This window comes from Robiginitalea sp. (assembly GCF_982776155.1).
Window position 1 is genome coordinate 228,684 of the sequence record NZ_CEXZKX010000005.1, and the last position, 57,671, is coordinate 286,354.

54 protein-coding genes (2 of these 54 cut by a window edge) are annotated in these 57,671 nt (G+C 53.4%); 41 read left to right on the forward strand and 13 right to left on the reverse strand.

Going from position 1 to position 57,671, the window contains the following annotated elements:
• The 3 genes in view from AC3DKS_RS10535 to AC3DKS_RS10545 are tightly spaced (at most 6 nt apart) and all read left to right on the forward strand, a layout consistent with a single transcriptional unit that may run on beyond the window.
• Positions 1–195, forward strand: the 3' portion of a protein-coding gene (locus AC3DKS_RS10535; protein ID WP_272606938.1) for a YtxH domain-containing protein. The gene continues 186 nt to the left of window position 1, outside the view; the window shows 195 of its 381 coding nt (coding positions 187–381); its start codon lies off the left edge, out of view; it ends in the stop codon at positions 193–195.
• A 6-nt stretch (positions 196–201) separates the two neighbouring features.
• A complete protein-coding gene (locus tag AC3DKS_RS10540) occupies positions 202–555 on the forward strand; it encodes a hypothetical protein (RefSeq protein WP_015753354.1) in 354 nt (117 codons plus the stop codon).
• On the forward strand, positions 548–763 hold the full coding sequence (locus AC3DKS_RS10545; RefSeq protein WP_015753353.1) for a DUF6327 family protein: 216 nt from the start codon (positions 548–550) through the stop codon (positions 761–763). Before AC3DKS_RS10540 ends, AC3DKS_RS10545 begins: the two co-directional genes overlap by 8 nt.
• A 171-nt stretch (positions 764–934) precedes the next feature.
• On the opposite strand, the gene AC3DKS_RS10550 is transcribed toward AC3DKS_RS10545, so the two are convergent.
• Both AC3DKS_RS10550 and gltX read right to left on the reverse strand, forming a co-directional pair.
• Complete coding sequence (locus tag AC3DKS_RS10550) at positions 935–1,864, reverse strand: SPFH domain-containing protein (protein WP_015753352.1); 930 nt, start codon at positions 1,862–1,864, stop codon at positions 935–937.
• A gap of 84 nt (positions 1,865–1,948) precedes the next feature.
• Positions 1,949–3,469, reverse strand: coding sequence for a glutamate--tRNA ligase (gltX, locus tag AC3DKS_RS10555; protein WP_272606937.1), 1,521 nt, complete (start codon positions 3,467–3,469; stop codon positions 1,949–1,951).
• Between the two features lie 144 nt (positions 3,470–3,613).
• Here gltX and AC3DKS_RS10560 point away from each other — a divergent pair, with 144 nt between their 5' ends.
• The 5 genes from AC3DKS_RS10560 to AC3DKS_RS10580 all read left to right on the forward strand — a co-directional run bounded on the left by AC3DKS_RS10560 (position 3,614) and on the right by AC3DKS_RS10580 (position 11,138).
• Positions 3,614–7,153: a coiled-coil domain-containing protein gene (locus AC3DKS_RS10560; RefSeq protein WP_272606936.1), complete on the forward strand. Its 3,540-nt coding sequence runs from the start codon at positions 3,614–3,616 to the stop codon at positions 7,151–7,153.
• Positions 7,131–7,553: an rRNA maturation RNase YbeY gene (gene ybeY, locus AC3DKS_RS10565; RefSeq protein WP_272606935.1), complete on the forward strand. Its 423-nt coding sequence runs from the start codon at positions 7,131–7,133 to the stop codon at positions 7,551–7,553. The genes AC3DKS_RS10560 and ybeY overlap by 23 nt, the downstream gene beginning before the upstream one ends.
• 2 nt (positions 7,554–7,555) lie before the next feature.
• On the forward strand, positions 7,556–9,424 hold the full coding sequence (mnmG, locus tag AC3DKS_RS10570; protein WP_272606934.1) for a tRNA uridine-5-carboxymethylaminomethyl(34) synthesis enzyme MnmG: 1,869 nt from the start codon (positions 7,556–7,558) through the stop codon (positions 9,422–9,424).
• Positions 9,425–9,491: 67 nt separating this feature from the next.
• Positions 9,492–10,349, forward strand: coding sequence for a class I SAM-dependent methyltransferase (locus AC3DKS_RS10575; protein WP_272606933.1), 858 nt, complete (start codon positions 9,492–9,494; stop codon positions 10,347–10,349).
• A gap of 282 nt (positions 10,350–10,631) precedes the next feature.
• Entirely contained in the window at positions 10,632–11,138 is a 507-nt protein-coding gene (locus tag AC3DKS_RS10580) for an OmpH/Skp family outer membrane protein (protein ID WP_015753346.1), read from the forward strand.
• Positions 11,139–11,197: 59 nt separating this feature from the next.
• Here the strand turns inward: AC3DKS_RS10580 and AC3DKS_RS10585 are convergent, their stop codons facing one another.
• Both AC3DKS_RS10585 and AC3DKS_RS10590 read right to left on the reverse strand, forming a co-directional pair.
• Positions 11,198–11,593, reverse strand: coding sequence for a hypothetical protein (locus AC3DKS_RS10585; RefSeq protein WP_015753345.1), 396 nt, complete (start codon positions 11,591–11,593; stop codon positions 11,198–11,200).
• Positions 11,590–12,756, reverse strand: coding sequence for a DNA polymerase III subunit (locus tag AC3DKS_RS10590; protein WP_272607133.1), 1,167 nt, complete (start codon positions 12,754–12,756; stop codon positions 11,590–11,592). The genes AC3DKS_RS10585 and AC3DKS_RS10590 overlap by 4 nt, the downstream gene beginning before the upstream one ends.
• A 108-nt stretch (positions 12,757–12,864) precedes the next feature.
• On the opposite strand from AC3DKS_RS10590, the gene AC3DKS_RS10595 reads away from it, so the two are divergent.
• The 3 genes from AC3DKS_RS10595 (at position 12,865) to AC3DKS_RS10605 (ending at position 16,784) form a co-directional block, all read left to right on the forward strand.
• Positions 12,865–14,055 carry a phosphoglycerate kinase gene (locus AC3DKS_RS10595; RefSeq protein WP_015753343.1) on the forward strand — a complete coding sequence of 397 codons (1,191 nt, stop codon included), beginning with the start codon at positions 12,865–12,867 and terminating at the stop codon, positions 14,053–14,055.
• Positions 14,056–14,163: 108 nt separating this feature from the next.
• Positions 14,164–15,741, forward strand: a complete 1,578-nt coding sequence (locus AC3DKS_RS10600; RefSeq protein ID WP_272606931.1) for a LysM peptidoglycan-binding domain-containing protein — start codon at positions 14,164–14,166, stop codon at positions 15,739–15,741.
• A gap of 29 nt (positions 15,742–15,770) precedes the next feature.
• Positions 15,771–16,784: a DUF4837 family protein gene (locus AC3DKS_RS10605; protein ID WP_272606930.1), complete on the forward strand. Its 1,014-nt coding sequence runs from the start codon at positions 15,771–15,773 to the stop codon at positions 16,782–16,784.
• A 91-nt stretch (positions 16,785–16,875) separates the two neighbouring features.
• Here AC3DKS_RS10605 and AC3DKS_RS10610 read toward each other — a convergent pair whose 3' ends face one another.
• The 4 genes from AC3DKS_RS10610 to AC3DKS_RS10625 all read right to left on the reverse strand — a co-directional run bounded on the left by AC3DKS_RS10610 (position 16,876) and on the right by AC3DKS_RS10625 (position 20,535).
• Positions 16,876–17,046 (reverse strand): DUF6747 family protein, encoded by a 171-nt coding sequence (locus tag AC3DKS_RS10610; RefSeq protein WP_015753340.1) that lies wholly within the window; start codon positions 17,044–17,046, stop codon positions 16,876–16,878.
• Positions 17,047–17,239: 193 nt separating this feature from the next.
• Positions 17,240–17,410, reverse strand: coding sequence for a DUF6747 family protein (locus tag AC3DKS_RS10615; protein ID WP_015753339.1), 171 nt, complete (start codon positions 17,408–17,410; stop codon positions 17,240–17,242).
• 47 nt (positions 17,411–17,457) lie between these two features.
• Positions 17,458–20,010 (reverse strand): OmpA family protein, encoded by a 2,553-nt coding sequence (locus AC3DKS_RS10620; protein WP_272606929.1) that lies wholly within the window; start codon positions 20,008–20,010, stop codon positions 17,458–17,460.
• A 342-nt stretch (positions 20,011–20,352) separates the two neighbouring features.
• Positions 20,353–20,535 carry a twin-arginine translocase TatA/TatE family subunit gene (locus AC3DKS_RS10625; RefSeq protein ID WP_015753337.1) on the reverse strand — a complete coding sequence of 61 codons (183 nt, stop codon included), beginning with the start codon at positions 20,533–20,535 and terminating at the stop codon, positions 20,353–20,355.
• Positions 20,536–20,644: 109 nt separating this feature from the next.
• On the opposite strand from AC3DKS_RS10625, the gene AC3DKS_RS10630 reads away from it, so the two are divergent.
• From AC3DKS_RS10630 to purD, 22 genes are all read left to right on the forward strand, one after another.
• On the forward strand, positions 20,645–21,514 hold the full coding sequence (locus AC3DKS_RS10630) for a M23 family metallopeptidase (protein ID WP_272606928.1): 870 nt from the start codon (positions 20,645–20,647) through the stop codon (positions 21,512–21,514).
• Positions 21,515–21,519: 5 nt separating this feature from the next.
• Positions 21,520–23,016, forward strand: a complete 1,497-nt coding sequence (locus AC3DKS_RS10635; RefSeq protein WP_015753335.1) for a GH3 auxin-responsive promoter family protein — start codon at positions 21,520–21,522, stop codon at positions 23,014–23,016.
• A gap of 55 nt (positions 23,017–23,071) precedes the next feature.
• Positions 23,072–24,739 carry a DUF6909 family protein gene (locus AC3DKS_RS10640; RefSeq protein WP_015753334.1) on the forward strand — a complete coding sequence of 556 codons (1,668 nt, stop codon included), beginning with the start codon at positions 23,072–23,074 and terminating at the stop codon, positions 24,737–24,739.
• Between the two features lie 6 nt (positions 24,740–24,745).
• Entirely contained in the window at positions 24,746–25,747 is a 1,002-nt protein-coding gene (locus AC3DKS_RS10645; protein ID WP_015753333.1) for a hypothetical protein, read from the forward strand.
• On the forward strand, positions 25,744–26,775 hold the full coding sequence (gene rfbB / locus AC3DKS_RS10650; RefSeq protein WP_015753332.1) for a dTDP-glucose 4,6-dehydratase: 1,032 nt from the start codon (positions 25,744–25,746) through the stop codon (positions 26,773–26,775). The genes AC3DKS_RS10645 and rfbB overlap by 4 nt, the downstream gene beginning before the upstream one ends.
• A complete protein-coding gene (rfbA, locus tag AC3DKS_RS10655; RefSeq protein WP_015753331.1) occupies positions 26,772–27,638 on the forward strand; it encodes a glucose-1-phosphate thymidylyltransferase RfbA in 867 nt (288 codons plus the stop codon). Before rfbB ends, rfbA begins: the two co-directional genes overlap by 4 nt.
• A 12-nt stretch (positions 27,639–27,650) precedes the next feature.
• Positions 27,651–28,193, forward strand: a complete 543-nt coding sequence (rfbC, locus tag AC3DKS_RS10660; RefSeq protein WP_272606926.1) for a dTDP-4-dehydrorhamnose 3,5-epimerase — start codon at positions 27,651–27,653, stop codon at positions 28,191–28,193.
• Positions 28,193–28,969 carry a dTDP-4-dehydrorhamnose reductase gene (rfbD, locus tag AC3DKS_RS10665; protein ID WP_272606925.1) on the forward strand — a complete coding sequence of 259 codons (777 nt, stop codon included), beginning with the start codon at positions 28,193–28,195 and terminating at the stop codon, positions 28,967–28,969. The genes rfbC and rfbD overlap by 1 nt, the downstream gene beginning before the upstream one ends.
• 21 nt (positions 28,970–28,990) lie before the next feature.
• Positions 28,991–30,106, forward strand: a complete 1,116-nt coding sequence (gene gmd, locus AC3DKS_RS10670) for a GDP-mannose 4,6-dehydratase (RefSeq protein ID WP_272606924.1) — start codon at positions 28,991–28,993, stop codon at positions 30,104–30,106.
• A gap of 5 nt (positions 30,107–30,111) precedes the next feature.
• Complete coding sequence (locus tag AC3DKS_RS10675; protein ID WP_041327452.1) at positions 30,112–31,065, forward strand: GDP-L-fucose synthase family protein; 954 nt, start codon at positions 30,112–30,114, stop codon at positions 31,063–31,065.
• A 22-nt stretch (positions 31,066–31,087) separates the two neighbouring features.
• Positions 31,088–31,585, forward strand: coding sequence for a hypothetical protein (locus tag AC3DKS_RS10680; protein ID WP_272606923.1), 498 nt, complete (start codon positions 31,088–31,090; stop codon positions 31,583–31,585).
• 39 nt (positions 31,586–31,624) lie between these two features.
• Complete coding sequence (locus tag AC3DKS_RS10685) at positions 31,625–32,974, forward strand: flippase (protein WP_272606922.1); 1,350 nt, start codon at positions 31,625–31,627, stop codon at positions 32,972–32,974.
• A complete protein-coding gene (locus tag AC3DKS_RS10690) occupies positions 32,967–33,872 on the forward strand; it encodes a sulfotransferase family protein (RefSeq protein WP_083760681.1) in 906 nt (301 codons plus the stop codon). The genes AC3DKS_RS10685 and AC3DKS_RS10690 overlap by 8 nt, the downstream gene beginning before the upstream one ends.
• Before the next feature lie 3 nt (positions 33,873–33,875).
• Complete coding sequence (locus tag AC3DKS_RS10695; RefSeq protein WP_015753323.1) at positions 33,876–34,703, forward strand: sulfotransferase domain-containing protein; 828 nt, start codon at positions 33,876–33,878, stop codon at positions 34,701–34,703.
• Positions 34,697–36,025, forward strand: a complete 1,329-nt coding sequence (locus AC3DKS_RS10700) for a hypothetical protein (RefSeq protein ID WP_015753322.1) — start codon at positions 34,697–34,699, stop codon at positions 36,023–36,025. The genes AC3DKS_RS10695 and AC3DKS_RS10700 overlap by 7 nt, the downstream gene beginning before the upstream one ends.
• A complete protein-coding gene (locus AC3DKS_RS10705) occupies positions 36,022–37,257 on the forward strand; it encodes an O-antigen ligase family protein (protein WP_272606921.1) in 1,236 nt (411 codons plus the stop codon). The genes AC3DKS_RS10700 and AC3DKS_RS10705 overlap by 4 nt, the downstream gene beginning before the upstream one ends.
• The gene (locus AC3DKS_RS10710; protein ID WP_272606920.1) at positions 37,235–38,374 is read left to right on the forward strand and encodes a glycosyltransferase; all 1,140 of its coding nucleotides are present in this window, start codon (positions 37,235–37,237) and stop codon (positions 38,372–38,374) included. The genes AC3DKS_RS10705 and AC3DKS_RS10710 overlap by 23 nt, the downstream gene beginning before the upstream one ends.
• Positions 38,375–38,378: 4 nt before the next feature.
• The gene (locus AC3DKS_RS10715; RefSeq protein WP_015753319.1) at positions 38,379–39,116 is read left to right on the forward strand and encodes a WecB/TagA/CpsF family glycosyltransferase; all 738 of its coding nucleotides are present in this window, start codon (positions 38,379–38,381) and stop codon (positions 39,114–39,116) included.
• Between the two features lie 79 nt (positions 39,117–39,195).
• Entirely contained in the window at positions 39,196–40,548 is a 1,353-nt protein-coding gene (locus AC3DKS_RS10720; RefSeq protein WP_041327449.1) for an exopolysaccharide biosynthesis polyprenyl glycosylphosphotransferase, read from the forward strand.
• A gap of 229 nt (positions 40,549–40,777) precedes the next feature.
• Positions 40,778–42,079: a UDP-glucose dehydrogenase family protein gene (locus tag AC3DKS_RS10725; protein WP_272606919.1), complete on the forward strand. Its 1,302-nt coding sequence runs from the start codon at positions 40,778–40,780 to the stop codon at positions 42,077–42,079.
• Between the two features lie 80 nt (positions 42,080–42,159).
• Positions 42,160–43,146 carry a UDP-glucuronic acid decarboxylase family protein gene (locus tag AC3DKS_RS10730; protein WP_041326933.1) on the forward strand — a complete coding sequence of 329 codons (987 nt, stop codon included), beginning with the start codon at positions 42,160–42,162 and terminating at the stop codon, positions 43,144–43,146.
• Between the two features lie 233 nt (positions 43,147–43,379).
• Positions 43,380–44,654 (forward strand): phosphoribosylamine--glycine ligase, encoded by a 1,275-nt coding sequence (gene purD / locus AC3DKS_RS10735; RefSeq protein ID WP_272606917.1) that lies wholly within the window; start codon positions 43,380–43,382, stop codon positions 44,652–44,654.
• Between the two features lie 6 nt (positions 44,655–44,660).
• On the opposite strand, the gene AC3DKS_RS10740 is transcribed toward purD, so the two are convergent.
• Positions 44,661–44,882 carry a DUF6341 family protein gene (locus AC3DKS_RS10740; RefSeq protein ID WP_015753314.1) on the reverse strand — a complete coding sequence of 74 codons (222 nt, stop codon included), beginning with the start codon at positions 44,880–44,882 and terminating at the stop codon, positions 44,661–44,663.
• Positions 44,883–44,921: 39 nt separating this feature from the next.
• Between AC3DKS_RS10740 and AC3DKS_RS10745 the strand changes: the two genes are divergently transcribed.
• From AC3DKS_RS10745 to AC3DKS_RS10755, 3 genes are all read left to right on the forward strand, one after another.
• Entirely contained in the window at positions 44,922–45,860 is a 939-nt protein-coding gene (locus AC3DKS_RS10745) for a DUF6427 family protein (protein ID WP_015753313.1), read from the forward strand.
• Positions 45,861–45,954: 94 nt separating this feature from the next.
• Positions 45,955–46,560 (forward strand): DUF4254 domain-containing protein, encoded by a 606-nt coding sequence (locus tag AC3DKS_RS10750; protein WP_015753312.1) that lies wholly within the window; start codon positions 45,955–45,957, stop codon positions 46,558–46,560.
• Positions 46,544–47,662: a glycosyltransferase family 9 protein gene (locus AC3DKS_RS10755; RefSeq protein WP_272606916.1), complete on the forward strand. Its 1,119-nt coding sequence runs from the start codon at positions 46,544–46,546 to the stop codon at positions 47,660–47,662. The genes AC3DKS_RS10750 and AC3DKS_RS10755 overlap by 17 nt, the downstream gene beginning before the upstream one ends.
• Here the strand turns inward: AC3DKS_RS10755 and AC3DKS_RS10760 are convergent.
• The 3 genes from AC3DKS_RS10760 to AC3DKS_RS10770 all read right to left on the reverse strand — a co-directional run bounded on the left by AC3DKS_RS10760 (position 47,626) and on the right by AC3DKS_RS10770 (position 49,863).
• Positions 47,626–48,240 (reverse strand): TetR/AcrR family transcriptional regulator, encoded by a 615-nt coding sequence (locus AC3DKS_RS10760; protein ID WP_015753310.1) that lies wholly within the window; start codon positions 48,238–48,240, stop codon positions 47,626–47,628. The genes AC3DKS_RS10755 and AC3DKS_RS10760 overlap by 37 nt on opposite strands.
• 197 nt (positions 48,241–48,437) lie before the next feature.
• Complete coding sequence (arsS, locus tag AC3DKS_RS10765; protein ID WP_272606915.1) at positions 48,438–49,493, reverse strand: arsenosugar biosynthesis radical SAM (seleno)protein ArsS; 1,056 nt, start codon at positions 49,491–49,493, stop codon at positions 48,438–48,440.
• Between the two features lie 34 nt (positions 49,494–49,527).
• Positions 49,528–49,863, reverse strand: coding sequence for an arsenosugar biosynthesis-associated peroxidase-like protein (locus AC3DKS_RS10770; RefSeq protein WP_015753308.1), 336 nt, complete (start codon positions 49,861–49,863; stop codon positions 49,528–49,530).
• Between the two features lie 399 nt (positions 49,864–50,262).
• On the opposite strand from AC3DKS_RS10770, the gene AC3DKS_RS10775 reads away from it, so the two are divergent.
• Complete coding sequence (locus AC3DKS_RS10775; RefSeq protein ID WP_272606914.1) at positions 50,263–51,819, forward strand: Do family serine endopeptidase; 1,557 nt, start codon at positions 50,263–50,265, stop codon at positions 51,817–51,819.
• Positions 51,820–51,909: 90 nt separating this feature from the next.
• Positions 51,910–52,695 (forward strand): patatin-like phospholipase family protein, encoded by a 786-nt coding sequence (locus AC3DKS_RS10780; RefSeq protein ID WP_015753306.1) that lies wholly within the window; start codon positions 51,910–51,912, stop codon positions 52,693–52,695.
• 28 nt (positions 52,696–52,723) lie between these two features.
• On the opposite strand, the gene AC3DKS_RS10785 is transcribed toward AC3DKS_RS10780, so the two are convergent.
• Positions 52,724–53,773, reverse strand: a complete 1,050-nt coding sequence (locus AC3DKS_RS10785) for a ferredoxin--NADP reductase (protein WP_015753305.1) — start codon at positions 53,771–53,773, stop codon at positions 52,724–52,726.
• A gap of 126 nt (positions 53,774–53,899) precedes the next feature.
• On the opposite strand from AC3DKS_RS10785, the gene AC3DKS_RS10790 reads away from it, so the two are divergent.
• The 3 genes from AC3DKS_RS10790 to porW all read left to right on the forward strand — a co-directional run.
• Complete coding sequence (locus AC3DKS_RS10790) at positions 53,900–55,372, forward strand: DUF5687 family protein (RefSeq protein ID WP_015753304.1); 1,473 nt, start codon at positions 53,900–53,902, stop codon at positions 55,370–55,372.
• A gap of 28 nt (positions 55,373–55,400) precedes the next feature.
• A complete protein-coding gene (locus tag AC3DKS_RS10795) occupies positions 55,401–56,150 on the forward strand; it encodes an ABC transporter ATP-binding protein (protein ID WP_015753303.1) in 750 nt (249 codons plus the stop codon).
• 137 nt (positions 56,151–56,287) lie between these two features.
• On the forward strand, positions 56,288–57,671 hold the 5' portion of the coding sequence (porW, locus tag AC3DKS_RS10800; protein WP_015753302.1) for a type IX secretion system periplasmic lipoprotein PorW/SprE. The gene runs 1,172 nt beyond the window's last position; 1,384 of the gene's 2,556 nt are visible here — the first part of the coding sequence; the start codon lies at positions 56,288–56,290; its stop codon lies beyond the right edge, outside the window.

Genomic DNA, 57,671 nt, shown 5'->3' on the forward strand with positions numbered 1-57,671 from the left:
CGCACGGCCGAGGCCAAGAAAGAAGATTTCGAGCGGCGCCTGGAGGATACCATCTCCACCATGAGTTATAAGGCGGACGATATTATCGAAACCCTGGAACACAAACTGGCAGATTTGAAAAAGAAGAACGCCAAGTACCAGAAAGACCCGGTAATAGAAACAGCCGGAAAACCGAAAGTAGCCGCCAAATCATAGCCCTGAATGGCTTTTGACGAATTAAAAGAACGCGCCGCTGAAGCCGAGCGCGACCTGAAGGAATACGGGCAGGCCAGTGCCGAATACTATAAACTCAAGGCCTTTAAGCTCGCCATGCGCAGCTTTCTCTACCTGGCCAAAGGGTTTGTTTTGGGCTTTATCCTGTTGCTTACCCTGATATTTCTTTCAGTTGCCGGCGCTTACGCCATCGGGGAGCGGATGGACTCATTGTCCACCGGGTTCCTGATTGTGGCCGGGGCATACCTGGTTGTGTTCCTCCTGGCCTACCTGCTGAAGGATTCCATGAACGCCCCCATCCTGCGGAAGTTCTCTGAATATTTTTACGAAGAAGATGAGTAAGCGCTATACCTCTTTTGAACAGATCGATAAGGACCTGAAAATTATGCGTCTGAAGCAGGAGATTGCGGTGGAAAACCTGAAACTTTCCTATACAGAAGCTCGCAAGAGCCTCTACCCTACCCAATTGCTTGGGGGGGTTACGGGTATCATCCAGAAATTGGCCATCTCCCTTCTGGCGAAAAAGTTGCTGCAGAAGTTCAGCCGGTAAGACGCCGGTTGCGGAGACCTGCACTACGGCAAGGTCTTTAAGCAGTCACATCAGGCCTGAAATCAAAAAACAACCCCGGCATTGGCCGGGGTTTTTCGTTTCACGTATGGCCCGGGAAATTCCGGGTAAGTTTGGGAAACTCCGGGAGCCTGCTACCGGAGCCGGCTGCACCTACTCCTTTTTGTCCTTGTTCTGTTTTTTCATCGCCTCCCCAATCTGGTTGCTGGCCGTAAAGCTGGCCACCATATTGTTGAGCATATCGCTGCCTGCCTGGGGCGAATTCGGCAGGAGGATCAGATTCGTATTGGTTTCCTCCCCGATGGCCTGCAAGGTGTCGTAATGCTGGGTAACCACAATCAGGGCGGATGCTTCCTGGGAATTGATGCCCACCTTGTTCAGGACCTCCACGGACTCCTCGAGGCCCCTGGCAATTTCCCTTCGCTGATCGGCGATCCCCTGTCCCTGCAGCCGTTTGCTCTCCGCCTCGGCCTTGGCCTTTTCCACGATGAGGATGCGGGCGGCATCCCCTTCGAACTGGGCGGCAATCTTCTCCCGCTCCGAAGCGTTTATCCGGTTCATGGCGGCTTTCACCTGGGCGTCCGGGTCGATATCCGTGACAAGCGTCTTGATAATGTCGTACCCGTAATCGAGCATGGCGTCCTGCAATTCAGCCTTCACCGCAATGGCGATGTCGTCCTTCTTCACAAAAACGTCATCCAGCTTCATCTTGGGCACCTCTGCCCGAACCACGTCAAATACATAGGAAGTAATCTGCTCGTGTGGGTATTCCAGCTTGTAGAAGGCTTCGTACACCTTGTCCCGGATCACCACATACTGAACGGATACCTTTAGCTTGACAAACACATCGTCCCGTGTTTTTGTTTCCACAATTACATCGAGCTGCTGGATCTTCAGGCTGAGGCGGCCCGAAATCCGGTCAACAATCGGGATTTTCATCTGCAGGCCGGAATTCCGGATACTCTGGAACCGGCCGAACCGCTCGACGATAACGGCCGTTTGCTGTTTGACGATAAAGAAAGAGCTGAAGAGGATAACCAGCCCCAGGAACAGGAAGGGTATCCAAAGGAATGATGCGATCATAGTGTGCGTTGCTAAGGGTTAGTGAAAATACGAAAGTATCGTCCTTATAGGTCGCAATTTCCCGGGAATTGTTACAGCGGTGTGCTATTTCGGGCTCCCGCCGAGACGGTCGATGGCCAGGCGGATCCGCCCGACGGTTTCATCCTTCCCGATTAGGCCCATGATGTCGAACAGGTGGGGGCCCTGCATGGCGCCGACCAGGACCAGGCGCAAGGGCGGCATGACCTGTCCGAAGGACAGCCCGGACGCACCGATCCAATCTTTTACGGAGGTTTCCAGGTGTTCCGAAGAAAAGTCGTCCCGGGTTTCGAGTAAATCGGCCAGTCGGGCCATCACCTGGGGCGTACCCTCCTTCCATTGCTTGCGGACGGCCTTTTCATCGTAGGCTTCCGGCTGTCTGAAGAAATACGAGCCCTGTTCCCAGATGTCCTTGAGGAAGTCCGCCCGTTCCCGCAACAGGGCAACTACCCGTTCCAGGTAGGCGTCTTCCAGGCTGTCCGGAAACGGATGGCGGCCCTCCAGAACCCTGCGGAATTCCGGCACGAGCTCAGCCGGGGATTTCTGCTGCAGGTACTGGTGGTTGTACCATCGGGTTTTGTCCGGATCAAACCGCGCCCCGGACTTGTTGACGCGCTCCAGGTCAAAGGCCTCGATGAGCTCTTCCAGGGAAAAGAGCTCCTGTTCCGTACCGGGGTTCCACCCCAATAAAGCCAGGAAGTTCAGGACTGCCTCCGGAAAATAGCCGGATTCCCGGTATCCGGCCGAGTCTTTCCATTCCAGGGGAAAAACCGGGAATCCCATTTTTTCCCCGTCCCGTTTACTGAGCTTGCCTTTCCCCGTCGGTTTCATGATCAGGGGCAGGTGGGCGAATTGGGGGGCTTCCCAACCAAAGGCCCGGTAAAGTTGAATGTGCAGTGCCAGGGACGGCAACCACTCCTCCCCGCGGATTACATGGGTAATTTCCATCAGGTGGTCGTCCACGATATTCGCCAGGTGGTAGGTGGGCATCCCGTCGCTTTTGAAAAGCACCTTGTCGTCCAGGGTGTTTGTGTCGATGCGGATGTCGCCCCGGATCAGGTCCTGGAATTCCAGGGTCTGATCTTTGGGCCATTGGAACCGGATAACATACGGGTCCCCGGCATCCAGGCGGGATTGGAGGGCCTCCGGGGACATGCCCAGGGAATTGTCCAGTTTTTCCCGGTTGTGCCAGTTGTAGATGAAGGTCTTCCCCTTTTTCTCGTGATCGGCCCGATGGGCATCCAGTGCCTCCGGCCGGTCAAAGGCGTAATACGCCCAGCCGGATTGCACGAGCTGTTCGGCAAATTCCCGATAGCGGTCCTTGCGCTCACTCTGGCGGTAGGGCCCATGGCCCCCTTCTTTCCCGGGGCCTTCATCAAAGGGGATGCCGAGCCACTCCAGGGATTCCACGATATATTCTTCCGCCCCTTTCACGAAGCGGTTCTGGTCGGTATCCTCAATCCGCAGGATAAAATCCCCCCCGTGTTTTTTGGCAAACAAATAATTGAATAGAGCCGTGCGGACACCGCCGATGTGCAGAGGGCCGGTCGGGCTCGGGGCAAAACGGACGCGGACGGGTTGTTTCATCAGATTGGAATTTGAATTGCAAAGATAGGCAGGCCGGACCGGATGACAAGCGAAGCTTACAGACCGGGCCCCGCCGGCCTTTTAACATGATTTTAGTCCCCGTATTCCCGGAAGCTGCCTATCTTGGTGGTAAAGATTCGCTTTTTGGAACCGTATCAACTCATTATCGGAAAACTGGAGAAGTTCCTGACGCGCTACTACCTGCGGCAGTTGCTCAAAGGCACTTTCCTGTTCCTGTTTTTCGGCGGGCTCCTCCTGCTGCTGGTCAGCGGCCTGGAGTACCTGTTGTGGATGGGAAGCGGATTGCGCAGGATCCTGTTCTGGGCGTTGGTGGGCATTGAGCTGCTTCTGTTTTTCCGGTACCTGGTACAACCGGTTCTGCAGTTGTTCCGTTTACAGCGCGGTCTCAGTTATAAAGAGGGCTCTTCCATGATCGGCCGGCATTTCCCCGAGGTAGGCGACCGGTTGTATAACCTGTTGGAGCTCGCCGAGAACCCGGGTCAGTCCGAATTGCTCCTCGCCAGTATCGAACAGCGCTCCCGCAACCTGAAACACGTGCCTTTTGCCAGGGCCGTTCGTATGCAGGACGGATGGCGCTATGCGCGTTATGCCGTGCTCCCTTTGTTGTTTATCGGGGCGCTCTGGCTCACCGGCAAAGGGTTGGATTTCCTGGATTCCTACCAGCGGGTCGTCGATTACAGAACGGCCTACGAACCCCCCGCTCCATTCGCTTTCCGCCTGGTCAACCCGGAACTCAGGTCGCGGGAGAATCAGGCGTTTACCCTGAAGGTGCGCACTGTGGGGGACGTGCAGCCTGAAACCGTGGAATTGGTTGCCGGGGGGCGCCGCCTATTGATGGAAGACAAGGCCACACATTTCGAATACACCTTTCGCCCGCCATTGGTAGACATGGATCTCTACTTTGAGGCCAACGAGGTGCAATCCCCGGCCTACCGGCTGGAGGTGGTTCGCGTGCCGGTAATAGACCGGTTTGGTATGGAGCTGGAATACCCGGCCTATCTGCAGCGAACCGGACAACAAGTCCAGGGAACCGGCAGTATCACTGTGCCCGAGGGCACGCGAATTCGCTGGAATATCGCTACTGTACACACAGATACCGTCCGGTATGAAGATAAGGACACAGTACTGTTTGCAGCACGGGAGGGAAATACCTTTTCGCTTGCACGTCGCGTTTTCCGGCCCACGGATTATATGCTCAGCACGTCCAACCGGGATGTATCGGGATACGATAAGCTCAGATATCGGATTGAGGTGATCCGGGATGAGTATCCGGACATCCGTGCGCGGATGGTGCGGGACTCCCTGGAACCGAACCTGGCCTATTTTTCAGGAGAGGTTTCCGATGATTACGGCCTGGGGAAGCTAACGGTTATCTGTTACCCGGAAGGGGACGAGGAGGCTGTACGGGAAGTGGATCTCGATGTGCCGGGAGGAACCTATCATACTTTTTACTACACATTTCCATCCGGATTGAATCTGGAAAGCGGAACGGATTACATCGTACAGTTCCGCATCCGCGACAACGACGGATTGCGGGGCGGTAAGGTTCGTGAAAGTGAACTGTTCAGGCTTACCCAGTATACTCCTGAGGAGTTACGGGATCAGCAACTGGACTATCAGAATTCCCTTCTTGACGGGTTGGGGAAAACCCGGGAGACCCAGGAAAAGCTGCAAGAGGAACTGGAGGCCTTTCGAAAGGAACAACAGGAGAAGCGCAATCTTGAATTCAACGACCAGCAGAAACTCAAGGACGTACTCAACAGACAGCTGAAGCAGGAATGGCTGATGGAAAAATTCAGCAAGGAGCTCGGCGAGAACCTCGAGTCCGAAGAAGCCAAAAAGGACCCCTTCCGGGAATTGCTCCAGGAACGCCTGGAACGGCAGGAAATTGAAGCGAGGAAAAATGCCCAATTGATGGAGGAGATGCAGAAGGTCCTGGACCAACTGGACAAGGACGCCCTGAGGGAGCGCATGGAGGAAATCGGCAAACGGCAGGAGGGCAACCGGCGCAGCATGGAACAATTGCTGGAGCTTACCAAACGGTATTATGTGCAGGAAAAGTCGCGGCAGCTGGCTGCACAACTGAAAGAGCTTGCAGAACGGCAGGATATCCTCTCGGAGCTGGAGAACATGATGGAAAATTTCTCCGCGGAACAACAGGATAAACTCCGTAAAGAATTCGATAGTTTGCGCAGGGAATTGTCGGAACTCGAGAAAAGCAACCAGGACCTGAAGCAACCCCTCCCATGGAAACGGGATACACAGAAGGAGGAAAGTGCTTCTCAGGACCAGAAGGATGCACAGGAATTATTGGAAAAGCTTCATGCGCCGGAAACTTCGGAAACAAGGGATCAGCAATCCGAACCGTCCAGTACGCGTAAGAAACAGAAGGCTGCTGCCCGGAAGATCCGGGAATTGTCCGAAGCGCTGCAGCAATCTGCCGCTTCGGGAGGTGGGAGCGAATCCACAGCGGAAGACGCCGAGATGTTGCGCCAGATCCTTGATAACCTGGTGGTCTTTTCCTTTAAGCAGGAGACGCTTTACGACGCCGTACAGAAACTCGAAGAAGGTGCCGCCTCCCTTAGCGGGGATATACGGCAGCAACAAGAGCTCAGGAAGCTTTTCGAGCATGTGGATGACAGTTTGTTTGCCCTCTCGCTACGCCAACCCCAGGTATCAGAACAGGTGAATAAACAGATAGCCGAAGTATATTACAACGTAGACAAGGGCCTTGAAAGCCTGAGCGAGAATCAATGGTACCGGGGCGCCTCCTATCAGCAATATGTAATTACTGCTGCCAATGAGTTGGCATCCATGCTTGCCGAAATGCTCGAATCCATGCAACAATCCATGATGCCGGGAAAAGGAGAGGGTTCAGGCAACGACTTTCAGCTTCCGGATATTATCCAGAGCCAGGAAGAACTCCGTCAACGGATGCAAGGGTCTCAGGAAGGCAATTCCCAGGAAGGCAGCCAGGGGAACCAAGGGGAATCATCCGGCGAATCCGGACAGGGTGAACAAGGCGAACAGGGAAGCGAAGGACAGGGCGAAGGATCCCAGGGCCAACAAGGCCAGCAAGGCCAGGGAGGTCAGGAGGGCTCCGGGGAACAAGGCCAGGGTAACGGTGAGAATGGAAAAGGACAGGGACAAAACCAGGGCCAGGATGGGCAAGATGGTCAGGGTTCCGGGGGGGAGAACGGCGAAGGAACCGGTGGTTCTAACGGGGATGAAATGAGCTATCAGGAATTGTTTGAAATCTATAAGCAGCAGCAGATTATCCGCAACCGTCTCGAAGAGCAATTACAGGACATGATCGATAATTCAGACAGGGAATTGGCACAACGAATTGCCCGTGAAATGGAGCAATTCGAGGAAGAATTATTGCGAAACGGCGTCACTACCCGGACAGCGGACCGAATGAACCGAATCCAGCAACAATTGATGAAGCTGGAAAATGCCTCCTTTCAACAAGGGGAGAAAGAAGAACGGGAAAGCCGGACAAGTACCAGGACCTATATGAACCCAATTACCACCCGGCCAGAAGTATTTGAAAATGAGGGTGAAAACGTTGAAATATTAAACAGGCAAGTATTACCTTTGCGCCGCATTTACAAGAACAAAATTAAGGCGTATTTCCAGGATGAGGATCGATTACCACAGTGAGACGGATTTTTCCCTGCCCAATCCGGCCAATTATACCGAATGGATTATTAATGTCTTGAATTCCAGGGAATTAACACCCGGGGAACTGCAATTCGTTTTTTGTTCGGATGATTATTTGCTGGAGATGAATCATAAATATCTGGGCCACGATTATTACACAGACATCCTCACCTTCGAGAACGACCTGGAAGATGACGTTAGCGGAGATATTTTTATTTCAATAGATCGAATCCGGGATAATGCCAAAACGTATTGCGTACCATTTGAGGAAGAACTCGCACGCGTGATGATCCACGGGGTTTTGCATTTGATTGGTTTCGGCGACAGTACGGAGAAGGAAAAGGATATTATGCGGCAGGAAGAGTCTGCCTGCCTGCGAATGTTCCACGTGAAACAATGAGTATGTTTACGGAAGAGTACGACGTAATAGTAGTAGGTGGAGGTCACGCCGGATGCGAGGCTGCGGCTGCTGCAGCTAACCTGGGCTCAAAAACCCTGCTGGTTACCATGAACCTTCAGACCATTGGCCAGATGTCCTGCAACCCTGCCATGGGTGGCATTGCCAAGGGTCAGATTGTCCGGGAAATTGACGCCCTGGGAGGCTACAGTGGTATCGTATCCGACCGGTCGGCCATACAGTTTAAAATGCTGAACAAATCCAAAGGACCGGCCATGTGGAGTCCCCGCACCCAGAATGATCGGATGCGGTTTGCAGAAGAATGGCGGTTGTCGCTGGAACGTACCCAGCACCTCGATTTTTACCAGGAAATGGTCAGTGATCTGATCGTTTCGGAAGATCGGGTGGTAGGGGTGCGTACCTCTCTCGGGTTGGAAATCCGTGGCCGGTGCGTGGTTCTTACCAACGGGACTTTTCTGAATGGATTAATCCATATAGGCGAAAAGCAATTCGGCGGTGGTCGGGCGGGGGAACGCGCTGCCCGGGGCATCACCGAGCAGCTTGCAGAAATGGGCTTTGATACCGGTCGTATGAAAACAGGCACACCGCCTCGCGTGGACGGCAGGAGCCTTGATTTTTCTAAGATGATCCCCCAGCCAGGTGACGCAGAGCCGGGTCGTTTCTCGTATCTGGACACTCCTAAACTTACAAGGCAAAGGGAATGTCATATGACGTATACGAGTCCGGAGGTACATGAATTATTGATGGAGGGGTTTGACCGGAGCCCGATGTTTAATGGTCGCATCCAAAGCATCGGCCCGAGGTATTGCCCCTCAATTGAAGATAAAATCCACCGGTTTAAGGATAAAGACCGGCACCAATTGTTTGTGGAACCGGAGGGATGGGATACCGTTGAGGTCTATGTAAACGGCTTCTCAACTTCCCTCCCGGAAGACGTCCAGTTCCGTGCGCTGCGTTCAGTGGCAGGATTCGAAAACGTGAAGTTTTTCCGTCCGGGTTATGCCATTGAGTACGACTATTTTCCCCCCACCCAGTTACGGCATACCTTGGAGACGAAGCTCATTGGGAATTTGTATTTCGCCGGGCAGATCAACGGCACAACGGGGTATGAAGAAGCCGCTTCCCAGGGTTTGATGGCGGGGATCAATGCCCACTTGAAATTAAATGAAAAGGAGCCGTTTATTCTGCGGCGGGACGAAGCGTATATCGGGGTACTGATCGACGACCTGATTACCAAGGGCACGGAAGAACCCTACCGGATGTTTACGAGTCGTGCGGAGTACCGCACTTTATTGCGACAGGACAATGCGGATCTGCGGCTTACGGAGAAGTCCTTTCGGATGGGCCTGGCAAGCGAAGAGCGCATGCGGGCAGTGGAGCAGAAGAAGGCCCAATCCCAGGATTTGGTCGGGTTCTTTAAAAAGACCAGCTTTGTCCCGGAAGAAATCAACCCCATCCTGGAAACTGTCGGATCGAAAAATGTGGATCAGGGCGATAAATTATTTAAGGTGTTTTCCAGGCCTCAGGTGCAAATGGAGCATATGATGCAACTGGAGAGTGTATCGGAATATGTTCGGGAGAACCAGCTGGGGCAGGAAGTGCTTGAGCAGGCTGAAATTGAGGTGAAATATTCCGGATATATCGAAAAGGAAAAGAACAATGCAGATAAATTGCAGCGTCTCGAGAATGTTAAGATACCGGAAGGTTTTGATTATAGCCAGGTAAAATCGCTCTCCTACGAAGCCCGGGAAAAACTCGGCCGGATCCGTCCCGCAACCCTCTCACAGGCCTCGCGGGTAAGCGGGGTATCCCCAAGCGACATCAGCGTCCTGATGGTTTTTTTGAATCGATAGTTCCACGTGGAACAATCCGGACAAGAACGCGTAAATGATGGCCGAAAATTCAACGAAACCCCCCTCGATGCTCCAGGATCCAGTTTTGACCACCAGAGACTATATGGTGAGCGGGGAGGAATTCCAACTGCACCGGCATGACAAAATACACGGCCTGCTGATGACTCATCCCGTGCCCGAGGACCTGACGCGCTACTACGAATCCCGAGAATACCTTTCACATCGCGATCGTCCGGAAACGCTGTTTGGCCGATTGTATCAATTGGCCCGGGCATGGAGCGTAAATTGGAAGGTCCGGTTGGTGGCAAAATTCGTCCCCACCGGAGGGGAGATGCTGGAGATTGGTACGGGACAGGGAGACTTTTTACAGGTTGCTTCCCGCCACTGGAGCGTGAGCGGGGTAGAGCCAAATAGGGGAGCCAGACATCGTGCCTTGCAGAAAAAACTCAAAGTATTTGAGAAGTTGCACGAAGTGCCCGCAGCTGCCAATGACGCGATTGTGCTCTGGCACGTACTGGAGCATATCCCCGATCTGGAAGCAACCATTTCCGATTTACTCAATCGACTAAAGCCAGATGGACGACTGATCCTGGCCCTGCCCAACCACCGTTCCTGGGATGCCCGCCACTATCGGGAATACTGGGCAGCCTACGACGTGCCCAGGCATCTCTGGCATTTTTCAAAGCATTCCGTAAAAGATCTTTTCGGCACATACGGGCTGGAGTGTATCGCTATGCGACCGATGTGGCTGGACGCCTTTTATGTGTCCTGGCTATCGGAAAAATACAAGGCCAACCGCTGGGCGGCGCTGGTGGCTCCATGGAAAGGGCTCACTTCAAACCTGGGAGCCCTGTTTACCCGGGAACCTTCTTCCGTGGTCTATGTGTTGGGAAGGAGGGGGCCGACAGGCAACTCAGGGCCATAGCGCCCTTTTACGGGCTCAAAACAACGGCAGACACCCATGGGGTTCACGCAGGCTGTTAAATGCCCTCAAAGGCTTTAAAAAGCCCAACTTCTAAATAGACTCAGGATATGAAAATACAAAAACAGCATAGCGTACGTCTATAGCAGCCCAAACCGCTTCCTCCATCGGGGGGGCCGCATTACAAATCGGTATGGCCTCCATGCAAAAAGATAAATTGGATGGAGGTTCGACGAAAGGCCCAAATCCCCTATTTTTGCCCCGCACCTAAAAAATCAGGTACACATGAAAAAAGTAATTCTTTTGGCAGCCGCCATTATCTTGAGCAGTTGCCAGCAAAATAAAGTAGCCTACGTAGATTATGCGACACTACTGGACGGCTACAGCAAAAAGAAGGATCTGGAAGCTACTTACAATTCCCGTGCAGAAGCCTTCGCCCAACGCCGCGACAGTATTTCCCAGGCCTTCCAGATTGAAGCACAAAGCCTCCAGAATAAAACCAAGAGCATGTCCCAGCAACAAGCCCAGGAGGAATTTGGGGCCTTGCAGCAACGGGGCCAGGCAATCGGGGCACAATTGCAACAGGAGGAGCAGCGCATGCAGCAACAGGGCCAGCAGAAAATGGATAGCCTCCTCATGGAGGTCAAAGAGCGCATTGGGGAGTATGGCCAGAACAATGGCTACACGTACATCCTGGCCGGAGGAGAAGGAGGCACGGTTCTGTATGGATCTGAAAGCCAGGACATTACAGATAAAGTGCTCGAATATCTGAACGAGCAGGCCACGCAGTAGCCTGTTGCTTAATCAGGGGCCCGGGCAGCCACTGCCCGGGGGTATCCGGGCGCCGGGATCTACTGTAACAGGAAGACCAGGAATACGGCCGGGATAAAGTAAACCGCTATCGTCTTGGCCCCGTCGTAGTCCTTGGCGAGCCGCTGGCCGAAAAGCAGCATCAGCAGGGACACGCAGGAAACAATAGCGCCCAACAGCGCGATTTTTCCGGATTCGTACAGGAGCAATTGGACCAGACCCACGGCGCAGAGAATCCCCGCCAGCATTTCTGCAATCAGGACGATAGCCAAAAGGACAGGTACCAGTCCCTGTAAAGGGGTTTCGGAAAAGTGGGAACGCAGCCAGCTCAGGTTGCCCGTCCAGTCCATTACCTTATCGATTCCGCTCTGCATAAATGTGATGATCAGAAAAAGCAGGATGAGGATTTCGGCAGCGTGTTCCAATAGCGTGTTCATGATTCCTGGATGTTTGCGGCCCGGGCGTGTAGCAGCCGGGTCAGTTTGATTGACAGATCCGTGAAAATGATCTTGGCATTCCCATTCCGCTCAATGTGGTAGAGGGCAGATTCCAGTTCGCGCACCATGGGTTGCACATTGTTTTCGTGCACGAAAGGCGCAAACTTCCGCAAGTCAAAATCCGGCTGACGCATCTTCATATACACCAGGGCATCCGCCCGGTAGTTCATCAGCAGGGCTTGCCGGATAACGGACAGGCAGTAGGAGAGAAATTTCTTTTGCGTTTCCCGGCCGGTTTTGGCCACCTCCTCGCTCCAGAGGATCAATTCGTGGACCGCCCCCTTGTTTCCTTTGGCCTTGAAAGCCGTGCGCGTCCATTGCACAAACCATCGCTCAAATACCAGGTCCTCGCTGTCCTTGTTTAACAGGTCCAGCGCCTTGTTGAAATTTCCATTGGCCTCCTGGGCAATTTGCGTGGCTTCTTCCCGGTTGGAGCCCCGGACCACCAGGCCGTCGGCGATCACCACTTCGGGCAGGGGGGGGAAATGCAGCAGCTGGCACCGGCTCCGGATGGTTTGCAACAGAAGTTCTTCGTCCTCTGCAATCAATATGAGCACGGTTTTCGGGGCGGGCTCCTCGATGAGTTTCAGCAGTTTGTTAGCCGCCGGGATATTCATCCGTTCGGCCATCCAGACAATCATCACCTTATACCCTCCTTCATAGGATTTCAGGCTGAGTTTCTTAACGATGTCGTGCGCTTCATCCACGCCGATCTGCCCTTGTTTTTTCTCAATCCCGATAAAGCGGTACCAGTCAAAAAGGTTGCCGTAGGGCTGCTCCCGGACAAAATCCCGCCACCGGGGCAGGTAGTGGTCGCTCACAGCGTGGCTTTTGACCGTGTCCGAATTCGCCACGGGAAAGGCAAAGTGCAGGTCCGGGTGGGCGAGCCGCTCGCATTTGGAGTTGCAGGCGGTATTGGGCCCGTCGTTTTCGCCCCCGGAATTCCCGCAGAGGATATACCGGGCATAGGCGACGGCCATCGGGAGGGTGCCGCACCCCTCCGGCCCGACAAACAACTGGGCGTGGGGGATCCGTCCGCCGTCTGCGCTGGAAGTCAGGTGTTTCTTCAGGTGGGCAAGCCCCAGAATGTCGGCAAAACGCATGGACCAAATATAGCACTTTTGCGTCGCGGCCCCGAAATTAAATGGGTTGGGGGCAAATGGTCCGTGCATTATATATTATTTTTGGGTCTGCCAATAAACCGCAACACCATGACGATTGACAAATTTGACTTCAAGGACAAGAAAGCACTGGTACGTGTAGATTTCAACGTGCCCCTGAACGAGGACTTCCAAGTGACCGACACGAACCGCATTGAAGCGGCCAAACCCACCATTATCAAAATCCTGGAGGATGGCGGCAGCGCCGTACTGATGAGCCACCTGGGCCGTCCCAAAGGCAGCCCGAACCCGGACCTGTCGCTGTCCCATATCGTCGATACGGTATCCGATATCATCGGGGTGGAAGTAAAATTCGCATCGGATTGCATCGGGGATTCTGCAGCCGCCGAGGTAGAGGCACTCCAGAGCGGGGAGATCCTCCTGCTGGAAAACCTGCGGTTCCACGGGGAGGAGGAAGCCGGCGACCGCGAGTTTGCCCGGAAGCTCTCCCAGTGGGGGGATATCTATGTAAACGACGCCTTCGGGACGGCCCACCGGCCGCATGCCTCCACTACGGTGGTGGCCGAATTCTTTCCGGAAAAGAAATGTTTCGGATACCTGCTTGCCCGGGAAATTGAAGCTATCGACAAGGTGATGGAAACCGGCGAAAAACCGGTTACAGCCATCCTGGGGGGTGCCAAGGTCTCATCCAAAATCACCATCATCGAGAACATCCTCGACAAGATCGACCACCTGATTATCGGGGGCGGGATGACGTACACCTTTGTCAAGGCCCGGGGAGGCTCCGTGGGGGATTCCATTTGCGAGCCGGATAAAACGGATCTGGCGCTTTCCATCCTGGAGAAAGCGAAGGCCAAAGGGGTGGCCGTACACCTGCCCGTGGATGTGGTGGCAGCCGATGCCTTTGACAATGATGCGGAGTCCCGGATCATGGCTGTGGACGCCATCGAAGACGGCTGGCAGGGCCTGGACGCCGGACCCGAAACCCTGGAGCGATTCCGGAAAGTGATCCTGGAATCCCGGACCATCCTCTGGAACGGCCCGGTGGGCGTATTTGAGATGCCCAACTTTGCCAAGGGGACCATTGCCGTGGGGAACTATGTAGCCGAGGCTACGCGTAACGGGGCGTTTTCCCTGGTCGGAGGGGGCGATTCGGTGGCCGCCGTGAAGCAATTTGGCTTTGACGAAAAGGTGAGCTATGTATCTACCGGAGGAGGCGCCATGCTGGAAAGCCTGGAAGGTCGCACCCTTCCGGGGATTGCAGCTATTCGCGGCAGCTAGTTCCCTCAACCAAAAGGGGGGTTGCCGCACTTTAACGGCAAAAATTTCGTTCTTATATAAAATTATGCGATTTTCGCTAACCCCCACTTCAAACACGCTGGAAATCAAATGAAAAAGCTATTTGTCGTATGCGCTCTGGCCCTGTTTGGCACGGCCTTCGGGCAGGGCGATTCCACGGCCGTTACCCGGCCCGCGGATACCTTGAAACCTCGTCCGGTGGCTGCCCGGGTTGCCGGTCTGGCAGATGTGGCGGAAGTGGCATTTTCGGCCACGGATTCCGCCCGTATGCGCGACCACGAACTCGCCGCCCGTTATGACAGCCTCTGGATGGGCGAACTCCGGCAGGCTGCCGAACGCTTTCCCGAGATGTATGAGGAAGTCCGGTTGGCTGCTTTGGAAAACGCCCCCGACAGCATCCCCTCCTTCGACACGGAGGTGTTCAAGGACCGCCTGGAACGACTCAACCAAAGGACCCCGTTTAACATCGTTTACAGCACCTCCCTGGAGAGCGTGGTGAAAACCTTCCTGACCCGGAAACGGGACCTGATGGAACGCATGTTGACGGCCAGCCAGTTTTACTTCCCGATGTTTGAGGAGGCCCTGGACCGGCACGACCTGCCGCTGGAGATCAAGTACCTGGCCATCGTGGAATCGGCCCTGAACCCGAAAGCGCGTTCGCGCGTGGGCGCCACCGGGCTCTGGCAGTTTATGTACAGTACCGGCCGTATGTACGACCTGGATGTGAGCAGCTATGTAGACGAACGCAACGACCCGATTGAATCTACGGAGGCAGCCGCCCAGTACCTGAAGCGGCTCCACGGTATTTTCGGGGACTGGGACCTGGCCCTGGCCGCCTACAATTCCGGCCCCGGGAACGTCAATAAAGCCATCCGGCGATCCGGGGGCTATACGAATTACTGGAACCTGCGGAATTTCCTGCCGCGGGAGACAGCCGGATACGTGCCCGCCTTTTTTGCGGCCATGTATATTTTTGAATACGCCGCCGAACACGGCCTGGGCTTTACCCCGGCAGAACGGCCTTATTTTGAAACGGATACCGTTTGGGTGCGGGCCACGCTTACCTTCGACCAGATTGCGCGAGTAACCGGGGTGGACAAAGAGGAAATCGCCATGCTCAACCCGGCCTTCAAATTGGGGATCATCCCGAAAATCGACGGGAAGAATTACGTGCTCCGGCTCCCCCGCAGGGCCATCGGCACCTTTGTCGCAAACGAAGAGGCCGTATATGCCCTGGCCCGGGAAGAACTCAAAAAGAAGGAAAATGCCCTGCCGCAACTGGTGGAAGCCGAAGACCGGATCCGCTACCGGGTGCGCAGCGGGGACTACCTCGGAAAGATCGCCGAACGCTACGGGGTCGGCATCAGCCAGATTAAGCGCTGGAACGGCCTGCGGAGCAACGACCTTCGGATTGGCCAGCGGCTGACCATCTATCCCAGAAAACCGGTGACCACCCCAAAGGCCCAGGCCTCCGGATCCGGGGCCGAGGTGGCGGGTAATGCCGGGGAGGGTCCCCGTGTCCACGTGGTTCGCGAAGGGGATTCGCTCTGGACGATTTCCCGGAAGTACCCGGGGATCAGCATTGAAAACCTGCGGGAGTGGAACGGGATTCGCGGGAACAACCTGCAGCCCGGGACCCGGTTGAAACTCTGTAATTGCTCCTCCTGATTCCCGCATTAAAAGGAACCCGATCGAAAATGAGAAAACTAGTTATCCTGATCGCATGTGCAGCCGTTTTATCGGCCTGTGACGATACCCCGAAGAAAAAATACAAACCGGGCTCCATCGGCGCCCTGAACACGGTGGCAGTGGTCATGCCGAACGCCATGTGGGAAGGCGCGGTCGGGGATAAGGTCCGCGAACATTTTGCCGCCCCCCTGATCGGTCTGACCTGGGACGAACCCCGCTTTAACCTGGAACACATGCCGCCCTCTGTTTTCACGGGGACCACACGTCACCGGAGGTCTGTGCTTTACGTGTCCCGGGACAGCGTGACGGGGGCCCAGGTCCGGAGCGACCTCTACGCCTCCCCCCAGATGGTAGGAGTGGTCAAGGGGACTACGGATTCCGCCATCATGGCGGCCATCGAAACCCATGCCGGCCAGATAATCGACAGCATCCGGACCATGGAGATGGAAGAGGCCCAGGAGCGGTTCCGCCGCTCGCTCAGCAAGGAGACCATCTTCCAGGATAAGTTTGGCGTGACACTCCGCCTGCCGTCTATCTACAAGGTGGGGAATCAGGAGGAAAACTTTGTGTGGATAGACCGGGAAATCCAGAAGGGCAGCATGAACATCATTGCCTATGAAATGCCGGGCGACAGTTTTGACAACGACAGTACGTTTGTACGCGATATCGTCCGAATGCGCGATTCCATCGGAAAGCTGTACATCCCGGGCCCGGACGTTCCCGGAAAGGTAACTTATATGGGTACCGAAAAGGCCTTTGCCCCGTCTGTATTTCCGGCAGAAGTCGGGGGGAAGCCGGCAGCCGAGGTACGCGGGATCTGGGAAATCGTCAATTACCCGATGGCGGGCCCGTTCCTGACCTACATCATCAACGACCCGGAGAACAACCGCAAACTGGTCCTGGAGGGATTTACCTTTGCCCCTGCCACCAACAAGCGGGACTATATGTTTGAGCTGGAGGCCATCCTTCGGACGGTCCGTTTCGGCAATTCCCCCGCGGATTCCGCCCCGGCGGCGAAGTAGCCGGAATAATGCGCGTGGGCTGAAGACCGACGCATAAGACAAAAAAAAGCCCTGCGAACCGCAGGGCTTTTTTTAATTGTAACACACCCGATCAGTCAAACGCGTATCCGGTGGAAACCCGGAAAATAAAGGCGTACATGGTCACTATCCAGAGCGCAAAACAAAACCAGGAAAAGGCCTTGAAATAGCGCTGCAGGATCAGGTTGGTCCAGTTGCGAAATGCTTCCAGGTAAATTTCTTTAAGGAGTAATAATTTTTCCATAGGGGGCTTTTAAGTGGTTCTACAGGGTCAAAGATCAACGGACGCCTGGCGAATCCCTTAAAAATCGGGTAAAGCACGGAAAAATTAGTCAAAGCGGGACGGATTGTACGTCTGTTCGGCGAAGGGTTTAAATATTCGACGAACAGGGCGGGGACAAAGCCGTAGCCCGCAGTCTTACCGGGGCTGGGAGACGTCAATCAAAGGCAAAGCCCGTGGCGACCCGGTAGATGAAAGCGTAAAGGGCAATCAGATAGCAGGCAAAACAGAACCAGAACAGGATCCTGTAGAGATTGCGGACCACGAAGGACCCGATAGCCTGGAAGGCCTCCCGGTAGATTTCGGCGATAAGCGTGATGGTTTTCATGTGTTTGGCTTTAAAGTTTGCGGGACTACATGTCCTCGACGGCGGGACTACATGTCCACGACGATGAATTCGGACCGGCGGTTGAGCTGGTGCTGTTGGGAGGTACAACGGACGCTACCGTCGCAATCGTTCAGCAACCGGTCTTCTCCGTACCCCTTGGCGCTCTGGATCCGTGACGGGTCGATGCCGTTCTCGATCAGGTAGGCGCGCGTGGACTTGGCCCTGAGATCGGAGAGGTAGCGGTTGTAAACGCTGCTTCCCCGGGAATCTGTATGGGATTCGATGGCAATCACCATACTCGGGTATTCCTGCATCACGGCAACGAGCTTGTCGAGTTCTTCGGCGGCATCGGAGCGGATGTTGTGTTTGTCGAAATTAAAGTAGATCGGTCCGGTCTTGAGTTTGCGGACCCCGTCCTCCACGACGATCCGTTCCCGGAGTTTCCTCATGGGCAGTTCCACGTCTACCTGTTCGTTGTCCCGGGTGGCGACCTCTTCCTGTTGCTCGGAATACGTTGCTTTTTCCACCAGGATTCGGTAGCGCGTATTGCTGTCCAGGTCCTGGAAGACAAAACTTCCGTCGGCCTCCGTGACAATTTCCTTGAGTTTCCGGTTATTCGCATCCAGGAGGGTGACCAGGGCTTCGGGAATCGCATCCCCGGTTACAAGGTCCGTCACCACGCCGGCAATGGCGTTCTCGTTGGTTTCCTCCGGCAACAGGCGCTGGAAGGAATACAGGTCGTCATCCCCTTTGCCGCCCACCCGGTTGGAGGCAAAAAACCCCTTTTGGGTGGCCTCGTCCACGATATAGGAGAAATCGTCCTTTTTACTGTTGATGGGTTGCCCGAGGTTTTCCACCTCGAGGAACCCGATTTCCTCGTCGAAGGAAACCTGAAAAATGTCCAGGCCTCCCAGGCCTACGTGGCCGTTGGAGGAGAAGTAGAGTTTCCGCCCGGTGATAAACGGGAACATTTCCTTTTGAGGGGTGTTGATACCCGGCCCCAGGTTCCGGGGTTCCGAGAATGTCCCGTCCCCGAGGACATCTACCACAAAAATATCCGTTCCCCCGATGGTACCCGGCATGTCGGAAACAAAATACAGCTGCTTCCCGTCCGGGCTCAGGGCCGGGTGGCCGGTGGAATAGCTCTCCCCGTTGAAAGGGAGTTCCTCGGCCTCCGTCCACTCATCCCCGACCTTCCGGGAGCGGTAGAGTTTCAGGTGGTTTACGCCGTTCTTGTCCCGGCGGAGCCTTTTTCCGTAATTGTTTCGGGTAAAATATACCGTTTGTTTGTCCGGGGAAAAGGCCACTCCGGCCTCGTGGTATTTTGTATTCAGGGTTTTTGAAAACTTCACCCCGTGTTCCAGGTTGTCCCCCTCCGCATTCAAGCGGGAAACATAGAGGTCCAGGTAGGGCTGGTTGTTCCATTTATACCTTCTGGTATGAAAGAACGCGGAATCCACGGACGACGCAAATACGATTTGGTCGTCCTGGTAGAACATCGGCCCGAATTCCGAGTACTTCGAATTGACATCCAGGTTCCGGATGCCGTATGCGGCCTCCCGGTTCAGGATATTGTCCATTACGGTTTCGCGCAGCAACCGGTTCTGGCCTGCCTCCCCCGACCTGCCTGCGTCCGTCACCTTGTCGTACAGCCGCATAATCCGACGGGCCCGGCCGTATTTGCCGTTGCCCTTCAGGGCGTGTGCGTACTTAAAGAGGTTGGCGGCGCTCATCTCGTCCCCGTACCGGTCGTAGAGGATGTCGTACCAGTGGTAGGCGCGCTCCATATCCGTATTGAAATAATGGGCGTCCGCCACTTTGCGAATAATCTCAAAAGAGTAGGCATTCTCGTCCCGGTCCAGCAACTGCTCGTACAGGCGGGCCGCCTCCGCATACCACATGATATCGAAATAACGGTCTGCCCGCTGCAACAATACGGTTCGGTTGGTCTGCAGGGGGGTTCCCTGCCCGGTTGATACCTGTATGGGCGTTTCTGCCGCGGCTTGCCGGCCGGCTTGCCCCATTGCGGATTCCTTTCCTGCAATCCCGGGGCTGGTGCCTGCCGAGAACTCGTCGGCGGGCGCCCGGAGTTCCGGTGCCGGGGAAATTTCCCCGTTGATCAGGATCCACAAGTCTCCCTGATAGTTTCCATCCAGTTGGCTGGTAGCCCCCAGGAGCGCTTCTTCCGGGATTGTATAGTGGGAGGCGTAGACGTAGTTCAGGTTGTTTTCCGGGTTGATGAAGCTGCCCGCATCCAGGCCCTGGCGCTTTAGTTTCCTCACCGAACGCCGGAGGTTTTTGCCCTCCTTGAACACCCCGACAATCAGATAAAAGCCGTCGGATACGGAGGCTGGCCGGCCAAAGCGACGCACGGGGATCCCGGCCTCGCTGGCGCGCGCGGTAAAAGCCGCTTCGTCAAAAATATTCGTACGCTCCGCCGGAAGGCCCGCTTCATAATCGGCATCGGCAGCAGCCGGGCTGTTGCCAACGGAGGCCGGGGACGCAGCCGCCCATTCGGCCCGGGGCGATTCCTGGGCCGGCAGCATACTCGCGAAGATCAGGCAGCCGGCTGCCAACCAAATTTTTAACGGGTTCTTCATCGGGGTCGGTTATGAGGGTGCTCGAAACGGAATTCAGCCCGTTCGTCTGCATGCCCCGAAAATAAGGCATCCCGTACCGGGGGGTAACTTTTTGTTGTGAACCCGGGGAATTACGTCGTGAATGGGGATTTGTTGTGGTTTTGAGGGGATTAGTGGCGGGTGAAAACGGGCCTGCGCTGGCAGCATCACGGGCCTGATCGACAAACGGAACAGGGTGGGTTTGGCGGGCAAAGGCGTGAAAAAAAGGAAAGGGACGGGAATAAAAAAAGCACCCCGCAGGGTGCTTTTACAATATCAAATTCAATCCGGAATGTGCGGTGGAATCCCGACCGTTCCGAAAATTCAGTCTTTCTTTTCGTCCAGCTTTTCGTCTTCGCGGGAGGCATCCTTGAATTCTTTGATCCCGCTGCCCAATCCGCGCATCAGCTCGGGGATTTTCTTTCCGCCGAACAACAACAATACCACCAGGACGATGATGGCAATCTGCCAGGGCCCAATTGCTAAGAATAATAAAAGTGCATTCATGCCTGCTTCATTTTAGGAATGTAAAGGTAATGAAAAAACATATTCCTGCCCGTTTTATTGTTGCAGAAGCCTTATTTTAGACAAATCATCTCGATTTGACTCCCGATCCATGGCGAAGAAAGATAAACGACGGAAGGAGATCAGGCGCAAACTCTTGCACAAGTATCGGCTGGTTATCCTGAACGAGAACACTTTTGAGGAGAAGATATCCTTTAAACTGAGCCGGCTGAATGTATTTGTATCCGGGTCCCTGGCCGTCATTGGCCTTATTGCGCTGACTACCCTGCTGATTGCCTTTACCCCGCTGCGGGAATATATCCCCGGCTATTCCTCCACCGCCCTGAAACGACAGGCCACCGAGCTTACCTATACCACGGATTCCCTGGTAACCGTCCTCAACTATACCAATAGGTATATTGATAACATCCGCAAAGTCCTCCGGGGGGACATCGAAAATAACCAGAGCAACCGGGACTCCGTTTTCGAGCCTTTTAAAATCGATCCCGCCCAGGTAGACCTGAGCCCGATCCGCGAAGACAGCGTCCTGCGGGCGCAGGTGGCCCTGGAAGACAAGTACAATCTGTTCGAACGGCCGAGCGCCGACGGGAGCACCCTGTTGTTTGCCCCCCTTACCGGGACGGTCACCCTGGGATACGACCCCAAAGGCCGGCACTATGCGGTGGACGTGGTAGCCCCCCGGGACACCCCGGTTAAAGCGGTTGCCAACGGGACGGTCATCTTCTCCGAATGGACAGCCGCCACCGGTTACGTGGTTATCCTGGAGCATAAAGACGGCCTCCTTTCCGTATACAAACACAACGGGTCGCTGGCCAAAGAGCAGGGCGAAGTCGTCCGCTCCGGGGAGGTCATCGCCTCGGTAGGGAACACCGGGGAGCTTACCACGGGCCCGCACCTGCACTTTGAACTCTGGAAAAACGGCAACCCGGTCAACCCGTTGAATTACATCGACTTTAATTGATTTCTATGTCCCTGAAGGCCCTGGCAGCGCGGATTTTTGCAGCAACTGTCCATTACCGGTCCCGGCGGTGGGTGCGCAACCCCCAGGCTGCCCAACTCAAGGTTTTCCGGGAATTGCTGCGGCAGGGCCGGGCGACCCAATTCGGAAAGGATCACGATTTCGGCGACATCAACACGTATGAGGATTTTGCCTCCCGCGTCCCGATCCGGGATTACGAGGAACTGAAACCCTGGGTGCTGCCCGCCCTGGAAGGGAAGGAAGACATCCTCTGGCCCGGCAGGCCCCTCTATTTTGCCAAGACTTCCGGGACTACTTCCGGGGCCAAGTACATCCCGATTACCCGGCCTTCCATCCGGGAACAGGTACGCGCCTCCCGGAATGCAATCCTGAGCTATATCCACCGGACGGGTCGGGCCGCCTTTGTGGATGGGAAGATGATCTTCCTGCAAGGCAGCCCGGAACTCCAGGAAAAGAACGGCATCAAGGTTGGGAGGTTATCCGGTATCTCGGCCCATTTCGTACCCGGGTACCTGCAGAAAAACCGCCTGCCCAGCTGGGAGACCAATTGCATTGAAGACTGGGAGACCAAGGTAGACCGGATCGTGGATGAAACGGTGGAGGAAGACATGACCGTCATTGCGGGGATCCCTTCCTGGGTGCAGATGTACTTTGAAAAATTGCGGGAGCGCACCGGGAAGGATGTGGGCGAATTGTTCCCCAACCTGGAGTTATTTATTTACGGGGGCGTGAACTTTGAGCCCTACCGGGGCCGGTTTGAACACCTGCTGGGCCGGCGGGTGGCGAGCATTGAACTCTTCCCGGCCAGTGAAGGGTTCTTTGCCTACCAGGATACGGACGGGGGCAAGGGGCTGCTCCTCTTGCTGGACGCGGGGATCTTCTACGAGTTTGTCCGGGCGGACGAATTCTTTGAACCGGGGGCGCGCCGGCTGACCATCGGGGAGGTGGAGACCGGGGTGAACTACGCCATGGTTATCTCCACGAATGCCGGTCTCTGGGGTTATAACCTGGGAGATACCGTTCAGTTTATTTCCCTGGACCCTTACCGGGTAATCGTTTCGGGCCGGATAAAGCATTTTATTTCCGCCTTCGGGGAGCACGTGATTGCCAAGGAGGTGGAATACGCCATGGAAGAGGCCCTGGAGGGATCCGGGGCAAGGGTTGCCGAGTTCACGGTGGCCCCGGTGATCGAAACCGGGGGGGAGGAACTGCCCTACCACGAATGGCTCGTGGAGTTTGAAGCCGAACCGGAGGATATGCCGGCATTTATCGCCAGGCTGGACGCTTCCCTCCAACGGCAAAACAGTTACTACTACGACCTGATTGCCGGGAACATCCTGCAACCCCTGAAGATCACCCGGATCCGCGCCGGCGGATTCCGGGAATATATGAAGTCGGTAGGAAAGCTCGGAGGGCAGAACAAGGTGCAACGGCTTGCCAACGACCGGAAAGTGGCCGACGCCCTGTACCCCTTCCGCAAATAGCAGCACCCTTCCGTGTACGAAAATTAAACGTAAATTTGCCGCAGGAACCTAACTGATGGAGACAACCCGAGCGCAGGAATCCACCAATGCTATCGAGCGCATGTACATCACCATGCGCCATTTGTTCAACCGGGGCTTCTACAAGCCCATGGGCGTTTCCGGCGAAACGCTGCGGAACGCGCTCCTGCAGTTGCGCCCGGAGATTTACGGGTCCATTGGGGAGGACAAGACGGAACTCGAAGGCCTGATGTACGTCCTGGAACGGCTGCCCGAAGGCATCGAACAGTGCCGCTTCATCAACCTCACCTCGGACGAAGGGTACGGCAAATCCCACTTCAAGCCGATCATCCCCCCAAAGAGGCGCCGGAACTGCTACCGCATTGACGAGGAGCAAATGAATATCGAGATTACCCGGGGGCGTTCCGATATCTATGACATCCTCACCCACCTGACCTTCCTCTTTGTGGAATCGGACAAAATCGGGCGCCGCGTGCTCATTGACGATGGGCCCCGGACCATCCGGGACTGGCAGAAACTCGAAAAGGCGATCGGTAAAGAGAAGCTCTCCCAGGCCGAGCGGGAGGTGGCGCTTATCCATACGGCGAACATCCTGGGACGTTCCTTTGTGGATGTCGCCGAGGTCTACGACAAACTGGCCACCAAGAAGAACCCGGCCCGCTTCCTGCAGATTATCTACTGGCTCGGCAAGCTGGCCATCGAGGAAATCACCACGGGAGAAAAACGAACCATCACCTTCAGCTCGCTCCTACGGGAACGCCTGGGCCACCACATCCACGGGGAGCGGTGGGCCAACAACATCAAGGGGGTGCTTCGGAAAGAAGGTTTACTCAACCGGCCGCTGCACATTATCAGCAGCAATATGCACAGCGTGCTAAACTCGCTTTTTGCCCGGAAGGCCCTGGCTAAAACGCTGCCCGGCAAGTCGCCCCTGGAGCTCTACGAGGCGTTGAGCCAGCCCGGAAGCGCCAAGCTCCGTGAGCTGGTAACCTCCCGGGCGGTCAAAAACGGGATGATACCCATCGACGACCTGTCCGGCACAAACATCGACGTCCAACTCTTCGACACGGCCCGTCTGGGCCCGGATGCCTGCTGCTATGAACTGGCGGCGGAGAAGGAAGCGGACAAGCCGGTGATCCTGGTCATGGACTACGCCTTCGGGGAGCAGGCTTTCGAGACGATCGACGAGTTGCTGAAGCCCTACAACATGGACGGGAAACTCCACTATATGTCGGTGGACTCCATTTCAATCATGGGAAAGGCAGGGATCCTGGAGGGCGACAAAGGCGACCTGATGATCCCATCGGCCCATATCTTTGAAGGCACGGCCGACAACTACCCGTTCCGGAACGAACTTTGCAAATCGGATTTCGAGGGGAACGGCTTGCGCGTTTTCGAAGGCACCATGGTAACCGTCCTGGGGACCTCCCTGCAGAACAAGGACATCCTGAGTTTTTTCCACGATTCCACCTGGAACGTCATCGGCCTGGAGATGGAGGGGGTACACTACCAGAAGGCCATCCAATCGGCTTCCCGCATCCGCAAGAGCATCCGGGAGGACGTGAAGGTGCGGTACGCATACTACGCCTCGGACAATCCGCTCAAGACCGGCCATACCCTGGCCTCCGGGGGGCTGGGCACCACGGGCGTCAAACCCACCTACCTGATTACCGACAAAATATTGAAACAAATTTTTAATTCGTAAGTACGTATGAACGCAAATTCCAATAACACGTCTCAACCTGAAGACCAGATTGACATCGGGCAATTGTTCGATGGTGTAAGGAACGGGTTTCGAGTTGTTTTCCGGGGTATTCTAAAAGCTTTATTATACCTGGTAAAAAGGTTTTGGATCTTTTGCCTGCTGGTAGTAATCGGTCTTGGTTTAGGATGGGGCCTCGAAGGCTTGACGAGCGATTCCTTCAAGACAGAAGTAATTGTACGGCCCAATATGGAGAATAAGAACTATCTGTACGATGCCGTTTCGGAAATCCAGGCGAACCTACAAGCCGAAGATTCCTCGTTTTTCGAAGCACTCGGAATTCCGGGGCTTGCAGCCGATAAGTTTCAAATTGAAATCGAACCGGTTAATGAAGGGGCAGAAAGCCTCAACAACAAAGACTATCTCAGGTATTTGGAATTGCTCGAAAATTTTCAGGCCGATCCGACGATTTCTGAGGTCATACGAGAGGAAATTCTGGATAAGTCCGGTATAAACCACCGAATTATATGCACCTATCCAGATCCGGTCAGAGGGCCCGAATATGCAAAAGCCATATTAGAGTATATAAATTCCAACACCTACTATGGCAAACTGGTTGAGGTACGCCAGGAGAATAGTGAGGATCGTATAGCCTGGAACTACCGCCTGATAGGCCAGGTAGACTCGCTTATTTCCGGCTACACGGCTAGTCTGATGCGCGAAGAGGTTCAAGCCCCGAACCGGATCGTTCTCGAGGGAAGTGATGGAGTTGAGCCAACCTCTCTATTACAACTTAAAAGCACGTTGCTACGCGAAATCGAATCCAACCGTTTTACATTGGCCAGGGAAACGCAGCCTGTCCAGATCATGAACTTCGGACGGTCACAACGCGTAAACCCAACATTTTTGGCCAGGCCCCTTATTCTGGTTCCGCTAGTCTTATTGTTGTTGTACCTGTTGAAAGATTTTTTTGTTTTTATGATTAAAAAGGCCCGGGAACTGGAAGCATGAGGAAGCCTGCCACCGAAAAGCGAACAATACTAATTACCGGAGGCGCTGGGTTTATCGGGTCGAACTTTATTCATTACCTGGCTTTAGAGCGGCCGGATTGGCACATAGTAAATCTCGACAAGCTTACGTATGCCGGATCCTTGGACAACCTGGACGGGCTGAATCCGGATTTTCAATACGATTTTATTCAGGGAGATATAACGGATGGGGGGCTGCTTAACCGCCTTCACCGACGTTATCATTTCGATGGGATCGTTCATTTCGCAGCCGAATCTCATGTGGACAATAGCATTGCGTCCCCAGAAACTTTTGTAATGTCCAATGTTATGGGCACCTTCACATTACTCGAGGCCGCCCGTAAATGGTGGATGCCAAAGGGTCGAAGTGCATGTCAGGGACGATTTTTGCATATTTCAACGGATGAAGTTTTTGGCGAGCTTGGCAAAACAGGTGTTTTCTCAGAAACAAGCCCCTATAGACCAAACAGCCCATACAGCGCCTCGAAGGCAGGGTCTGACCACCTGGTCAGGAGCTATGTAAAAACCTACGGGATGGACTGTATTACCACCAATTGCTCGAACAACTACGGCCCCCGTCAGCACCGGGAAAAATTTATTCCCACAGTGATAAACACAGCGATGACAGGGAAGGAAATCCCGATTTACGGTGACGGCTCCAATATCCGGGACTGGTTGTTTGTTAAAGACCATTGCGAAGCGCTTCTTGGCATTTTTGAATACAGCGATCCCGGGGAGCACTACCTGATCGGCGCCAACAATGAACAAAACAATTTGGATCTGGCACGACTTATTTGCCAGAAGCTTGACGAGATCGTACCGTCGCTGGGGGGAAAATCCTATACGGATCAAATTCGGTTTGTTGAAGATCGCCCCGGGCATGATATCCGTTATGCGGTAGATCATTCGAAATTAACCGGCGAGCTTGGATGGAAGCCCGTCACTACTTTTGAGTCGGGTTTAACCGAAACAATTCATTGGTATATCGGGAAATTAAATAAGAAATTATGAAAGGCATTATACTCGCCGGCGGTTCCGGCACGCGCTTGTACCCGATGACCATTGCCCTCAGTAAGCAATTGATGCCTGTTTACGATAAACCGATGATCTATTACCCGTTGGCTACGCTTATGCGTGCGGGAATACGGGAAGTCCTGATAATTACAACACCCCGGGACTCTGGACTATTTCAAAAGCTACTCGGTGACGGCAGCCAACTTGGGTGCCGCTTTGAATATGCAGTTCAATCACATCCAAGAGGAATAGCTGACGCTTTTAACATCGGCAGGTTGTTCATCGGCGAGGATAATGTGGCACTCATCCTTGGGGACAACATTTTTTACGGTTCTTCCCTGCACCAACAACTGTCCGAGAGGCTGAATCCGGACGGAGGGGTGATTTTTGCCTACCATGTCAATAACCCGAGGCGCTACGGGGTTGTTAACCTCGACGCCACGGGTCAGGTAGATTCCATAGAAGAAAAGCCCGAAAATCCCCGTTCCAATTACGCCATTCCCGGGATTTACTTTTACGACAATGAGGTTTTGGATATCGTCAAGGGCATTCAACCTAGTCACCGAGGCGAACTGGAAATTACGGATGTTAACAAGGCATACTTGAAAATGGGAAAGTTGCACGTCTCTGTACTTGACCGGGGAACGGCCTGGCTGGATACCGGCACCGTATCCTCACTAATGCAGGCGTCGCAATTTGTCGAAGTAATCGAGAACCGGCAGGGTCAGAAGATCGGGGCAATCGAGGAGGCTGCGTTTGAAATGGGTTACATCGGGGAGGCTCAATTGCGACAACTGGCCGAACCGCTGCGAAGCAGCGGATATGGAGAATATTTATTAAGCCTCATTCAACACACCTGAAGGACTTGTATATTGAAACTTTCAAAGACGGAAATAGTCGGATGTTACCTAATTGAACCCACCATTTACAGAGACGACAGGGGTTTTTTTATGGAGTCCTACAACAAGGCGAAATTCGAAAAGAATCTCGGCCTGTCTGTGGACTTTGTGCAGGACAATCATTCGGTTTCTTCCCGAAACGTACTTCGTGGCCTGCACTATCAAAAAGGACAATGGGCTCAGGCCAAGTTGGTACGCGTGGTACGCGGAAGGGTCCGGGATATTGTTGTGGATCTCCGGACTGACAGTCCAACGTTCGGAAGGCACGTGGCTGTTGAACTTTCATCGGACAACTCCCGGATGCTCTGGATACCCAAAGGACTCGCTCACGGTTTTCTGAGCCTTGAGGACGATACGATATTTTGTTACAAATGCGATGCCTACTATAACCCGAAAGCCGAGGCTGGCATTCGGTTCAATGATCCGGACCTGGATCTGGACTGGGGGGTTCCGGAATCCGAGATCAAACTCTCGCCAAGGGACCGAGCACTTCCGTTTTTTAGAATGTTGAAATAATGACTTCTGTAATTGTAACCGGCGCAGACGGCCAACTGGGAAAAAGCATTCAAGCCAGAATTGGGAGTTACGACGAAATCAACGGCGTTTTTGTATCAAAGGAGTCCCTCGACATAACGCGTGTGGAAGAAATCAGAAAACGATTCAAGGAACATGCTCCGGAATACTGTATAAATACGGCGGCTTTCACCGAGGTAGATGAGGCAGAAGTAGCAGAAGACAAAGCCATGGAGGTCAACGCCTGCGGGGCAGAAAATTTGGCCAGAGCTTGCGCCGAATTCCGGGTTATACTGATTCACTTGTCAACAGATTATGTTTTTGACGGGAGTAAACCGCACGGCTATCGACCTACTGACAAACCAAATCCGATCAATGCATATGGTCGTTCCAAATGGGAAGGGGAAAAGCGTATCGGTAAGTGTCTGGACAGGTATTTTATTATTCGCACTTCCTGGTTGTATTCCGAATATCCTCCGAATTTCTTTACAACAATCCTCAACCGCCTTAATAAAAATGAAAACTTGGAAGTAACTGACCAGCAGCGAGGCTGTCCTACAAAGGCCGGGAATCTAGCAAATTATATTCTGGAGCTCATTACCTCTGATGATCAGGATTTTGGGATCAGGCATTTTACAGACGGGGAGCCGATGACCTGGTACGAATTTGCTCTGCGGATCAAGAATAGATATGCTCCCGATAGTACGTCAAAGATTCGAAGGGGAAATAATTATCGTAGTTTTGCCAAACGGCCGGAATGTAGTATTCTTCTTCCATAACAAAAAAGTATCATACCCAATATGAGCAAGATCGCATTGATTACCGGAGTTACAGGTCAGGACGGGGCGTACCTGAGCGAATTCCTCCTGAAAAAGGGCTACGAAGTACATGGCCTCAAAAGGCGTTCCTCCCTGTTCAACACAGATCGTATCGATCACCTCTACGAAGATCCGCATGTTGAGAATCAGCAGTATTTCCTCCATTACGGGGATATGACTGACAGCACCAACCTGATTCGGCTCATTCAGGAAATTCGGCCGGATGAAATTTACAACCTGGCGGCGATGAGCCATGTGCATGTTTCTTTTCAAATTCCGGAATATACAGCAAATGCTGATGGAATAGGAACGCTTCGGATTTTGGAAGCAGTTCGGCTTCTGGGTCTGGAAAAACACACGCGAATATATCAGGCATCCACTTCGGAACTCTACGGAAAGGTTCAGGAAGTCCCGCAAAGTGAAACCACTCCCTTTTATCCACGAAGTCCGTATGCAGTAGCAAAGATGTATGCCTATTGGATTACTGTAAATTACCGGGAGGCTTATGGGATGTTCGCATGCAACGGCATATTGTTCAACCACGAGTCGCCAATCCGTGGCGAAACATTTGTGACGCGTAAAATCACCCGGGCCGTTTCACGGATCGCACTAGGCCTTCAGGAGAAATTTTATCTCGGGAACCTGGATGCCCGACGGGACTGGGGCCATGCAAAGGATTATATCCGGATGATGTGGATGATCCTGCAGGCCGATGAACCTGAAGACTGGGTAATAGCGACGGGAACCACTACAACTGTAAGGGATTTTGTTCGCATGAGTTTCCGGGAAGTGGGAATAGAACTGGAGTTTAGGGGAGAAGGTGTTGAGGAAAAAGCCTATATCAATTCCTGTTCAGATCCTGATTACCAGATACCTGTGGGTAAAGAAGTGCTCAGCGTTGACCCGAAATACTTCCGGCCTACAGAGGTGGATCTGTTGATCGGGGATGCTTCGAAGGCAAAAAATAAACTGGGCTGGGAACCTCATTTCAACCTCGAGGATCTGGTTCGGGATATGATGCAATCCGATCTGAAATTCATGAAAAAAGAACAATACCTCCGGAAGGGGGGGTATACGATTATGAATTACTTTGAATGAGCCCCATGCATAAACAAGATAAAATATTTGTAGCCGGCCACCGCGGAATGGTGGGCTCAGCCATCTGGAGCGCGTTGGAAAGTAAAGGCTATACCAATCTCATAGGCAGGAGTAGCCGTGATTTGGATTTGCGGGATCAGGCTGCGGTCAATGAATTTTTTCAATCGGAAAAGCCTGAGTTTGTAATTGATGCGGCGGCGCGGGTGGGGGGTATCCTGGCAAACGACACCTACCCTTACCAGTTCCTGATGGAGAACCTGAGCATCCAGAACAATCTCATCCAGGCTTCACATGAGAGCGGGGTCACAGGATTTATTTTTCTTGGGAGTTCGTGTATCTATCCGAAATTAGCACCGCAGCCACTTGGAGAAGACAGTTTGCTCACCGGGCCGCTTGAACCGACGAATCAATGGTATGCCATTGCCAAAATTGCCGGAGTTAAACTATGTGAGTCTATCCGAAGGCAATATGGAAAATACTATATAAGCCTGATGCCTACGAATCTCTACGGGCCGAATGACAACTTTGACCTGAAAACATCCCATGTTTTGCCGGCGATGATCCGGAAGTTTCACGAAGCGAAATTAGCGGATCATAAAAGCGTAGACCTTTGGGGATCTGGAAAACCAATGCGGGAATTTCTTCACGTAGACGACCTGGCAGATGCTGTGGTTTATGCCATGGAAAATAAATTGCCTCATGATCTGTATAATGTGGGGACCGGCCGGGACCTAACCATTCGGAGCCTGGCCAAGTTGATACAGGAAATTGTGGGCCATAAGGGAGCGATTCACTGGGATATGGATAAACCCGACGGAACGCCGCGAAAACTCATGGACGTCAGTCGCCTGAAGGAATCCGGGTGGACCGCATCCATTGGTTTGGAAGATGGCATCCGGTCTACTTATGATTGGTTTTTGAAAAATCAGGATATGTATAAACAGGTACGACTTTCTTGATTCAATGAATACCCGAAGCCTCATGTACCGTATTAAAAACCTCGGCCTCTTTAAGGCCGGGTGCTCATTCTGGGGGTTCTTTGCTATTTTAATCTTGTTCTGTGGTTGCCGAAACCCGGATTCGTCGTGGATTCAAAGCGAGCCGGGGAATAGCGTTTTGGATCTTGAGTATTTTAACGACACGCTGGGGTTGATCGTTCGGGACATACGGGTTTATCCCCAAAGCAACTCAAAACGATACCAGGTTCGGGTGTATTTAGAAGAAACCCGTCGATCGGAGCATTGGTCGGATCATAGCTTTTACCTGCATTTTTATCCTAAAATTAATACAGAGGCCCAGGGTGGATTTTATCCTGCGCAAGCCACTCCTTCTGAAGTTCGGCGGGGGATATGGGTGTTTACGGGCACTTTTGAGTCGGATCTTGAGCGGTTTGAGATGCTGCGTTTTGGATTGGTAGACGGAAATCGGAGGCGATTGTTTACGCTTGCTGTCGATTCGATTCCGATCCGCATCAGATAGTATTATTTACAATAATGAAGTAACAATGCCGGTTCACCTATGCCATTAAAAAAAATCCTTTACAAACTCCTTTCGGGGAAAGACCAAAAGGAACTCGTGGCCAAGGCGGGCGTATTTGTGTTTTTTCGTGTAGCAGCATTGATTTTAGGCTATGGATTTACACTGATGGTAATCCATTATTTCGGCAATGAAGTTTACGGCATGGTGGTCCTTGGCTTTACCCTGTTCATGGTTTTGTCCATTGCCGGTAAGCTGGGATACGACGTCAGCCTGACGAGATACGTAGCTGCCGGAAACCTCCCTAAAAACGAATTATCCGGGTATTTGGCACAGGCTACCATACGCTCTTTCCTGGTGTGCGCTATTCTGGCGACGCCGATGGTGCTCTTTGATGAATGGATTGCCTCCCGAGTTTTTAACAGGCTTGAATTTGCACCATTTCTTAGATGGACAGCCCTCACTTTTCCGATTTGGTCACTGATCTATATACACAATGGAATTTATCGCGGCCTGAAAAAAAATACACTTTTTTCGATTTATGCCGCATTCGGGAGATTCCTGCTTACAATCGGGGTTTTACTGGCCGGAGTGCTTTTCTTTGGAAATAGATACGACGAATTGCCCATTGTTGCGCATTTTATCGCCATATTCCTTCTGTGGTTGAGTTGTTGCTGGTTCACTTACAGAGTTTTTGGATATAGTCTCTACCAGTCTCTTGAAGGCTCGTTTCGCAAGTTTAATAAGGAGTCCCGACCGATATTGATTACATCTGTTTTGGGGATTCTGCTGATCTGGATCGACCGGTTGTTCGTCGGAGCCTATTTAGATGAATCCGATGTGGCTGTTTACGATGTTGGTGCAAAACTGGCCTTGCTCATATCCTTCAACTTGGATGCAATTAATTCAATTTTGGCGCCAAAAATTGTTGAGCTTTATCGAAAGGATGATGTAAAACCGTTGCAGACCCTATTGACTTTTGCCGTGGGCATCAGTGCAGCCATCGCATTGGGGACTTTTCTGGTAATTCTATTGGGGAAGGACATCCTCCTGAGGCTTTTTGGGGAAGCCTACCTCTCGGGATCCGGGGTCTTGTTAATTTTGGGAGTCGGGCAACTATTGAATTGTTTTTGCGGTTCAGTGGGCAATATTCTCCAGATGACAGGCCATCAAAAGACGCATCAGAAAATCATGCTGATTGGCCTCATCGTCAATTTGACTTTAAATTTCGCACTAGTTCAACGCTTTGGCATTGAAGGGGTGGCTATTGCAACAATTGCAAGCTTGTTGACATGGAATTTCCTGGGGGCCTATTATGTTAAAAAGCGAACCGGACTGAGAAGTTACCTGGACCCCCTGGCCCTGCTGAATAAAATTAATAGAAATGGCTGAGCTAACTCCCAATGTATTCCTTATCGGCGTTCAAAAGGCCGCAACAACTTCTCTATACGACTGGCTGGCCCAGCACCCGGAAGTTTGTGCGCCGTTTTCCATGAAAGACACACCATTCTTTATAGATGATGAACTTTTTGAAAAAGGAACAAAGTTTCTGGATAGGATTTACCGGGATGAATATTCGGGGCAACCCGCTGTATTGAACGGAAGCGCCAACATCATATATTTTGAGAAAGCCATCCAAAGAATCGCCTCACTGAACCCGGACGCCAAACTCATCCTTGTACTCAGAAACCCGGTGGAACGCGCTATTTCAGCATATAACTTTGCTGTTAAAAGAAACATGGAGCAGGAAATCCTGCACAAGGCAATCAGCCTGGAAGAGAGCCGGATCAGGGAAGGGGATTTGCGGACCCTATCCAACAACACATATGTCGATCATGGAAGGTATTTTACGCAGATCACCCGTTTGAGAAAATACTTCCCTGCTGAGAGCGCCCACATTGTGTTTTATGAGGAGATAAAAAATGACCCGTTGGCAGTTGTCCGCGATGCCTATGAGTTTATTGGCGTGGACCCGGATTTTGAACCGGAACTAAAACAGCTGAATAAAACAGGGGAAGTGCGGTTTCCGTGGATACGGAATGCACTCTATAGCCAATCGGGCATAAAAAAAGCACTTGTCAGGTATATCATAGACCCATTGGTGCCGTACAATTTGAAATATAAATTAAAGATTTTCTTTCTGAATCTCGTTACCAGCCAAAAATCAAAAAAGCGTGTGGCAAATCCGGATGACAATAAGGCCCGGGAATTAATTCGGGAGGCCCTTTCGGAAGAAATTGAGCAATTAGAGGAACTGCTGGGCACAGATCTGAAAAGCTGGAAATCCTAAAAGATGATTTTACGCACAATTAAAAGTAAATTGGAACAAGCCACTCGACTCTTGTTGATAAACACCCTGACAACGGTCAATGACTCGGTTCTCATTGTAGAATACCCCAAATCCGGAGGCACCTGGCTTGGTCAACTGGTTTCTGCGTATCTGGGGTTGCCGTTTCCGAGAAACCGGATGCCGGCCCTGGGGTCTTCGGTATTTCACGGCCATTATCTTCCCACTGGACGGATTCCGAGTAACAAAAAGATTTTGTTTCTGGTGAGAGATGGGCGGGATGTGATGATTTCTCTTTATTATCACCAATTGATCTGGAACGAAAAGAATAAGCTGAACCCCAAGGATGTCATTTATCACCGAAACAAAACAGGATTCGAAAATTTTGAGGATATAAAATACAATCTTCGTGCATTCATCGACTACGCTTTTATGAGCAAGCCGAGTAAATGGCAACAATTCACTTATATGGGAAATTGGGCTGAGTTCAACCGGGCCTGGCTCAGGGAAATGGAACACGGTAGTGAAAACATCTATTTAGTGAAGTACGAGGATTTGTTACATGATACTTTTGGGACGGTCTCTAAGTTATTAAAAGAGCAACTTGGTGTTTCACATATCGAGAAGGAGCGCCTGGAAAAAGTGGTTCAAAAATATTCATTTGAGAACCAGTCGCAACGCAAAAAGGGAGACGAAAAGAAAAACAGTTTCCTTAGAAAAGGCATTTCCGGCGATTGGAAAAATTATTTTGGTCAGGAAGAGAAAGAGTGCTTCAAGAAGCATTCGGGGGACGTGCTTGTTAAACTCGGCTATGAACCGGATATGACATGGTAGTTTCCCGTAAGCAGGCAATATTTTGGACACTGTTACTGACAGGGCTTCTGGTATTCACCTTTTTGCGCCAAACCCTTATTCTGGTTTATCCTGTGATTCTAGCCGTCCTTGGGTACTTGCTCCGGCTAAAATTAAATAGGAGCATATTGCTTTTCACGCTATTGTTTTTTCTGTTGGGCCTGTTGTCAGCGTATCTGGCGGGGGGGTATTTTCTCAATTTTTTCGTCTCTGCTTATCTGATATTGCCTATTTGGGTCTTTTTACAAGCTCGTCCCATAGCCTGGAAATCTGGCAGGGTTTTTTCCGTATTTGACACATTCCTGGCGATTGCATCACGCGTATTGGTGGTGGTGAACGTCAGTGCATTCATTTATGCACAATTTATTATAGACCCCTCCTTGATGAATTACGATGACGCCTTTACGGGACTCTATGGGCTGGACGGTCTGGGCTCCCATACGCTTTCGGTTATAAACCTGGGGTTTAGCGTGTACTATCTCAGTAAAAGGAAATATTATTCCTTTGCCTTTTTTCTGATTAGTGGTGTTTTTGGTTTTTATGGACTGGGACTTGTGATTTTTCTGATTTCCCTTCTGCTGTTGTACGCCACGCGGCTCCTTAGATATTGGAAAATCATGGGGGCCATCTTATTGAGTTCGATTATTGCGGTGGGGATGATAGGAGTATTCAATCCCAGGAACCTGGATTATATCGAGGCCAATATCAACCGGGCGCTTTTGGTTTTTGATTCTTACGACTATCAGGAGGAAGTGGAGCGATCTCGCCAATTGGAAGTCACCCAGATACCGCGTTTTATAACGTTTCTGGACGGGTCCCAGAAACGATTTCTCGGCGACATGAAGGTTTTTATGTTAGGGGCCGCACCCGGGGGATATAATTCCAGAACCGCCTTCTACCTTAATGGCGACTTCGTTCAGAACGAATGGCTAAGGAGCAACTTTTCAATCCGTACACCAGCACATTCCGAAGATGTTTACCCCCTCCTGAACAGGGAATTGTTGTCGAAACCCTACAATGACGGTACAAGGAACCAAACATTTTCTTCTCTGGTTGCGCTTCTTCTTGAGTACGGCCTGCTTGCCGGGGGCGGTTACCTGATTTTCTTTTTTATCAGGATTTGGCAGATCCAGGGTAATCTGATCAGCCGGGAGCGAGCAGAATTCCTTAAATTTATTGGTATATATGCCTTTTTTTTACTTTCGGTTCAGAATTACCTGGAGTACCCGGAAATCATCGTACCCATTATACTATTATTTAAACTGGCCGAGTTTGACCGCGCACAGCAAATGCATGTTGATTGAAATTATCCCGTAAAAACATATGGATCGGCCTATTCGCAACTTTCCTGGTTGTGCTACCGTTTGGGCCGGCCTTGCCCAACCTGATGGCTGGCGCAATTTTGGCTTTCTGGTTGTTTGAATTATTGCACTTTCGCGTTCAGGCTTCCCGGCGTGATTGGTTGGAGTTCCTCGTGATCAATGGATACGTATTGTTGCATTTCCTATCCTTGTTTTGGAGTGATGACCTCGCGCACGGTCTCCAGAAATCACTGTTGCTCGTTTTCATTCCCCTGTTTTTTCTCGTAATGCGTCATTTAAAAGGCATATTCAGCATTTCAGATGCAGGTCTACTTGTAGGGTGCTTTACGTTTTCCACGTCAATTCTCTCGATACTCTCTCTCTCTGTGGCCATGAATGCCCCGGAGTTTTCCTTGGACGCGTTGCTTCAGGAAAATCTTGCCACCTCCCTAATAAATTTTCATTATCTGGGATTCTCCCTGTACGTTGGCGCGGCCATTGTTTTGACATTGACCCTCTGGTTGTTCCACCGCAATTCAATGCCGCAATGGTATCGGAAGCCGGCTCCGATTATTTTAATTTTCCTTTTAGGGATTCTACTACTATTGAGCAGTAGAAGTACAATAGTTTTTACTTTGATCCTGTCTGTTTTTTTACTTTGGAGGGCGAGGAAAATAGCATCCACACCGGAGTTCCTCGGCATTATAGCAATTATAGTACTCGCCGTTGTATTTGTTTTTAGTAATCGGGCCCTGATAGAAAAATTCAAGGATGCGGTTAATTTCGAAGGGCAATACGAGGTAACTGAGTACTGGGGAGGCAGGGGTTTCCGGGAACTCATCTGGGACTGTACGGCACACGTAATAGAGGCAAATCCGGCCTTAGGCACGGGTTATGGTGACCAACAAACCGAGTTGGAACTTTGCTTTCGACGCCACAGGTATCAGGCCTTGCTTCTAAAAGGAAATACGTTTAACGCACATAATTTATTCCTGCAAATTACTCTGGCAACAGGGCTGGTGGGGCTTGTGCTTTTTTTAACGTCATTGGTATATGCTACCAGCCGGCTATGGAACCGGGAAGCCACCATTTATTTTGCGTTCCTCGTCCTTTTTCTCGGAACGAGCCTGACCGAATCCCATTTTAACAGGAACGCCATCGTGCTGCTTTTTGCATTCTTCCACGCTTTTTTCTACTTCAAATTTTCTGCCTATGAACGTTCTTCAGATACATAATTTGTATCGGTTTTCGGGAGGCGAGGACGCTGTGGTAGACAACGAAATGAAGTTGCTTACGGAATACGGCCTGAACGTAAAACAACTGCATTTTGACAATAAGCAAATCAATGCGGGCCGTCTTTTCTTCAATAAGCAGGCCTATTCCCGGACCAGGGAGGCAATTCGAGAATTCCAACCACACGTCGTACACGCACATAATTTGTTTTACCAGGCATCCCCGGCTGTATTGAAGGCAGCAAAGGATTTGGGAGTACCCATCGTGATGACGCTACATAATTTCCGGCTGATATGCCCGGCGGCACTATTACTCCGGGATGGACAAATCTGCACGAAATGTGTGAATTTAAAGTTTCCCTCCCATGGAGTATATCACGCTTGCTTTCAGGACTCCGTTCCGAAGAGCCTATTGCTATCAACATTTTTGTGGTATTCAAAGGTCCAGGGGATCTGGAAGGATTCTGTAGATCGGTTTATTGTCCTGACCCCGTTTATCAAAGATTTATTTATTCAATCGAGCCTGGGAGTTGGAGGGGAAAAGCTAATTGTGAAGCCAAATAGTACGGACGACATTTATGAGGACACTGAGAAAGTGCCTCCCGCTCGCCAAGGGTTTTTATATATCGGCAGACTGTCCCGGGAAAAAGGTGTTCATTTGTTGTTAGAAGCTTTTCAGGGACTCCCCGAAAAGTCCCTGACCATCGTCGGCACGGGCCCACTGGAGCAGGAGCTCAGGGATTTGGCAGGTAAGAACATCCATTTTCGGGGTGAGCAGTCCAGGTCCTCGGTGGCGGAACTGTTGAGAACCACCAAGGCACTTGTATTTCCATCCCTGTGTTATGAAGGGTTGCCAAATACCATTATCGAGTCTTACGCTGCGGGAACCCCTGTAATAGCATGTGACAATGAGAATATCAGCAAATTAGTAAACCACAATTACAATGGGTTATTGTTTTCTTCCGGTCAGGTTAAATCATTAATACAGGCAATCGAGGATTACGATATGGTGCCGAGAGAGGATTTTGAAAAATGTGCCCGGCGGACATATCTTGAAAAATACACTCATAAAATTAATCTGGAGAACTTACTGGAGATATACAATTCCGTAGTGAATTAGATTCATGGACAACAGCAAGAAAAGAATTATCAGCATCGATGTAAATGCCATCCGGGAGGTCGATTTAATTGAACAACTTCATCATAGAATCGAACAGGAAGAATCCGGTTATGCCTGCTTTTCCAATGTTCACATGTTGATTGAAGCGTATGATAATTCCGATTTCGCCGAGGTGGTCAATTCTGCCACATATGCTTTACCGGATGGTTTACCCGTTGCCAAAAGCTTTCGGGTACTTCACGGGATCAGTCAGGAGCGGATTGCAGGAATGGATTTCTTGCCGCTCTTTTTGCATCACTGCAATCTAAAAGAATACCGGGTGGCATTCATCGGTTCAACCGAAGAGGTTTTGGAGGCGACCCGATCCAAAATCAACAGAGAGTTGCCGGGAATTGTTTTGACTCATTTAATTTCCCCTCCCTTTGGGCAGTCCTGGGAAAATGAGAAATATGTAAGACAATTGAACGAATCCAACACACAGGTCGTTTTTGTTGCTTTAGGTTGCCCAAAACAGGAAGTCTGGATGCACGCCCACACCCGGCAGATAGACGCGTTTCTTTTCGGCATAGGTGGAGCATTGCCGACATACGTTGGGGTTATTAAGCGGGCACCAGCCTGGATGCGCAAATCTGGCCTCGAATGGTTTTACAGGTTGCTAAAGGAGCCTAGGAGAATGTTCAAAAGATATTTGTACACGAACTCCAAATTTCTCTACTTACTGGCTCGCCATTATATAAAATAACCCCTATTTTTAGGCGAATGAACCCTGGGGACATTCGGCCGCATAAGTCCATTATCGCGGTACCCGAGAACAAATGATCATGCCCTTTCAACAATCCAAATATCTGGATCTTATATCTCCGGTATCTTTTTTGGTGGATTTTGTGATAATCAACTATATCGCAAAACTGCTCCCCATCAATTTGGAGGTTGACCTGCTATTTCATGGCTATATATCCCTTGGTTGGTTGATAATCGCGTTTAAAACTGAATTTTATGTAATCAGGAGGCATGCAAAGGTTGTTCACATTTTGCGCCTTCTCGTTCAGCAATTCTTTATTTATTTCCTGATCGTTTATGCATTTATCGGCTTTTTCAAGCAACCAAACATGAGTCGTTTTGCGTTGGCACAGTATGTTGGGATAGTATTTGTATCCGTTAGCAGCATGAAATTATTGAGCTATTACCTTCTCATGAAGTATCGCGAAAAAGTCAAAGGGGATCTGCGCGACGTTGTTGTGATCGGCAAAAACAAGAAAACAGACCAATTGGTTCAGGTGTTTAACGATCGCACAGAATTTGGTTATCGATTCAGGAAGCAATTCTGCCCCAGATCTGAAAACTTTGACTTGAAAGCCTGTTTCGAATTTATTGTAAGCAATAAGATCGATGAGGTGTATTGCTCGGTTTCAGAATTAAAAAACAGCGAAATCATTGATTTCATCAACTTTGCGGACAACAACTTGATAACACTTAAATTTCTTCCTGACAACAAAAATTTATATTCAAAAAAGCTGAAATTCGAGTACTACGACTACCTCCCGATCCTGTCCCTCCGGGATATCCCGCTCCACAACCCCATCAATGCTTTTGTCAAGCGTTCGTTCGACATCGCCTTCAGCCTGGTGGTGATATTCGGCGTGCTGATCTGGCTCGGGCCCCTGCTGGCCATCCTGATCTGGCTGGAATCGCCGGGGCCGCTGTTTTTTGTGCAGAAGCGCACGGGGCTGGACAACCGGGAATTTTATTGCTATAAATTCCGCTCCATGGCCATGAACAAAGACGCCGACAAGCTCCAGGCCGGGAAAAACGATATGCGGGTAACGCGGATTGGCCGGTTTATCCGGAAGACGAGTATCGACGAGCTGCCCCAGTTCTACAACGTGCTCTTCGGGAATATGTCCGTGGTGGGCCCGCGGCCGCACATGCTCAAGCACACGGACGAGTACGCCAGCAAGGTAGACAAATACATGGTCCGGCATTTTATCAAACCGGGCATCACCGGCCTGGCCCAGGTGCGCGGCTACCGGGGGGAGGTAGAACGGGATTCGGACATACACGGCCGGATTAAATTCGACATTTTTTACATCGAGAACTGGTCCTTTCTGCTGGATGTAAAAATCATCGTGCAGACGGTCCTCAATATGTTCCGGGGGGAGGAAAAGGCGTATTAGTAGCCTGCCTCCGATCCCGGGGTTGCATTTCGGATTTGTCGGCAAAGCGGCATACCATCGCGGAAAAAAGCGCGTTAATGGAACCGGGAGGTACTTCGCACAGTAGGAAAACGAGTACTTTTATCCCGGAATTGGGTTGTTCGACCAAAACAGTTGCGCGGTACGCCCCGTTCTAATTAATATTGCGGCCACATCGCACGGCTTTTAATCAGCAACAAAGAATCAATCAATGAAAATATCAGTAATAGGTACGGGCTATGTCGGTTTGGTAACCGGGACCTGCCTGGCCGAAACCGGTAACGACGTGGTTTGCGTCGACATCGACGAGCTCAAGGTCAAACGGATGCAGGAGGGGGAGGTGCCCATCTACGAGCCGCACCTGGACGTATTGTTTGAGCGGAACATCAATGCGGGCCGCCTCACCTTTACGACTTCCCTGGCCGAGGGCCTGGAGCACGGCGAAATCGTATTTCTGGCGCTCCCCACCCCGGAGGACGAAGACGGGTCTGCGGACCTGAAATACGTCCTGGGCGTGGCGGATGAAATCGGGAAACTGATAACCGATTACCGGGTAATTGTGGACAAGAGTACGGTGCCTGTCGGGACTTCCGATAAGGTGCGGGAGGCGATTGCAAAAAATGCCAAATGCGACTTTGACGTGGTGTCCAACCCGGAATTCCTCCGGGAGGGCTTTGCGGTGGACGATTTTTTGAAGCCCGAACGGATTGTGGTGGGCTCCAGCTCTCCCCGTGCCACGGAACTGATGGAGAAACTCTACAAGCCCTTTGTACGATCCGGGAACCCGGTCATCATCATGGACGAACGCTCGGCTGAGCTCACCAAATACGCGGCGAATTCCTTCCTGGCCACCAAGATCACCTTTATGAACGAGATCGCCAACTTCTGCGAGCTGGTGGGGGCCGATGTGGACAAGGTCCGGATTGGGATGGGCACCGACTCCCGCATCGGGAAGCGCTTTTTGTTCCCGGGCATCGGGTACGGGGGGTCCTGTTTCCCGAAGGATGTCAAGGCCCTGCATAAATCCGGCAAGGATTCCGGCTATGATTTCCAGATCCTGGAATCCGTGATCGACGTAAACCAGAAACAGAAAACGGCCCTGATCCCCAAGATCCGGAAATATTTCGGGGATGACCTGAAGGGTAAGAAGATCGGCCTTTGGGGGCTGGCCTTTAAACCGGAAACCGACGATATCCGGGAGGCCCCGGCCCTGTATATTATCGAGGAGTTGCTGGCCGCCGGGGCTGAGGTTACTGCCTTTGACCCGGAAGCCATGGAAAACGTCAAGCGGAAGCTGGGAGATGCCATCGCTTTTGCACCCGGCATGTACGGGGCGGTGGAGGACATGGATGCCCTGGTGATCTGTACGGAATGGAGCGTGTTCCGCAACCCGAATTTCAGCATGGTCAAGGACCTGTTGAAAGCCCCGGTGATTTTTGACGGGCGCAACCTCTACGACGTGGAGGAGATGAAGTCGCGCGGGTTCCACTACGAATCCATCGGCCGCGGATAGCACATCATCCGGTCTGCGGGCAACCTGCGTTCCCGCCGGCACGAAAGGCAATTAAGTAACAACAACAAATAAGCAAACAGGTGAAGCGAATTTTGATAACAGGGGCGGCCGGATTTCTGGGGTCCCATTTGTGCGACCGGTTTATCGCGGAAGGCTACCACGTCATCGCCATGGACAACCTGATCACGGGCGACCTGAAAAACATCGAACACCTGTTCCGCCACGAGCACTTTGAGTATTACCACCACGATGTAACGAAGTTTGTCCACGTCCCGGACCGGCTGGACTACATCCTGCATTTTGCGAGCCCGGCCAGCCCGATCGACTATTTGAAAATCCCGATCCAGACACTCAAGGTGGGCGCCCTGGGAACGCACAACCTGCTGGGGCTCGCCAAGGAGAAAAAGGCACGTATCCTGATAGCCTCCACCTCCGAGGTATACGGGGACCCGCTGGTGCACCCGCAGACCGAGGAGTACTACGGCAATGTAAATACCATCGGCCCCCGGGGGGTTTATGACGAAGCGAAGCGGTTCCAGGAGTCCATCACGATGGCCTACCACCGTTTCCACGGGCTGGAGACCCGGATCGTGCGGATCTTCAATACCTACGGGCCGCGGATGCGCCTGAATGACGGACGGGTGATCCCGGCCTTTATGGGCCAGGCGCTCCGGGGCGAGGACCTGACGGTTTTCGGCGACGGTTCCCAGACGCGTTCCTTCTGCTACGTGGACGACCAGGTAGAGGGGATCTACCGGTTGCTCCTCTCGGACTACGCCCTCCCGGTGAATATCGGGAACCCCCACGAAATTACCATCCGGGACTTTGCCGAGGAGATCATCAAACTGACCGGCACGGACCAGAAAATCGTGTTTAAGCCGCTGCCCAAGGACGACCCGATGCAGCGGCAGCCGGACATCACCAAGGCCAGGGAAATCCTGGGCTGGGAACCGCAGGTGGGCCGGGAAGAAGGGATGAAGAAGACCTTCGATTACTTCCGGACGCTTTCGCGGGAAGACCTGGAACGGAAGGAACATCGGGACTTTTCCGGCAGGAACCGGCGCTGAGAACGCACCCCGGGACGGGTTGCCGCTGGTGCCGCCCCCCGGTTGGGTAACCGCTGATGCCCCCCGCTTGGGTAGCGCCTGGCGCCTCGCGGCCGGGTAGCGGCTGCCTCCTTGTGTTGAGGTTCCGGCAGGATGCAGGCCGCCTGCTCAAAAGTGCAATTACCGGCAAATAGCTTCCCCGGGAAGCCGTCCATTTGGCCTGCATCCCCTATTTTTGTCGAAAATATGGCATCATGAATATCCTGGTCCTGGGATCCGGCGGGCGCGAACACGCCCTGGCCTGGAAACTGGCGCAAAGCAATTCCCTCGGAAAACTCTACGTGGCCCCCGGAAATGCGGGCACCTCCCAAGTTGCAACCAATCTGCCCCTGGCAGTAGACGATTTTGACCGTATTGCCCAAAGCGTACGGAACAACGACATCGACATGCTGATCGTGGGTCCGGAAGTCCCGCTGGTAGAGGGAATCAGCGACTATTTTAAAGACCACCCGGAGCTTTCAGGCATCCCGGTCATCGGCCCGTCCCGGGCGGCTGCCCAACTCGAGGGCAGCAAGGAATTCGCCAAGGCCTTTATGAGCCGCCACAACATCCCCACCGCGGCCTACGAAAGCTTCGGGCCCGAGGACCTCGACAAGGGTTACCGCTTCCTGGAAACCCTGCAGCCCCCATACGTGTTAAAAGCCGACGGCCTGGCCGCCGGCAAAGGGGTGCTGATCCTCGAATCCCTGGACGATGCAAAGTCCGAGCTCCGCTCCATGCTGCTGGATGCCAAATTCGGTTCGGCCAGCGCCCGGGTGGTGATTGAGGAATTCCTGTCCGGGATTGAGTTGAGTTGCTTTGTACTCACAGACGGCAGGAATTACAAAATCCTCCCCACCGCCAAGGACTACAAGCGGATCGGGGAAGGGGACACCGGCCTGAACACCGGGGGCATGGGCGCTGTTTCCCCGGTGCCCTTTGCGGATGCCGCTTTTATGGAGAAAATCGAAAACCGCATCATCCGGCCCACGGTAGAAGGGTTGCAGCGCGAAGGGCTGCCTTATGTGGGCTTTATCTTTATCGGGCTGATCCGGGTGGGGGACGACCCGCTTGTTATCGAGTACAACGTCCGCATGGGCGACCCGGAGACCGAGGTGGTTATCCCGCGGATTGAAACGGACCTGCTGGACCTGATGCAGGCGACGGCCGAGGGCCGGCTGGATGAGGTGGAGTTGCACGTGCGGCCGGAAGCGGCCACCACGGTGGTCATGGTTAGCGGGGGGTACCCGGAGGCGTACGAAAAAGGACGCGTGATTCGCGGCCTGGAAGCGACCGGGGATGCCGTGGTCTTCCACGCCGGGACGCGACGGGACGAATCCGGGCAGGTGGTGAGCAGCGGCGGCCGGGTGCTGGCCGTTACCGCTTATGGTACGGACTTCAGGGAGGCCCTGAAAGGCTCTTACAGGGCCGTGGAGGCGTTAACCTTCCAGGATGCCTACTACCGGAAAGATATCGGTTTCGACCTCTGAGAGGGACTATAAATACGAATGGGAAGTAATGCTGCGGTCTTCTTCCCCTCGGGAGTCAAACAAGCGCAATTGGCCGAGCCAGTAAACCATCGCTACCGTGCCGATAATGACGAAAATCCAATTGATGGTGTTGGCGGCCCACCAGCTTTCCATGAAGCGGAAAAAGTCGTAAGGGGCGAAGAGGAAGTTGACAAATAAATTTTCGATCCCTTCAAAAAAAGCTCTCATTGTACCTATATTTACCCTGCAAACATACGAAAACCAGCGATGATTTCAAGCGTTTTTGGCAAAACAAAACCCGTCAATTACATCCTGGTTCTCTGCTTTCTCACCCTCCTGTACGCCTGCGCGCTATTTCTCCGGTTCAACCGGGAAATCAGCCTGGAAACCCTGCCGATGGACGTGCTGGGGATCAGTGCCCTGTTGCTGAGCGTGCTGCTGGTGAACTTCATCGTCCAGCGCAACCAGCTTACGGGCTCCCATTCCTATACCAGCTACTTCTTTGCATTGCTGGTCCTGCTTTTTCCCGAATCCCTGTTGGACCGTCACGCCCTGGTGGCCAACCTGTTCCTGTTGCTGGCCATGCGTCGGCTGATCAGCCTGAAATCCCTGCGGAACGTCAAGGCCAAAATTTTTGACGGGGCCCTCTGGATCCTCGTGGGCAGCCTGCTGGTAGACTGGGTCCTGCTGTTTATGCTGCTGCCCTGGATCTATGTCTATTTCTACGAACCCCGGAACCTGCGGAACTGGCTGAACCCGTTGGCAGCTGTGGCGGTGGTGGGCCTGATCGGGGCGGCCGTCGCGTTCCTGGCGGGGATCCCCGATTTTATCGGCACCCACTACCGGCTGCGCTGGGAGGGAACGGTGGAATACTGGGCCCAATGGCGCAATGCGGCAAAACTGGGCAGCTACATCCTCGTGGTCCTGATCGCCGGGTTTACCGCCTTTTTAAAGCTGGGGAAAGCCGGGCATGGGCGGATTGTGGTCATGCGTCTGCTGGCGATATCCCTGCTCGTGGGGATTGGGGTGGTGCTTCTTCGAAGCGGGATGCGTGGGAGTCCGATTGTCCTGACCTTCTTCCCGGCGGCCGTATTCCTGTCCAAGTATATCGAGTCTGTCCGGAAGGAGAAAATCCGGGAGGGTCTGCTTATAGGGGCCCTGTTGATCTGCCTGGCGGTTTTTTCCGGGGAGTGGCTCCTGGCCTGACCTGGGCGCCCCCCCCGGGGGGCGCGTCGAACACCACCCGGTTCACCAATAAGGGGTTCTCAAATAAGCGGTATCTTTGCGGAAAATGCAACCTATGTTCAGCGACTTCGCATTCCGGATTTTTGAGGCAAGTATCGACAAATACCACGAGGAGGACCGGGTAGACCAGCCCCGTCCCAACCCGTATGAACCCGGGAGTATCGAATACCTGCTCTACCTCAAAAACTGGATCGACACGGTGCAATGGCACTACGAAGACCTGATCCGCGACCCGGGCATCGACCCGGAGGCTGCCCTGGAACTCAAGCGAAAGATCGATGCGAGCAACCAGGAGCGCACGGACCTTGTGGAGTACATCGACAGCTATTTCCTGAAAAAATACCAATCGGTAGAAGTGTCGGAAACAGCCACCATCAATACGGAAAGCCCGGCCTGGGCCATCGACCGGCTCTCCATCCTGGCCCTGAAGATCTACCATATGCGGGAAGAGGCCGGCCGGCCGGACGCGGGTCAGGAACACCGCGAGGCCTGTAAAAAGAAACTAGACATCCTCCTGGAGCAACGGGCCGACCTCTCCACCGCCATCGACCAGTTGCTCGCAGATATCGAAGCCGGCCGGAAGTACATGAAGGTCTACAAACAGATGAAGATGTACAACGACGAGGAGTTAAACCCGGTGCTCCGTGAGAGGAAGCAATAACCCGCACCTGCTCGTTTGGCGTTTCTCGGCCCTGGGGGATGCCGCCATGGCCGTTCACGTCTTACTCGCCTTGCAGCGGGAATACCCGGGAATCCGCCTGACCGTTGCGACGAAAAAGGGCTACACGCCCGTATTTGAGCAAATCCCGGGTGTCCGTGTGTTTCCGGTGGATACCCGGGGCGCACACAGGGGGTTGGGGGGTCTTTGGAAGCTCTACCGGGAACTCCTCGCCCTGAAACCGGATGCCATTGCAGACCTCCATGCGGTTTTGCGCACCCACATCCTGCGGTTCTTTTTCCGGATTTCCGGCGTCCGGGTTGCAGTCCTGGATAAGGGTCGGAAGGAAAAGCGCCGGTTGGTTGCAGCCCGGGGTCGGAAACTGGCGCCCCTCACCCCTACCCACCAGCGATACGCGGCGGTTTTTGCCGCCCTGGGCTATCCCGTGGAACTCCGCCCGGCGGACGTGCTGGGGAAGCCGCCCTGGCCGGAAGCCATCGGGATCCCCAAACCCGGGGATGATGGGGGAATCCGTTCCCGGGATGGCGCAGGAGCGAATATCGGGGTGGCGCCGTTTGCGGCACACGCCGGCAAGTGCTACCCGGAAAAGGAGATGAAACGCCTATTGGCGCTTTTGCAGGAAGAAAAAGGGCTGCGGGTATACCTGTTGGGCGGGGGCCCGGAGGAGACCCGGAAACTGAAACAGTGGGAGCGGGAATTCCAGAATTGTACCTGTGTGGCCGGCAAAGGCAGCCTGGGGCAGGAATTACAGCTTATCGGCAACCTGGACCTGGTGGTATCCATGGACAGCGGCAACGGGCATCTGGCTGCCCTCTTCGGCATTCCGGTCATTACCCTTTGGGGGGTGACCCACCCGTATGCGGGATTTGCGCCTTTTGGCCAGCCAAGGCAGAACTCCCTCCTGTCCGACCGGGGGCAATTCCCCCTGATCCCAACTTCCGTATACGGCAACAAGGTGCCGCCCGGGTATGAGGAGGTAATGGCGAGCATCCCGCCGGAAACCGTGTACGGGTGCATCCGCGGGGCACTCGGCCCGGATACTGCCAATCAGGCGAGTACGACCGGGGAGAGCGAGCGGAAGTAGTTCCGCAGCTGCTGGATATAGTTGTAGCGGAGGATCTTGCAATTCCCGGAGACCATCAGGCTGCGAACCCCGAAATAGCTCGAGATAATAAAAGAGGCAACCCCTTCGCTATCCACGTGCCGTTCCACAAAACCGTCGGTTTTCCCCTTCTGGAGGGCGGTAACGAGGTTTACTTCCCAGACCTTGGAAATATCCGTCAGGTACCGGGTGATCTTGTCGTTCCTCCCATTGAATTCGTTCAGGAAGTTTGCAAGGACGAAACCGTAATCCAGGTCGTTGAATTCGGCGGTCTTCAACGCGTCGTCCAGGCAGATCTCGATGGCCCTGAGCGGGTTTTCCACCCCTTCGATGGGCTCGATCAGCATGGTGTACACCTTGCGAAACACGAGGTTCTGCACAATGCTGATAAAGAATTCCTCCTTAGACTGGAAGTGATAATAGAAGGCACCCTTCGACAAATTCAGGGATTTGAGGATGTCGTCGATGCTGGTGTTGTAGTAGCCCTGGGCGTAAAAAAGTTCCAGGCCGGTCATCTGCATGCGATTCATCGTCGCCATGCGCTTGAGGTTCTTGTCCATGATGTAAGATTTTGGGCAACCGACTAATCGGTCGTTTACAAAGAACTCGCGGATTCAGGGCATGGCAGGTTTTATCTGACGAATCCCGGAAAAATTTCGACGAAGTGTAAAAATTCCGGTGAATGACCACCTGGCTGGAAAGGCGCACCGACCACCCGGTCGGTTAAAGCGCACGGATTTATGGATGAGCGGACGCCTCAGGCCACGGATCCCTGGCAGCTGCTGCCCGCCCCGGCCGTGCAACCATAGCAATGCTGGGAGATTAAAATCTCCCGGTCCTGCAATACGGCTTCGTTGTAATCCGCAATGTGTTTCACCTTGCTGGCCACTTTCAGGCCGAGCATCTGGTTGAAGTCGCAGTCGTAGAGCCACCCGTCCCAACTCACCGACAGCGTATTCCGGCACATGACGTTTTCGACAGCTGCCGGGTTGTATGCGTCCACCAGGGCGGTCATGTAGTCCTCGTAGTTTTCCGAGGCAATCAGGTAGTCCAGGAAACGCGCAATGGGCAGGTTGGTGATGGCGAAGAGGTTGTTGAAAACGATCCCGAAGTCTGAGGCGAGCGCTTTTTTAAAGTCCTTCTCCATCGCCTGCTGGTCGGCTGGGAGGAAGGCTCCCGACGGGTTGTAGACCAGGTCGAGTTTTAACCCGCTGCCGGCTTTCCCATACCCCGTTTCGTTCAGCGACCGGAGCGCTTCGATCGATTGGTCAAAAACCCCGCTGCCCCGCTGGCGGTCCGTTTTCCCGCGGGTGTAGTGCGGGAGGGAGGAGACCACATGCACGTTATACCGGGCAAAAAATTCCGGCAGGTCGTAGTATTTTTTGTTGGCCCGGATAATGGTCAGGTTGGACCGGACGATAAAATCGGCGATCCCCGCTTTGGAAGCTTCGGCCACGAACCAGCGGAAATCCGGGTTCATCTCCGGTGCCCCGCCGGTGAGGTCCAGGGTATGCGCCCCGGTGCGGCGGATTACCTCCAGGCATTGCTCCATGGTCTCCCGGGTCATGATCTCCTTGCGGTCCGGCCCCGCATCCACATGGCAGTGGGCGCAAACCTGGTTGCACATATATCCCAGGTTGATCTGAAGGATTTCCAGGGGTTTGGGACGAAGTGTTTTCTGCCCGGTTTCCCGCAGTTTCTCCCGGAAACGGGGTAATTCCCCGGAAGCGAACGGCCCTCCGTCGAGGATTTTTAATTGATATTGTGTGTTGGCCAGGTCCTTTTCCTGGGCCTTGAGGGATTTTGTAGCCAAAATTCAGGGTTTTGAGCAGGCTATGCGTGCCGGCTTACATGGATAATTTGTCGTATTTGTTCATCATCTGCACGCCGTGGACCAGGCTGGCCCCGCTTTCGATGGCCGCTCCTGCGTGAACGGCTTCCATCATTTCCTCCCGCGTGATGCCCCGCTGCAGGCCGTCTTTGGTGTAGGCGTCAATACAGTACGGGCATTTGACCACGTGGGAAACCGCCAGGGCGATCAGGGATTTTTCGCGAGCCGTGAGGGCCCCGTCCTTGAATACGGAGTTGTAGTAGTCAAAGAATTTGGTGCCGAGTTCCTCGCTCCATTCCGTGATGTTGCCGAACTTTCTCAGGTCGGCGGGGTCGTAATAATTTGTTGCCATATTGATTTACTCTTTTATTTAAGTCGGGTCGTTTGGCCTGGTCTGCTGTCTAAACTTACGGGAGTTTCGTCGCAAGGTTCGGTTTTTCATTACCCAAAAACGGGATTTTAACATTCCCGGGCCGATTTTGCCGTAACCGACCCCCCGGTCGGTTTGACCGGTTCGGGTTAGCCTCGGAATCCGCCGGATCCCCGACGACCGGATCCCTGAATCGATAAAAACCCTCCCGATATGCGTAATGGGCCGTTTCGAAATGGCCTGCCGACCAGGGAGTCGGTTTATCCGCCCTCCACCCGGGCCAATTTTAAAAAAATTTTAGCACTGACAGCCGGTTTAATGGCATGGGATTTGTCCTGGAGTGGGTCGAAAAAAATTTGTGTCAAACTTAAATACCACAATATGAAAAAGCGAACTATCAACCCGGCGCAGCGGACCTATTTGTTCGCGGCGCTCATCGCCCTGCTGGTGAGCCTGACGGTGGTCGGGATCGACAAATGGCAGGACACCGGCCGGGTAACCCTGGACCGGGCACCCGAAAACCTGGCCAAACCCGTGTTGTATACGGCCGATAAAGAGGGGAACATTACCCCCCTGGATTTTACCGAGACTACTGAAAAAGTCCTGGACGCGGTAGTGCATATCACCTCGCGCGGAACCCAGCCTTATGGCCGGAGCTACCGCCAGTTGCCGGATCCGTTCCGGGAATTCTTTAAGGACAGCCCCTTTGGCCGGTACTTTGAAGCCCCGGAGGGCGATGCCCCAGGGCGAGACGGGAGCCGCGGGGAGTATCCCGATGAACTCCCGCGCATGGGAACCGGATCTGGCGTGATCATCAATAAAGACGGTTATATAGTGACCAACAACCACGTCATCGCCAATGCGGATGAGGTGGAGGTAACCCTGCACAACAACGGCACGTACGATGCGAAAGTGATCGGGGTGGACCCCACAACGGATCTGGCCCTGCTCAAAATTGAAGCCGAAAACCTGAAATCCCTGGCCCTTGTAAATTCGGACGATGTGGAAGTAGGCGAATGGGTACTGGCCATCGGCAACCCCTTTAGCCTGAACTCCACGGTCACGGCCGGGATCGTCAGCGCCAAGGCGCGGAACATCAACATCAACCGGGAGGAATTGGCCGTTGAGAGCTTTATCCAGACGGATGCGGCCATTAATCCCGGCAACAGCGGGGGAGCGCTTGTCAACCTCAACGGCGACCTGATCGGCATCAATACGGCCATTGCCAGTCGTACCGGAAGCTACAGCGGCTACGGCTTTGCCGTACCCAGCAACATCGTGTCCAAGGTGGTGGAAGACCTCCTGGAATACGGGAACGTACAGCGGGGCATCCTCGGGGTACGGATCCAAAACCTGGACGGCCGCCTGGCCGAGGATAAGGGCATCGACCTGATTCCGGGGGTTTACGTGGCATCGGTGAATGACGGCAGCGCAGCACAGGAGGCCGGCATCCGCGAAGGGGATATTATCACGGCAGTGAACGACAAACCCGTTGCCAGTTCGCCCCGCCTGCAGGAGCTGATTGCAGGCTTCCGCCCGGGCGATGAGGTAACTATCACCCTGGACCGGGAGGGGAAATCCCGCAAATTTGAGGTCACCCTTAAGGATTCCGCCGGCACGACTGCCCTGGTGGCTCGTGCGGACCGGGAGTTGTTCAACCGCCTGGGGGCCGAATTCCGAAACCTGCCCGCGGATCAGGCTTCCGAACTGGGCATTGACGGAGGCGTTGAGGTCGCCCGACTGGTACCCGGCCTGCTGCGGCAGGAAACCCGGATGCGGGAAGGCTTTATTGTAACCCGCGTCAATGGCCGGGAGGTAAACAACCTGGAGGAATTCCGGTCCGAGTTGGAGAAAAGCGAGGACGGGGGCGTGATGCTCGCCGGCCGCTATCCGGACAGCCCGAAAACCTATTATTACGCTTTCGGACTGGATTCCTGATTGAAATAAACCCGATACCCGGAAAGCCGCAGGCAAAAGGATTCGCTCCGATCGCCTGCGGCTTTTATATTTGTAGAAAGAGTTGGTGCTATGGAATATCCGGGAGGAGACGAATCCGGGATTGTATTTTCAGGAGGCGGGGTCCGCGGGATGGCGCATATCGGGGTAATCCGCGCCTTGCGGGAGTATGACCTGGACCCCCAATGGGTATCCGGCAGCAGCGTGGGCGCGCTGGTGGGAGCCCTGTATGCCGCCGACGCCTCGGTGGATGCCATGCTGTCATTTTTCAAGGAAACCCCGTTGTTCCGCTATAATTTTTTCAGTATCAGCAAACCGGGCTTCATTGATACCGATCGGTACTATAAATTATTCGAATCCTACTGGCCGGATAATTCCTTCGAGAAGCTCAGCCGGCGGCTCTATGTGGCCGCAACCAACCTGAACCTCGGACAGGAAGCCTATTTTCAGTCAGGGGAACTGATCCGCCCGTTATTGGCTTCGGCCGCCCTGCCGCCCATATTCAGCCCGGTCGCCATGGGGGAAGCCCTCTACGCGGACGGGGGCATCATGAATAACTTCCCCCTGGAACCCATCGCCCCGCACTGCCGGTATGTGATCGGCAGCAACGTATCGGTTATCGGGAAGGTCGGTTCCCGGGAAATCCGGTCTTCCATCCAGCTCACCAACCGCACCACGGCCCTGATGATCTACGCCATCAACCGGAACAAGATCCACAGTTGCGACCTGGTGTTTGAACCGCCCGAACTCGAAAAAATCGGCGTACTCGATAAAAAGGGGATCGAACGGGCCTACCAGATTGGTTACGACCACGGGCGGATAGTTCTGGATCGGGCCCGGGGCAACGGGCAGCCCTGAATTTTGGCGAGAAACTCCTGCCCGGGGATCAGACGTCGTCGTAGTCTACGGTCAGTTCCGGGGAGGTAGGATGCGCCTGGCAGGTGAGAATTAAGCCCTCTTCAATTTCCGAGTCCGTCAGAATCTGGTTTTGGGCCATCCGCGCCGTTCCGGACCGGATCCGGGCAATACACGTACTGCAAATCCCCCCCTGGCAACTGTAGGGGGCATCGATTTTCTCGTTCAGCACCGCATCGAGTACCACGTTTTTCTGGTCCATGTTCAGCTCGTGGGTTTCTTCGTCCAGGACCACCGTCAGGCGGGTCGTCCCCTCGAGTTGCTCCCGGAGCTCATCCGGCTGGTCGGCGGTTTCAAAGAGCTCGTGGAGGACGCGGTCTGCAGGGACTCCATTGTCAAGGAGGGTTTCCTCCACGGTCCGGATCATCGGTTCCGGCCCGCAGATGTAGTAGCGGTCAAATTCCAGGTCGCTGTGCTTGTTTTTGACGATGTAGTTCACCGTACTCCTTTCAATCCGGCCGAACAGCGAGTCGTCGTACTGTCCGCGGCTAAAGGTGAAATAAGGAATAAACCGATCGGGATATTCATTGGCAAGGGCTTGCAGGTCTTCCAGGAACATCGTGGACTCCCGGCTCTGGTTCCCGTAAACCAATACCACCCGGGCTTCCGCGTCGGCCTCCAGGGCCGTGCGAAGGATACTCATTATCGGGGTGATCCCGCTGCCGGCGGCAAAAGCGATCAGGTGCCGTCCGGGCGTACCGGGCTCATAGGTAAACCGACCCTCGGGGGGCATGACCTCCAGGGAGTCGCCCTCCCGGAGCGATTCGTTGGCAAATACCGAAAACGTTCCATCCGTCACTTTTTTGATGCCGATGGTCAGCTCGGCATCCCCCGGCCGGGAGGAGATGGAATACGCCCTGCGGACGTCGCTGCCGGTTGCTTCGGAACGGACGGTAATATACTGGCCGGCCGTAAATTTGAAACGTTCTTTTTGGGATGCCGGGATCTCCAGGGATACGGCAACCGCATTCGGGGTCAGCCGTCGGACCCGGGAAACTTTCAGGGTATGAAAATCGCTCATGCGCAAAATTTTGTGCAAAACTAAGCAATGGCGTACTTTCGGCACAGGTTCCGGCGGCAATTTCTCCTAATTGTAACAAATGGGGCTCTTTTGGGACTAATCGAATCGAATTCCGACACCAACCCGATGTTCAGACATTTTATCCGGCTGCAGTGGAAGGCCTTTTTCCGGTCTGCCTCCTTCAAAACCGAAATCTGGTTCAAGATCCTGATGGCCCTGGGGGCCCTGTACTTTATCCTGGTCTTCCTGGGGCTGGGGGTGGGCGCCTATTTCATGATCGAAAAATCCGGCCTGGGCGACCCACTGCGGGTGGTCAACCGCTTTTTGATCTACTATCTGGCCGGCGACCTGTACCTGCGCTATATGTTGCAGAAGATGCCGGTACTCAACATCCGGCCGCTGCTCTACCTCCCCATTTCCAAGGCCAGCGTGGTCCGTTTTTCACTCGGCAAGACGGTCCTGTCCTTTTTCAATTTCAGCCACGCCTTCTTTTTTGTGCCGTTTTCCATCGTGCTCCTGATCAAAGGCTACCCCGCCGGTTCGGTCATCGGCTGGCACCTGGCGTGTTTTGCGCTCTTTTACACGAATAACTTTTTGAATATACTGATCAACAATGTAGACCGGATATTCTACCCGCTCATTGCGGTGCTGGCCCTCCTGGGAATTTCCCAGTATTACGGTTGGTTCGATATTACCGCCTACACGGGGCCCGTCTTTGACCTGTTCTACGACCAGCCCTGGACTGCCGCGATTCCCTGGGCGGCCCTGGCAATTGCCGTCTGGGCGTCGTTCAATTATTTCAAGCGGCACATGTACCTGGACGCCGGCCTGGCCACTAAAACGGCGGTCGGGAAGACAGAGGATTACACCTGGCTCAACCGGTTTGGGAATCTGGGGACCTTCCTCAAGAACGACATCAAGCTCATCCGGCGCAACAAGCGCTCCAAGACCACCGTAATTGTCAGCGTGCTGTTCCTGTTCTACGGCCTGCTGTTCTTTTCGGGGGGGCTGGAGGTGTACGAAAGCCCGGTTTGGCGGGTGTTTGCAGGCATCTTCGTCTCCGGGGGCTTCCTGTTCAGTTTCGGGCAGTACGTGCCCAGCTGGGACAGCTCCTACTACCCGCTGATGATGAGCCAGAACATCCAGTACCGGGAATACCTCAGTTCCAAATGGTGGCTCATCGTCATTGCCACCGGCATCAGTACGGTGCTCTCGGCATTTTATCTCTACTTTGGATGGGAAGCGTACCTGGCCATCCTGGTGGGGGCCGTCTACAATATCGGGATCAACTCCTACCTGGTACTCTGGGGCGGCGCCTATATCAAGACCCCGATCGACCTGACCTCCAACAAGAAAGCGTTTGGAGACAAACAGGCCTTCAACATGAAAACCCTGTTGCTCACCATCCCGAAACTGCTCCTCCCCCTGCTCGTCTACTGGCTGGGCGATATGTTCCTGGGCGAAACGGCGGGTTTCCTCCTGGTGGCACTGCTCGGGGTGCTCGGGTTTGCGTTTAAGGAGCGGGTATTCCGAATGATCGAAAAGATCTACAAAAAAGAGAAATACAAAACGCTGCTTGCCTACAAGCAAAAAGCATAATTCAGGTAACATAATACTGGCATCACCGATGATTCACGCAGAAAATCTCACCAAGAAATACAGCCAACAAACCGTCCTGGACATCGCGTCCCTGGAAATCCCAAAGGGCCAGAGCTTTGGCCTGGTCGGCAACAACGGGGCCGGGAAGACCACGCTCTTCAGCCTGCTCCTGGACCTGATCGAACCCACTACCGGTCAGATAACCAGTGGGGGGGTGCCAGTGCGCGAGAGCGAAGACTGGAAGCCATTTACCTCGGCCTTTATCGACGAGAGTTTCCTCATTGGCTACCTGACCCCGGAGGAGTACTTCTACTTTATCGGGGAACTCCGCGGCCAGAGCCGTGCCGATGTGGATGCGCTGCTGGCCGGGTTTGAGGATTTTTTCCACGGGGAAATCATGGGCCAGAAGAAATACCTGCGGGACCTCTCCAAGGGGAACCAGAAAAAAGTGGGCATTGTGGCCACCTTTATCGGGTCGCCCGAGGTGGTCATCCTGGATGAGCCGTTTGCCAACCTGGACCCGACCACCCAGATCCGACTGAAAAAGATCATCCGGGAACTCGCCGACCGGCGGGAGGTGACCGTCCTGGTTTCCAGCCACGACCTGATCCACGTCACGGAGGTCTGCCAGCGGATTGTGGTGCTTGAAAAGGGGCGCATTGTCCGCGATATTGAGACCACCCCGGAAACCCTCAGGGAGCTCGAGACCTTCTTTGCGGGCGAACCGGCGGCCACCTCGCTGACCCCGGCGGATGACCCGGGAGAAACGGGGGAATAAGCGGCTGCCGCCCGGCGAAGCCTGCGGGATACCTTTGCGCAGATCCTCCCTGGGGGGAACCCAGCCGCAATTATCGCCACCGCGGCATACTAAATCGGGGGTTTTCCAGTTTACATACCATACGAATACCGGGAATTTTGAAGCTTCGTCTGGCATTTTTTTACGGCCTGCCGCTGGTGGCAGGATTATTCTGGGGCTGCTCGACAAAGAAAGACACCTTCGTCAACCGCAACTGGCACGCCCTGAACACCAGGTACAACGTCCTCTACAACGGCGAACTCGCCTTTGAAGACGGGCGGGAGGAACTCAATGCCACCTACCGGGACAACTACTGGGAACTCCTGCCGGTAGAACGTCTGGAGGTCTCCGGCGAAGTAAAGCTCGATTCCGAGGACAACAACCCGAATTTTTTGCGTGCCGAGGAAAAGGCCGCCAAGGCGATCCAGAAACACAGCATGGACATCTCGGACCGGGAGCGAAACCCGCTTACGGACGAAGCCTTCCTGTTGCTGGGCAAGGCCCGGTATTTTGACGAGCGGTACATCCCCGCCCTGGAAGCCTTCAACTACGTCCTGCAGAAATACGAATCCAGCGACAAACGGGCGGAAGCCCGGATCTGGAGGGAGAAGACCAACATCCGCCTCGGGTATGAGGAGCTTGCGATCAAAAATCTGAAACAGCTTTTCAAGTACATCGAGCTCAGCGACCAGGAATACGCGGATGCCCGGGCCATTATGGGGCAGGCCTACATCAATCTGAGCCATCCGGATACCGCCTTGCAGCAACTCAAGACCGCGGCGGCCTACACCCGGAAAAACGAGGAACGCGGACGTTACCTGTTCATCATCGGGCAGTTGTTCAACCAAATGCAGCACCCGGACAGCGCCAACCTGGCCTTCGACAAGATCATCGCGATGAACCGCAAGATCCCCAGGGTTTACCTGATCAACGCCCACCTGAAAAAAATCCAGAATACCGAAGTGGACGCGGAATCCCGCGACGCCGTCCTGGAATACCTGACGGATTTGGAGGAAAACCGCGAAAACCGGCCCTTTTTGGATAAGATTTACCGGCAGTTGGCCGAATTCCACATGGGGCAGGGGAACGACAGCCTGGCGGTGGATTATTACAACCGATCGCTCCGGGCTGCCCAGGGAGACCGGGTCATCAACGCGTTCAACTATACGGACCTGGCGGATTACAACTTTGACCGAAACGCCTACAAGCCGGCCGGGGCGTACTACGACAGCGTCCTGCTGAACCTGGAGGAGAACACCCGGGAATTTCGGGCCATCCGCAAGAAACGGGAGAACCTGGACGATGTGATTGCCCACGAGGAAATCGTCCGGCAAGCGGACAGCGTGATTGCGCTCTATGAGATGGAGCCCGTGCAGCGGGAGATCTATTTCCAGACCTATATCGATTCCATCCGCGCCCTGGACGAGGCGGAAGCTGCCCGGAAGGAGCGGCAGGCCGAAGCGGGGTTTGAGGCTTTTGCAAATTCGGCCGGGGGAAAAGCCA

Bases quoted from the DNA above. Each gene is read 5' to 3' on its own strand.
- AC3DKS_RS10540 (WP_015753354.1), top strand. From the start codon at position 202: ATGGCTTTTGACGAATTAAAAGAACGCGCCGCTGAAGCCGAGCGCGAC.
- AC3DKS_RS10545 (WP_015753353.1), top strand. From the start codon at position 548: ATGAGTAAGCGCTATACCTCTTTTGAACAGATCGATAAGGACCTGAAA.
- AC3DKS_RS10550 (WP_015753352.1), bottom strand. From the start codon at position 1,864: ATGATCGCATCATTCCTTTGGATACCCTTCCTGTTCCTGGGGCTGGTT.
- gltX (WP_272606937.1), bottom strand. From the start codon at position 3,469: ATGAAACAACCCGTCCGCGTCCGTTTTGCCCCGAGCCCGACCGGCCCT.
- ybeY (WP_272606935.1), top strand. From the start codon at position 7,131: ATGAGGATCGATTACCACAGTGAGACGGATTTTTCCCTGCCCAATCCG.
- mnmG (WP_272606934.1), top strand. From the start codon at position 7,556: ATGTTTACGGAAGAGTACGACGTAATAGTAGTAGGTGGAGGTCACGCC.
- AC3DKS_RS10575 (WP_272606933.1), top strand. From the start codon at position 9,492: ATGCTCCAGGATCCAGTTTTGACCACCAGAGACTATATGGTGAGCGGG.
- AC3DKS_RS10580 (WP_015753346.1), top strand. From the start codon at position 10,632: ATGAAAAAAGTAATTCTTTTGGCAGCCGCCATTATCTTGAGCAGTTGC.
- AC3DKS_RS10585 (WP_015753345.1), bottom strand. From the start codon at position 11,593: ATGAACACGCTATTGGAACACGCTGCCGAAATCCTCATCCTGCTTTTT.
- AC3DKS_RS10590 (WP_272607133.1), bottom strand. From the start codon at position 12,756: ATGCGTTTTGCCGACATTCTGGGGCTTGCCCACCTGAAGAAACACCTG.
- AC3DKS_RS10595 (WP_015753343.1), top strand. From the start codon at position 12,865: ATGACGATTGACAAATTTGACTTCAAGGACAAGAAAGCACTGGTACGT.
- AC3DKS_RS10600 (WP_272606931.1), top strand. From the start codon at position 14,164: ATGAAAAAGCTATTTGTCGTATGCGCTCTGGCCCTGTTTGGCACGGCC.
- AC3DKS_RS10605 (WP_272606930.1), top strand. From the start codon at position 15,771: ATGAGAAAACTAGTTATCCTGATCGCATGTGCAGCCGTTTTATCGGCC.
- AC3DKS_RS10610 (WP_015753340.1), bottom strand. From the start codon at position 17,046: ATGGAAAAATTATTACTCCTTAAAGAAATTTACCTGGAAGCATTTCGC.
- AC3DKS_RS10615 (WP_015753339.1), bottom strand. From the start codon at position 17,410: ATGAAAACCATCACGCTTATCGCCGAAATCTACCGGGAGGCCTTCCAG.
- AC3DKS_RS10620 (WP_272606929.1), bottom strand. From the start codon at position 20,010: ATGAAGAACCCGTTAAAAATTTGGTTGGCAGCCGGCTGCCTGATCTTC.
- AC3DKS_RS10625 (WP_015753337.1), bottom strand. From the start codon at position 20,535: ATGAATGCACTTTTATTATTCTTAGCAATTGGGCCCTGGCAGATTGCC.
- AC3DKS_RS10630 (WP_272606928.1), top strand. From the start codon at position 20,645: ATGGCGAAGAAAGATAAACGACGGAAGGAGATCAGGCGCAAACTCTTG.
- AC3DKS_RS10635 (WP_015753335.1), top strand. From the start codon at position 21,520: ATGTCCCTGAAGGCCCTGGCAGCGCGGATTTTTGCAGCAACTGTCCAT.
- AC3DKS_RS10640 (WP_015753334.1), top strand. From the start codon at position 23,072: ATGGAGACAACCCGAGCGCAGGAATCCACCAATGCTATCGAGCGCATG.
- AC3DKS_RS10645 (WP_015753333.1), top strand. From the start codon at position 24,746: ATGAACGCAAATTCCAATAACACGTCTCAACCTGAAGACCAGATTGAC.
- rfbB (WP_015753332.1), top strand. From the start codon at position 25,744: ATGAGGAAGCCTGCCACCGAAAAGCGAACAATACTAATTACCGGAGGC.
- rfbA (WP_015753331.1), top strand. From the start codon at position 26,772: ATGAAAGGCATTATACTCGCCGGCGGTTCCGGCACGCGCTTGTACCCG.
- rfbD (WP_272606925.1), top strand. From the start codon at position 28,193: ATGACTTCTGTAATTGTAACCGGCGCAGACGGCCAACTGGGAAAAAGC.
- gmd (WP_272606924.1), top strand. From the start codon at position 28,991: ATGAGCAAGATCGCATTGATTACCGGAGTTACAGGTCAGGACGGGGCG.
- AC3DKS_RS10675 (WP_041327452.1), top strand. From the start codon at position 30,112: ATGCATAAACAAGATAAAATATTTGTAGCCGGCCACCGCGGAATGGTG.
- AC3DKS_RS10680 (WP_272606923.1), top strand. From the start codon at position 31,088: ATGTACCGTATTAAAAACCTCGGCCTCTTTAAGGCCGGGTGCTCATTC.
- AC3DKS_RS10685 (WP_272606922.1), top strand. From the start codon at position 31,625: ATGCCATTAAAAAAAATCCTTTACAAACTCCTTTCGGGGAAAGACCAA.
- AC3DKS_RS10690 (WP_083760681.1), top strand. From the start codon at position 32,967: ATGGCTGAGCTAACTCCCAATGTATTCCTTATCGGCGTTCAAAAGGCC.
- AC3DKS_RS10695 (WP_015753323.1), top strand. From the start codon at position 33,876: ATGATTTTACGCACAATTAAAAGTAAATTGGAACAAGCCACTCGACTC.
- AC3DKS_RS10700 (WP_015753322.1), top strand. From the start codon at position 34,697: ATGGTAGTTTCCCGTAAGCAGGCAATATTTTGGACACTGTTACTGACA.
- AC3DKS_RS10710 (WP_272606920.1), top strand. From the start codon at position 37,235: ATGAACGTTCTTCAGATACATAATTTGTATCGGTTTTCGGGAGGCGAG.
- AC3DKS_RS10715 (WP_015753319.1), top strand. From the start codon at position 38,379: ATGGACAACAGCAAGAAAAGAATTATCAGCATCGATGTAAATGCCATC.
- AC3DKS_RS10720 (WP_041327449.1), top strand. From the start codon at position 39,196: ATGCCCTTTCAACAATCCAAATATCTGGATCTTATATCTCCGGTATCT.
- AC3DKS_RS10725 (WP_272606919.1), top strand. From the start codon at position 40,778: ATGAAAATATCAGTAATAGGTACGGGCTATGTCGGTTTGGTAACCGGG.
- purD (WP_272606917.1), top strand. From the start codon at position 43,380: ATGAATATCCTGGTCCTGGGATCCGGCGGGCGCGAACACGCCCTGGCC.
- AC3DKS_RS10740 (WP_015753314.1), bottom strand. From the start codon at position 44,882: ATGAGAGCTTTTTTTGAAGGGATCGAAAATTTATTTGTCAACTTCCTC.
- AC3DKS_RS10745 (WP_015753313.1), top strand. From the start codon at position 44,922: ATGATTTCAAGCGTTTTTGGCAAAACAAAACCCGTCAATTACATCCTG.
- AC3DKS_RS10750 (WP_015753312.1), top strand. From the start codon at position 45,955: ATGTTCAGCGACTTCGCATTCCGGATTTTTGAGGCAAGTATCGACAAA.
- AC3DKS_RS10760 (WP_015753310.1), bottom strand. From the start codon at position 48,240: ATGGACAAGAACCTCAAGCGCATGGCGACGATGAATCGCATGCAGATG.
- AC3DKS_RS10770 (WP_015753308.1), bottom strand. From the start codon at position 49,863: ATGGCAACAAATTATTACGACCCCGCCGACCTGAGAAAGTTCGGCAAC.
- AC3DKS_RS10775 (WP_272606914.1), top strand. From the start codon at position 50,263: ATGAAAAAGCGAACTATCAACCCGGCGCAGCGGACCTATTTGTTCGCG.
- AC3DKS_RS10780 (WP_015753306.1), top strand. From the start codon at position 51,910: ATGGAATATCCGGGAGGAGACGAATCCGGGATTGTATTTTCAGGAGGC.
- AC3DKS_RS10785 (WP_015753305.1), bottom strand. From the start codon at position 53,773: ATGAGCGATTTTCATACCCTGAAAGTTTCCCGGGTCCGACGGCTGACC.
- AC3DKS_RS10790 (WP_015753304.1), top strand. From the start codon at position 53,900: ATGTTCAGACATTTTATCCGGCTGCAGTGGAAGGCCTTTTTCCGGTCT.
- AC3DKS_RS10795 (WP_015753303.1), top strand. From the start codon at position 55,401: ATGATTCACGCAGAAAATCTCACCAAGAAATACAGCCAACAAACCGTC.